45 protein-coding genes and 6 pseudogenes (2 of these 51 running past the window's edge) are annotated in these 57,671 nt (G+C 63.7%); 25 read left to right on the plus strand and 26 right to left on the minus strand.

The window, feature by feature from the left end; genetic code table 11:
- The 7 genes and pseudogenes from AC5V87_RS28755 to AC5V87_RS28785 form a co-directional block, all read left to right on the plus strand.
- Nucleotides 1-316, plus strand: partial view of a cupin domain-containing protein gene (locus AC5V87_RS28755; RefSeq protein ID WP_495371964.1) — the 3' portion only. The gene continues 98 nt to the left of window position 1, outside the view; the window shows 316 of its 414 coding nt (coding positions 99-414); its start codon lies off the left edge, out of view; its stop codon occupies nt 314-316.
- A 187-nt stretch (nt 317-503) separates the two neighbouring features.
- Nucleotides 504-1,478: a GlxA family transcriptional regulator gene (locus AC5V87_RS28760; protein ID WP_456837056.1), complete on the plus strand. Its 975-nt coding sequence runs from the start codon at nt 504-506 to the stop codon at nt 1,476-1,478.
- 183 nt (nt 1,479-1,661) lie between these two features.
- Nucleotides 1,662-2,303 (plus strand): HD domain-containing protein, encoded by a 642-nt coding sequence (locus tag AC5V87_RS28765; protein WP_495368492.1) that lies wholly within the window; start codon nt 1,662-1,664, stop codon nt 2,301-2,303.
- A gap of 692 nt (nt 2,304-2,995) precedes the next feature.
- Nucleotides 2,996-3,292, plus strand: coding sequence for a hypothetical protein (locus AC5V87_RS28770; RefSeq protein WP_495368493.1), 297 nt, complete (start codon nt 2,996-2,998; stop codon nt 3,290-3,292).
- Nucleotides 3,293-3,392: 100 nt separating this feature from the next.
- Nucleotides 3,393-4,120, plus strand: a pseudogene (locus tag AC5V87_RS28775) (IS5 family transposase).
- Between the two features lie 419 nt (nt 4,121-4,539).
- A pseudogene (locus AC5V87_RS28780) lies at nt 4,540-4,683 on the plus strand (epoxide hydrolase N-terminal domain-containing protein); the annotation flags it as partial.
- A pseudogene (locus AC5V87_RS28785) lies at nt 4,666-5,051 on the plus strand (SDR family oxidoreductase); the annotation flags it as partial. The pseudogenes AC5V87_RS28780 and AC5V87_RS28785, both read left to right, overlap by 18 nt.
- Before the next feature lie 201 nt (nt 5,052-5,252).
- Here AC5V87_RS28785 and AC5V87_RS28790 read toward each other — a convergent pair.
- Both AC5V87_RS28790 and ku read right to left on the minus strand, forming a co-directional pair.
- Complete coding sequence (locus tag AC5V87_RS28790; protein WP_456837053.1) at nt 5,253-5,420, minus strand: hypothetical protein; 168 nt, start codon at nt 5,418-5,420, stop codon at nt 5,253-5,255.
- Nucleotides 5,421-5,500: 80 nt separating this feature from the next.
- A pseudogene (ku, locus tag AC5V87_RS28795) lies at nt 5,501-6,396 on the minus strand (non-homologous end joining protein Ku).
- Nucleotides 6,397-6,613: 217 nt separating this feature from the next.
- Between ku and AC5V87_RS28800 the strand changes: the two are divergent.
- The 5 genes from AC5V87_RS28800 (at nt 6,614) to AC5V87_RS28820 (ending at nt 13,143) form a co-directional block, all read left to right on the plus strand.
- Nucleotides 6,614-7,525: a 3'-5' exonuclease gene (locus AC5V87_RS28800; protein WP_495368494.1), complete on the plus strand. Its 912-nt coding sequence runs from the start codon at nt 6,614-6,616 to the stop codon at nt 7,523-7,525.
- 115 nt (nt 7,526-7,640) lie between these two features.
- The gene (locus AC5V87_RS28805; RefSeq protein WP_456837051.1) at nt 7,641-8,003 is read left to right on the plus strand and encodes a hypothetical protein; all 363 of its coding nucleotides are present in this window, start codon (nt 7,641-7,643) and stop codon (nt 8,001-8,003) included.
- Nucleotides 8,004-8,102: 99 nt separating this feature from the next.
- Complete coding sequence (locus AC5V87_RS28810; RefSeq protein WP_495368496.1) at nt 8,103-8,510, plus strand: FixH family protein; 408 nt, start codon at nt 8,103-8,105, stop codon at nt 8,508-8,510.
- Nucleotides 8,507-9,955: an efflux RND transporter periplasmic adaptor subunit gene (locus AC5V87_RS28815; protein WP_456837049.1), complete on the plus strand. Its 1,449-nt coding sequence runs from the start codon at nt 8,507-8,509 to the stop codon at nt 9,953-9,955. Before AC5V87_RS28810 ends, AC5V87_RS28815 begins: the two co-directional genes overlap by 4 nt.
- A complete protein-coding gene (locus tag AC5V87_RS28820) occupies nt 9,952-13,143 on the plus strand; it encodes an efflux RND transporter permease subunit (RefSeq protein ID WP_495368497.1) in 3,192 nt (1,063 codons plus the stop codon). The genes AC5V87_RS28815 and AC5V87_RS28820 overlap by 4 nt, the downstream gene beginning before the upstream one ends.
- 229 nt (nt 13,144-13,372) lie before the next feature.
- On the opposite strand, the gene AC5V87_RS28825 is transcribed toward AC5V87_RS28820, so the two are convergent.
- Nucleotides 13,373-13,744, minus strand: coding sequence for an ATP dependent DNA ligase (locus tag AC5V87_RS28825; protein WP_495368498.1), 372 nt, complete (start codon nt 13,742-13,744; stop codon nt 13,373-13,375).
- A gap of 993 nt (nt 13,745-14,737) precedes the next feature.
- Between AC5V87_RS28825 and AC5V87_RS28830 the strand changes: the two genes are divergently transcribed.
- Together AC5V87_RS28830 and AC5V87_RS28835 are read left to right on the plus strand one after the other, a co-directional pair.
- Nucleotides 14,738-16,417, plus strand: coding sequence for a PHP domain-containing protein (locus tag AC5V87_RS28830; protein ID WP_495368499.1), 1,680 nt, complete (start codon nt 14,738-14,740; stop codon nt 16,415-16,417).
- On the plus strand, nt 16,417-16,980 hold the full coding sequence (locus AC5V87_RS28835) for an MOSC domain-containing protein (RefSeq protein WP_495368500.1): 564 nt from the start codon (nt 16,417-16,419) through the stop codon (nt 16,978-16,980). Before AC5V87_RS28830 ends, AC5V87_RS28835 begins: the two co-directional genes overlap by 1 nt.
- Nucleotides 16,981-17,609: 629 nt before the next feature.
- Here the strand turns inward: AC5V87_RS28835 and AC5V87_RS28840 are convergent.
- From AC5V87_RS28840 to AC5V87_RS28860, 5 genes and pseudogenes are all read right to left on the minus strand, one after another.
- Entirely contained in the window at nt 17,610-18,713 is a 1,104-nt protein-coding gene (locus AC5V87_RS28840; protein WP_495368501.1) for an ABC-type transport auxiliary lipoprotein family protein, read from the minus strand.
- Nucleotides 18,714-18,716: 3 nt separating this feature from the next.
- Nucleotides 18,717-19,483 (minus strand): annotated as a pseudogene (locus tag AC5V87_RS28845) (ABC transporter ATP-binding protein).
- A gap of 2 nt (nt 19,484-19,485) precedes the next feature.
- On the minus strand, nt 19,486-20,622 hold the full coding sequence (locus AC5V87_RS28850) for an ABC transporter permease (RefSeq protein ID WP_495368502.1): 1,137 nt from the start codon (nt 20,620-20,622) through the stop codon (nt 19,486-19,488).
- Nucleotides 20,623-20,929: 307 nt separating this feature from the next.
- Complete coding sequence (locus AC5V87_RS28855; RefSeq protein ID WP_495368503.1) at nt 20,930-23,626, minus strand: bifunctional acetate--CoA ligase family protein/GNAT family N-acetyltransferase; 2,697 nt, start codon at nt 23,624-23,626, stop codon at nt 20,930-20,932.
- A 157-nt stretch (nt 23,627-23,783) separates the two neighbouring features.
- Nucleotides 23,784-24,623: a universal stress protein gene (locus tag AC5V87_RS28860; protein WP_495368504.1), complete on the minus strand. Its 840-nt coding sequence runs from the start codon at nt 24,621-24,623 to the stop codon at nt 23,784-23,786.
- Nucleotides 24,624-24,804: 181 nt separating this feature from the next.
- Here AC5V87_RS28860 and AC5V87_RS28865 point away from each other — a divergent pair.
- A pseudogene (locus AC5V87_RS28865) lies at nt 24,805-26,329 on the plus strand (bifunctional aminoglycoside phosphotransferase/ATP-binding protein).
- A 25-nt stretch (nt 26,330-26,354) separates the two neighbouring features.
- Nucleotides 26,355-27,332 (plus strand): CHAD domain-containing protein, encoded by a 978-nt coding sequence (locus AC5V87_RS28870; RefSeq protein ID WP_495368505.1) that lies wholly within the window; start codon nt 26,355-26,357, stop codon nt 27,330-27,332.
- Here the strand turns inward: AC5V87_RS28870 and AC5V87_RS28875 are convergent.
- Nucleotides 27,329-28,990, minus strand: a complete 1,662-nt coding sequence (locus AC5V87_RS28875) for a PHA/PHB synthase family protein (protein WP_495368506.1) — start codon at nt 28,988-28,990, stop codon at nt 27,329-27,331. The genes AC5V87_RS28870 and AC5V87_RS28875 overlap by 4 nt on opposite strands.
- A gap of 370 nt (nt 28,991-29,360) precedes the next feature.
- On the opposite strand from AC5V87_RS28875, the gene AC5V87_RS28880 reads away from it, so the two are divergent.
- The gene (locus tag AC5V87_RS28880) at nt 29,361-30,089 is read left to right on the plus strand and encodes a CBS domain-containing protein (protein ID WP_495368507.1); all 729 of its coding nucleotides are present in this window, start codon (nt 29,361-29,363) and stop codon (nt 30,087-30,089) included.
- A 6-nt stretch (nt 30,090-30,095) separates the two neighbouring features.
- Here AC5V87_RS28880 and AC5V87_RS28885 read toward each other — a convergent pair whose 3' ends face one another.
- The 3 genes from AC5V87_RS28885 to AC5V87_RS28895 all read right to left on the minus strand — a co-directional run bounded on the left by AC5V87_RS28885 (nt 30,096) and on the right by AC5V87_RS28895 (nt 32,932).
- The gene (locus AC5V87_RS28885; protein WP_495368508.1) at nt 30,096-30,554 is read right to left on the minus strand and encodes a RidA family protein; all 459 of its coding nucleotides are present in this window, start codon (nt 30,552-30,554) and stop codon (nt 30,096-30,098) included.
- 21 nt (nt 30,555-30,575) lie between these two features.
- Complete coding sequence (locus tag AC5V87_RS28890) at nt 30,576-32,267, minus strand: benzoate-CoA ligase family protein (RefSeq protein ID WP_495368509.1); 1,692 nt, start codon at nt 32,265-32,267, stop codon at nt 30,576-30,578.
- Between the two features lie 146 nt (nt 32,268-32,413).
- Entirely contained in the window at nt 32,414-32,932 is a 519-nt protein-coding gene (locus tag AC5V87_RS28895; protein WP_456837015.1) for a MarR family winged helix-turn-helix transcriptional regulator, read from the minus strand.
- 249 nt (nt 32,933-33,181) lie between these two features.
- On the opposite strand from AC5V87_RS28895, the gene AC5V87_RS28900 reads away from it, so the two are divergent.
- Complete coding sequence (locus AC5V87_RS28900; protein ID WP_495368510.1) at nt 33,182-34,357, plus strand: ABC transporter substrate-binding protein; 1,176 nt, start codon at nt 33,182-33,184, stop codon at nt 34,355-34,357.
- Between the two features lie 30 nt (nt 34,358-34,387).
- Nucleotides 34,388-34,846: a cupin domain-containing protein gene (locus tag AC5V87_RS28905; RefSeq protein ID WP_456837013.1), complete on the plus strand. Its 459-nt coding sequence runs from the start codon at nt 34,388-34,390 to the stop codon at nt 34,844-34,846.
- Here AC5V87_RS28905 and AC5V87_RS28910 read toward each other — a convergent pair.
- The 4 genes from AC5V87_RS28910 to AC5V87_RS28925 all read right to left on the minus strand — a co-directional run bounded on the left by AC5V87_RS28910 (nt 34,843) and on the right by AC5V87_RS28925 (nt 40,234).
- Nucleotides 34,843-36,093 carry a flavin-dependent oxidoreductase gene (locus tag AC5V87_RS28910; protein ID WP_495368511.1) on the minus strand — a complete coding sequence of 417 codons (1,251 nt, stop codon included), beginning with the start codon at nt 36,091-36,093 and terminating at the stop codon, nt 34,843-34,845. The two genes, AC5V87_RS28905 and AC5V87_RS28910, sit on opposite strands and share 4 nt — an antisense overlap.
- A 55-nt stretch (nt 36,094-36,148) precedes the next feature.
- Nucleotides 36,149-38,500, minus strand: a complete 2,352-nt coding sequence (locus AC5V87_RS28915) for a bifunctional salicylyl-CoA 5-hydroxylase/oxidoreductase (protein WP_495368512.1) — start codon at nt 38,498-38,500, stop codon at nt 36,149-36,151.
- A 96-nt stretch (nt 38,501-38,596) separates the two neighbouring features.
- On the minus strand, nt 38,597-39,433 hold the full coding sequence (locus tag AC5V87_RS28920; protein WP_456837010.1) for an enoyl-CoA hydratase family protein: 837 nt from the start codon (nt 39,431-39,433) through the stop codon (nt 38,597-38,599).
- Between the two features lie 39 nt (nt 39,434-39,472).
- Entirely contained in the window at nt 39,473-40,234 is a 762-nt protein-coding gene (locus AC5V87_RS28925; protein WP_495368513.1) for an SDR family NAD(P)-dependent oxidoreductase, read from the minus strand.
- Nucleotides 40,235-40,452: 218 nt separating this feature from the next.
- Here AC5V87_RS28925 and AC5V87_RS28930 point away from each other — a divergent pair, with 218 nt between their 5' ends.
- The 5 genes from AC5V87_RS28930 to AC5V87_RS28950 are packed head-to-tail and all read left to right on the plus strand — an operon-like array spanning nt 40,453 to nt 46,161.
- Nucleotides 40,453-41,250 carry an alpha/beta fold hydrolase gene (locus AC5V87_RS28930; protein ID WP_495368514.1) on the plus strand — a complete coding sequence of 266 codons (798 nt, stop codon included), beginning with the start codon at nt 40,453-40,455 and terminating at the stop codon, nt 41,248-41,250.
- Nucleotides 41,251-41,261: 11 nt separating this feature from the next.
- On the plus strand, nt 41,262-42,551 hold the full coding sequence (locus AC5V87_RS28935) for an acyl-CoA dehydrogenase family protein (RefSeq protein WP_495368515.1): 1,290 nt from the start codon (nt 41,262-41,264) through the stop codon (nt 42,549-42,551).
- 2 nt (nt 42,552-42,553) lie between these two features.
- The gene (locus AC5V87_RS28940; RefSeq protein ID WP_495368516.1) at nt 42,554-44,080 is read left to right on the plus strand and encodes a class I adenylate-forming enzyme family protein; all 1,527 of its coding nucleotides are present in this window, start codon (nt 42,554-42,556) and stop codon (nt 44,078-44,080) included.
- A complete protein-coding gene (locus AC5V87_RS28945; RefSeq protein WP_495368517.1) occupies nt 44,077-45,165 on the plus strand; it encodes an NAD/NADP octopine/nopaline dehydrogenase family protein in 1,089 nt (362 codons plus the stop codon). The genes AC5V87_RS28940 and AC5V87_RS28945 overlap by 4 nt, the downstream gene beginning before the upstream one ends.
- 3 nt (nt 45,166-45,168) lie before the next feature.
- The gene (locus tag AC5V87_RS28950; RefSeq protein ID WP_495368518.1) at nt 45,169-46,161 is read left to right on the plus strand and encodes a 3-hydroxybutyryl-CoA dehydrogenase; all 993 of its coding nucleotides are present in this window, start codon (nt 45,169-45,171) and stop codon (nt 46,159-46,161) included.
- Here the strand turns inward: AC5V87_RS28950 and AC5V87_RS28955 are convergent.
- From AC5V87_RS28955 to AC5V87_RS28980, 6 genes are all read right to left on the minus strand, one after another.
- Nucleotides 46,158-47,204, minus strand: coding sequence for a 2,5-dihydroxypyridine 5,6-dioxygenase NicX family protein (locus AC5V87_RS28955; RefSeq protein WP_495368519.1), 1,047 nt, complete (start codon nt 47,202-47,204; stop codon nt 46,158-46,160). The genes AC5V87_RS28950 and AC5V87_RS28955 overlap by 4 nt on opposite strands.
- 34 nt (nt 47,205-47,238) lie before the next feature.
- Nucleotides 47,239-48,006, minus strand: a complete 768-nt coding sequence (locus AC5V87_RS28960) for an ABC transporter permease (protein WP_495368520.1) — start codon at nt 48,004-48,006, stop codon at nt 47,239-47,241.
- Nucleotides 48,003-48,788 carry an ABC transporter permease gene (locus tag AC5V87_RS28965; protein WP_495368521.1) on the minus strand — a complete coding sequence of 262 codons (786 nt, stop codon included), beginning with the start codon at nt 48,786-48,788 and terminating at the stop codon, nt 48,003-48,005. Before AC5V87_RS28965 ends, AC5V87_RS28960 begins: the two co-directional genes overlap by 4 nt.
- Nucleotides 48,785-49,630: an ABC transporter ATP-binding protein gene (locus AC5V87_RS28970; RefSeq protein WP_495368522.1), complete on the minus strand. Its 846-nt coding sequence runs from the start codon at nt 49,628-49,630 to the stop codon at nt 48,785-48,787. Before AC5V87_RS28970 ends, AC5V87_RS28965 begins: the two co-directional genes overlap by 4 nt.
- Before the next feature lie 125 nt (nt 49,631-49,755).
- Entirely contained in the window at nt 49,756-51,450 is a 1,695-nt protein-coding gene (gene ilvD / locus AC5V87_RS28975; RefSeq protein WP_495368523.1) for a dihydroxy-acid dehydratase, read from the minus strand.
- 78 nt (nt 51,451-51,528) lie between these two features.
- Nucleotides 51,529-52,527 (minus strand): ABC transporter substrate-binding protein, encoded by a 999-nt coding sequence (locus AC5V87_RS28980; RefSeq protein WP_495371965.1) that lies wholly within the window; start codon nt 52,525-52,527, stop codon nt 51,529-51,531.
- A 166-nt stretch (nt 52,528-52,693) separates the two neighbouring features.
- Between AC5V87_RS28980 and AC5V87_RS28985 the strand changes: the two genes are divergently transcribed.
- Nucleotides 52,694-53,602, plus strand: a complete 909-nt coding sequence (locus AC5V87_RS28985) for an NAD(P)-dependent oxidoreductase (protein WP_495368524.1) — start codon at nt 52,694-52,696, stop codon at nt 53,600-53,602.
- 21 nt (nt 53,603-53,623) lie between these two features.
- Here the strand turns inward: AC5V87_RS28985 and AC5V87_RS28990 are convergent, their stop codons facing one another.
- From AC5V87_RS28990 to AC5V87_RS29005, 4 genes are all read right to left on the minus strand, one after another.
- A complete protein-coding gene (locus tag AC5V87_RS28990; RefSeq protein WP_456836998.1) occupies nt 53,624-54,187 on the minus strand; it encodes a flavin reductase family protein in 564 nt (187 codons plus the stop codon).
- Between the two features lie 9 nt (nt 54,188-54,196).
- Nucleotides 54,197-55,396, minus strand: coding sequence for an acyl-CoA dehydrogenase family protein (locus tag AC5V87_RS28995; RefSeq protein ID WP_456836997.1), 1,200 nt, complete (start codon nt 55,394-55,396; stop codon nt 54,197-54,199).
- A gap of 125 nt (nt 55,397-55,521) precedes the next feature.
- Entirely contained in the window at nt 55,522-56,790 is a 1,269-nt protein-coding gene (locus AC5V87_RS29000) for a CaiB/BaiF CoA transferase family protein (RefSeq protein WP_456836996.1), read from the minus strand.
- 624 nt (nt 56,791-57,414) lie between these two features.
- Nucleotides 57,415-57,671, minus strand: the 3' portion of a protein-coding gene (locus AC5V87_RS29005) for a hypothetical protein (protein ID WP_495371966.1). It continues 43 nt past the right edge of the window; 257 of the gene's 300 nt are visible here — the last part of the coding sequence; its start codon lies beyond the right edge, outside the window — the gene reads right to left on this strand; its stop codon occupies nt 57,415-57,417.

Genomic DNA, 57,671 nt, shown 5'->3' on the forward strand with positions numbered 1-57,671 from the left:
GCACGCGCTCCCGAATGTCGAAGGAAGGAAAATAGTTGCTGTGACGGTGACCTATCCTCCCGGAGGCAAATCGCTGGCTCATCACCACGCAGCCTCGGCATTTATCTACGCCTATGTGTTATCCGGGGCCATCCGCAGCCAAGTCGGCAATGAGCCAGCCAAGGTCTATCACGCCGGCGAAGGATTTTACGAAATGCCCGGCTCACATCACACCATCAGCGAGAACGCCAGCGACAAGGAGCCCGCCAGCTTACTGGCAGTCTTCGTCATCGATTCCAAGGACGGGCCCTTGACGACGCCAGACAAGGGGCCGTGATCACGAAAATTGCGCGACGAGCTCGCCTGTGGCCGTGATGCTCAATTGAGGAGCTGCAGGGGCTACTGGTTGGCGGCCGCGCCAGCGAGCCAACCGGTAGACGTTGTTGCTTCACGGGTCGCGCCGAGCTTTTTGCAGTCTCCGGAACTAGTTGCATAATGGGGCGCTAGACTGGAGAGGCAGAGAGGTGCCGGTACAAGCTGTCGCAATCGTCGTCTGTGAGGGGGTCCAGGCGCTAGACGTGGCTGGGCCGATGGATGTGTTCAGTGAGGCGAACGCGTTTCTCGGCAGCGCGGATCGCTACGAAACCGTTTTGGTTGCTGCTCACCGCAATCCGCTGCGCGCGTCGAACGGCATACGCATGGTCGCCGACCTGACCTTCGAAGAGGCCGCGGGCGGCTTCGACATCGTTCTGGTGGCCGGCACTCCGACGCCACCGGAAGCGGAGCCCGAACCGTGCCTGCTTCAGTGGGTCAAGGAGCTGCCGTGGCGCTCCAGCGTCTATGGATCAATCTGCACAGGGGCTTTTGTGCTCGGCTATGCCGGCCTCCTCGACGATCGGCGAGTCACGACCCATTGGCAGGATGCACAGGCGCTGGCGGCGAGATTCCCGAAGGCAAAAGTCGAACCGGACTTGATCTATGTCCGCGATGGACGGTTGATCACCGCGGCTGGTGTGACTGCGGGAATAGATTTGGGCTTGGCGCTCGTCGGGCAGCGGCACGGCGCGGAAACGGCGCTCAAGGTCGCCAAGCGGCTGGTTGTCGTTGCCCAGCGCCAAGGCGGGCAGTCGCAGTTCAGTCCCTATCTCACCGCACCTGCCGATCCGGAATCGCCCATCGCACGCATCCAGGACCATGTTATGGCGAACATTGGCGATCGCCACACGCTGGAGTCGCTGGCCGCGGTCGTCGGCATGAGCCCCCGGAATCTGGCGCGGCATTTCGGGCAGGTGACCGGAACCACACCGCACGAATTCATCGAGCGCGCCCGTATTGATGCCGCGCGCATGCTGCTGGAAGCAAGCGACCGACCGCTGAAGGCCATTGCCTTCGACTGCGGCTTCGGATCTGCGGATCGGATGAGAATTGTCTTTAGCACCCGTCTCGGCGTGACCCCCGTCCAATATCGAGCCAGCTTCCGGCGAGCAGAACCGGAATAGTTCGCGAGCTATACGAGGACGAAACTGCGGGCTCCTACTGCCCTGAAGCTCCGAGCGGCCCTTTGTCAGGAAACGACGTGCGGTTGTCCTGATCCGTAGCATCCCGCTTGTTGCCCGGAGCAGAGCTCTGCTGCCTAATCCCGACACGCAACCAGCCCGTTATCCAACCGAGGGGATTGCTCCATGTCCGAAATCATCGCTGGCATTCGCGTGCCTGACGGCGCCATCGCGCGCGCAGCCACGCAGCTCGTGCGCGATACCGAAGACGACCTGCTCTACAACCATAGTCGCCGTGTCTTCCTGTGGGGCGCGCTCACGGGCGAGCGCCGCGGTCTGAAATACGACCCGGAGCTGCTCTACCTCGGCGCCATGTTCCACGACATGGGCCTCACCGAGAAATATTCGAGCCCCGATCTGCGCTTCGAGGTCGACGGCGCCAATGCGGCCCGCAAATTTATGAAAAGCTACGGCGTGCCCGAGCGTGACATCGAGGACGTCTGGACTGCCATCGCGCTCCACACCACGCCGGGGATCCCCGAGCATATGCGCCCGACCATCGCGCTGGTGACCGCCGGTGTGGAGATGGACGTGCTCGGCATCGCCTATCACGACTTCACGCATGAACAGCGCGACCATGTCTGCGTCCATCATCCGCGCGAGAAGAACTTCAAGGAGAACATCATCGAGCACTTCGCTAACGGCATTATCAAGAAGCCGCTGACGACGTTCGGAAATGTGAAGGCCGACGTTCTTTCGCTGAAGGACATGAACTATGTCCGTCAGAACTTCTGCTCGATCATCCTTGGCTCAGCTTGGCCGAACTGATCCCTCGTTGCCGCGCACCAGAGAGGCCGTCGAGGATGCGGGGTCCTGGCGAGGCCTTGGGGTCTGCTTTGCTTGGAGTGCTGGAGAACATGCAGGTTCCCAACACCACCATTGTCACGAAGCAGCCGGTTTCGTCTTTAGCCTATGTATTCCCGCAAATGAAAGCGGCAGGACGAAGCGGAGTTTTTACGTCGCTGGCCAACCAGGCAAGCGGCTCGAGCTTGTGGAGCCCTCACATCGGCTCCGAGCCTTGCATCCGGCTACTTAGGTGCTTGCGGTCTCGCCTCTAGTTCTGAGACGATGTCGTGGAGGAGACCGAGCGCGAGGCGATCGGTGACGTCGCGCTCCATCAAGCGGTAGCGCACGATCGATCTTCGAGCTGTTGGCTTTTTCGCCCTTGCCCATGGAACATTATCATGGGCAGCTGGTGGGGGCCGCGGGAATTTGGGTCCGCCCTGACGTTGTTAGCGCCCCTAAAGCGTCGCCGGGAGGCTGGAGAGGAGGCAGGACGCCGGGGCTGCAGCGCGCCGCTTGCCCAGCGCACTGAAGCTGGCATGACACTGGAGCCTCCTTGTTCCGGATCACGGAGCCGCACTGCATATGCATTACGGATTTGCGAAAACCGCATTTGTGGATGCTCTTCCCGGGCTGTATAAATTGCTAGCTTCTTCCCCCTATTTGAAGAGGCTATCATGAACACATTGCATACGTGGCTTTCGCAACAGCACCACGGGTTGCACACCTTCCGCGAATTTCAGCAAAGGCTCTACGAAGCCTGCAAGGACGAGCCTGACCAACAGGGTCTGTGTCGGCTGCTTAGTACCGTCGTCGACAACTATGTTGATACGTTCGAGCCATTACCGGTCGCGGTCGCCGACCATGCCTATCAGCGTCTACTCGATCTGGTGGCTGACATAGATTTCAGTGCAAGCGCCGAGCAGCGCCTCGCCACTATCAACCGTGTGGCAACCAGCGATTTGCTGCACTAGGCGGCGTGGATTCTTGGGATTCTCAAATCGGATAGAACGTGATTCAAGGCTTTCTTTTGAGGAAGTCTTGGGCGTTATGGATCGGCTCGTTCTGAGCGACATGCAATGGGACCGCATCTCCGGCTTGATCATCGGTCGGCCGGATCAGCGTGGTTCGACGGGCCGCGACAACCGGATGTTTGTCGAGGGCGTGTTGTGGATTGTGCGAACTGGTTCGCCATGGCGTGATCTGCCCGAAGAGTTCGGCGAATGGAACAGTGTCTTCCGACGCTTCAGCCGGTGGAGCGCCAAGGGGGTCTGGCTGCGTATGTTCGAGGCACTCACAGACGATCCGGACTTTGAATACCTGATCGTTGACTCCACCATCGTCCGCGCCCACCAGCACGCCAGCGGCGCAAAAGGGGGGCTCAAAATCAGGCCATCGGGCGTTCGCGCGGCGGCCTGACGACCAAAATCCATATGGCTGTCCGTGGCTTGGGTTGCCCGGTCCGCTTCTTCCTAACGGCAGGTCAAGCCGGCGATGCGCCTCAGGCCCAGCCGCTCATCGACGGGCTGCCAGCCGAGGTCGTGATGGGCGATGCGGCCTACGATTCCGATGCGTTGCGATCCGCGATCGCCGCAAAAGGCGCCCAAGCGGTCATACCGAACAACCCCTCGCGGGCAATCAAATATCCGCTCAATAAACCCCTCTATGCCGAGCGTCATCTGATCGAATGCTGCTTCTCGAAATTGAAGCGGTTCAGGCGCGTTGCAACGCGCTACGAAAAGACGGCGCGAAATTACTTCGCCGTCGTCGCTATCGCGGCAACCCTGCTCTGGCTAAGGTAACTGTCCACGCAGCCTAGGGGGCGATGCGCGCCGGGATGCCCCATCTGGGGCGTCTGCTGCTGGCTGAATATCTGACGGCAGGTCACATTTTCGGATGTTCATGCAATCGCCGAAATGAAGAGCTCACATGGCGGACTGTCGAGTTGGGGAAGGATGACCCGATTGCGCTGTCCGCCCGCGGGAATGCATTCGCGTTTTTAGTTGGGAATCTCGGCTAGTGCCGGCTTGGTTGACCGCGCGCTTGCGCTTAATTCGAACCTGGCCGAGGGATAGAATTTCGGCGATTGGGTAAGACCCTGGCTTGGCGCGCCGTATGCGGCGATCGGGCGCTTCGCACGCGGCATTCGTCCGAGCCACTAGCCCGATGGGCATGCAGGCCGGAACCGCGCATGCATGGCCGTTCGAAGACTGAACTTCCAGGCATTCGTCCCTTCAAGGTTCAGGTCCCGCAGGATCAACTCGACGATCTTCGCCGGCGCCTGGCAGCGACCCGCTGGCCCGACAAGGAGACGGTCCTCGATCAGACGCAAGGCGCGCAACTCGCAATGCTCCAGACCAAAGCGACGCGCCCAACGGTCGAGCCAGTCCTCGCTTTCCAGGAAGAACTTTCAGTCGCCAATGACCCGGGCCTCATCAGCAGAAACGGTACGGGTGGTGTGAACGGCCTGAAGCTAGAGCTGTGTATCGGTGTAGCCTATGTCACGCCCTTGGCGGCCACCAGCGAGGCGCAATATGACAGCCTCATGGATACGAATATCAGGTCCGCGTTCTTCTCAATTCAGGCGGTCGAACCGTTCATGCGCGAGGGCGGTTCGATCATCCTGAACACAGCCTGGTTGAATCAGGTCGGTGTTCCCGGGCGCGCCATCCTTTCGGCTTCGTTCGCTCGTTGGCACGCACATTGTCGGCCGAACTCCTTGGCCGGCGCATTCGCGTTAACGCAGTCAGCCCGGGCCTGATAGAGACGCCCATCCTTCGGAGCGTCGGCCGACCCGCACGCTCGCGAGCGGGCCTTCGACTTGGCACGTCAGGATTCGCCGAGCGGCTTCTCTCCGGAAGAGGCTGTCGCCGAGGTCCGCGATGTTTTGGATTCGATCGGGGACTCCTGTCCGGAGTGCCTCTCCGAGACTGGCTAGGCCGTCTCCTCTCTTGACTTGCAGCGGAACGGCGGCCGCAGACGAGTGAGTTCGATCCACGCCAACGCGGCGTTGATCCATTTCTGCCGTTCGGCTCCATCGGCTTCCGCGGCGAGCTTCATCGCCCCAAACGCCTCGCGCTCGGGGTCGTACTCGACGTTCATGGGTTGAAATATAATCGGGGATGTAAACGATCAGGCCGCGGTGTGACCGTAGGAATTCGGGGCCGGCCACTACGGCCAATTCACGCAGACTTCCGCTGCGGCTTGGACGGCCTTTTCGCCGTGCCTTCCCTCGCCGCCTTCTTCGCCTTGATCGACTTCAGCATTTCCTTCTCGCCGGCCGCCGCCTTTCGCGGCTTCTTGGCGGGCTTTGCGGCCTTCGCCGGCGCGGCCTCCTTGCCGACGGATCGGCGCAGCGCCTCCATCAGATCGACGACGTTGGTCGATGCTGGGCGCTTCTTCGGCGTGATCGGCTTGCCAGCCCGCTTTTGATTGATCAAGTCGATCAGCGCCGTCTCATACTGGTCCTCGAACTTATCGGGTTCGAAAGAGCCGGACTTCTGGTCGACGATGTGACGGGCGAGATCGAGCATGTCCTTGGTGACTTTGACGTCTTGAATCTCGTCGAAATACTCCTTCGGGTCCCGTACTTCGTAGGGGTACCGCAGCAACGTCCCCATCAAGCCCTTGCCCAGTGGCTCCATCGCGATGATGTGCTCGCGGTTGGTCAGCACCACGCGACCGATCTCGACCTTGTCCATCTCGCGGATGGGTGTCGCGGATCACCGCGAACGCGTCGTGCCCGACTTTCCCGTCCGGGCGCAGATAATAGGGACGGATCAGGTAGCGCGGATCGATGTCGCTGCGGTCGACGAATTCGTCGATCTCGATACTGCGCGTCGACCTCGAGCGCGATCTCTTCGAGCTCCTCCTTGGTGATCTCAATGAACTGATCCTTCTCGAGCTGGTAGCCCTTGACGATATCCTCGTTCGGCACCTCGTCGCCCGTGTCCGCGTCGACCTTCACGTACTTGATGCGGTAGCCGGTCGCGCGGTTCAGCTGGTTGAACGAGATCTTCTCGGACCCGGACGTCGCCGGATAGAGGGCGACTGGGCAGGTCACCAGTGACAGACGCAGGAAGCCTTTCCAGTTGGCGCGGGGGGCATGAACGCGGTACTCCGGAGGGACGGTGCTGGATTCAAGACGAACAGAGCCTGCCGGTTCCGACATGCTCCGGGCCCGCCAACAGGAAAATTGGCCATCTGCCCGCAGCGCCCCCGGGCACGTCCGAAAACGTCGTGAATCGCTTGTTTTCCAGGTACCTCGTGGAGCTTTTGGCCGGTATTGTGGACCCATGGACGCGCTGACCCAGCCCCTCAAAGTCGGGCAAACTCTGGACCCGGCGGACCTGGCCGCAATGGCCGGCGCGTTGGCTCAGTCGACCGATTACAGGGTCCTTCGACGCCTGATCCCCCGGTCTCCCTACACGCCGGCCGCCGGGCAGGCGGTCCGGACGGGCATTCTGCTCGACACCGAGACGACCGGCCTCGACGCCACGAAAGACGAGATTATCGAGATCGGGATGGTCAAGTTCGACTACACGCCGGACGGGCGGATCGTCGGCGTCAGAGACACGTTCTCGGCCTTCAACGAACCGAGTGCGCCGATCTCCGCGGAAGTGACGGCGCTCACCGGCATCACCAACAAATTCGACGATGCCGCCGTCACGGCCTTCGTCGAAAGCGCAGTCATCACGATCGCGCACAACAGCGGCTTCGACAGAAAAGTCGCCGAACGCTACTGGCCCGTGTTCGAACACAAGGCCTGGGGCTGCAGCATGAGCGAGATCGACTGGCGCAAACTCGGCTTCGCGGGCTCGCAGCTCGGCTATCTATTGAATGGGGCTGGCTTCTTCCACCAGGCGCATCGGGCGGTCGACGACTGCCACGCTCTGCTGGAGGTTCTCGCTCTCGAATTGCCGACGATGGGCTCCTCCGCACTGGCGCTTCTGCTGGAGACCGCCCGCAAGCCGACAATGCGAGTGTGGGCGGAGCAGACCGCGTTCGAGCTCAAGGACTCGCTGAAACGCAGGGGCTATCGCTGGAATGACGGTAGCGACGGCAGGCCGAAGTCCTGGTTCAAGGACGTCGACGAGACCGCGCTCGACGACGAGATCGCGTTCCTGCGGACCGAGATCTACATGCGGGACGTCGAGCCAACCGTGCAGCGGCTGACCGCCTTTACACGGTTCTCCAGCCGCGTTTAGGTCGTGCGAGTCTACGGTGCCGGGGTCGGCAAGGTCGCGGGTCCAACCAGCGTCTGGCGCAATCGTGATGGCTCGGCACTTTGCACTCCTTGCCGCGGCGTGAGAAAAGGACGGCATGGGTCCGAGGAAGGTCTTCAACTGGCTGATTGCGCTGACCGTGGCGGCGGGGCTGCTCGCTGCGCCCCTGTCGGTGCCTGCTATGGCTGCGCTGCAAACCGCGGCAGCGGCTGACGGGATGCAGGCGACGGCGGACGACATGCCGTGCTGTCCCGACCAGCAGGACCAGAAGGCCAAGGACTGCGGAACCTGTCCGTTCATCGCACTCTGCATGCTGACGATCACCATGCCGGTCCCCGACAGCGCCGGCGCGCTTGTGGACCGCAGCTTTTCGCGCAGCGCATTCGCCCTGCCTGACGATCTACTGATCGACGGGCTCGGCGAGCATCCTCCGGATCATCCACCTCGAACCATCGTCTGACCGGCGCCGCGGCGCCGGAACCTCGACGCGCGACCTTGAAGCCGCGCGTCGAGACATGCCGCTTCGGCGGTCCATCAGACGTTTCGAGGAAATGACATCATGAAGACTACCACTGCTGCGCGCGCGGTCGCCGCCGCACTTTTCGGCCTAACCATCGTGGGGGCGCCGAAGCTCGCGCTTGCCGACATCAAGGACTACGAATTCCAGCTCGTCGAGCCGACCGTCCAGGCCGGCCCGGACAAAATCGTGACCGTCCGACTGCTGAACAAGAAGACGGGCAAGGCGGTGCCGGACGCCGTCATCTTCGCGAGCCGGCTCGACATGGCGCCGGACGGCATGCAGGAGATGGTCACCAAGGTAACGCCGATGCCGGGCACCGAGCCCGGGAGCTACCGTTTCAAGGCCACCTTCAGCATGGCCGGACGTTGGCAGTTGTCGCTCGGCGCCAAGGTTCAGGGCGAGACGGGCACGGTCGAAAACAAGCTCGTCGTCACGGCGCAGAAATGAGCCGGACCATCGCCTTAGGCGCGGCCACTGCGATTTGCGCAGCGGCCGGCGCCGCCTTGCTCGCGGGCGCTATCCCGCGGGCAAAACCGTTCGCCGCATCCGTCGTGACGGTCGCCGCCGCCGCCGCCGAAAGCGGCGCGCCGATCTACTATCAGGATCCGGACGGGAAGCCATTCTACTCGCTCGCGCCGAAGAAGACGTCGGACGGACGCGCCTGGCGCGCGGTCCCGTCGAGCGCGGACATCAGCTTCGACGCCCCCGAGGACGAGCCGGCCGACACTAAAGCCGCCGACGCGAAGGCCGAGCGCAAGATCAAATACTATCGCAATCCGATGGGGCTGCCGGACACCTCGCCGATGCCGAAGAAGGACTCGATGGGGATGGACTACATCCCCGTCTACGAAGGCGAGGAATCCGACGCCGGCTCCGTCAAGCTCTCGCCGGGGAAGATCCAGCGCACGGGCGCCAAATCCGAGCCCGTTACGCGGCGGCCCGTCACGTCTGTGATCCGGGCGCCGGGGACCGTCAAAGAGGACGAGCGCCGCGTTTCCGTGGTCGCGCTGCGCTTCGAGGGATTCGTCGAGAGTGTCGCCAACGTCACGACCGGCGATCATGTCCACAAGGGGCAGCCGCTCCTCAACGTGTACAGTTCGGCACTTTCGAGCGCGGCCGCGGAATATCTCTCCGCCGTCAACGCCGGCGCGACCGGCCAGGCGCTCAAGGGCGCGCGACGCAGGCTGGAGAATCTGGCGACTCCGGAGCCGTCCATCAAGGAGCTTGAGCGCACCAAGGAAATTTCGCTCTCGATTCCCTGGCTCGCCCCCCAGGAGGGCGAGATCCTCGAACGCAACGTCGTGCCCGGCATGCGCGCGGGGCCAGGCGACGTGCTCTTCAGGATCGCCGATCACCGCCTGGTATGGGTTCTCATCGATGTCGCCGAGCGCGATTTGGTGCAAGTCGCCGTTGGCACCAAGGTGACCATCAGGCCGCGCGCGCTCACGGGGCAGAGTTTCGGCGGCGAGGTCGCGTTGGTCTATCCGCATCTCAACGCCGCCACGCGCACCGCGCGCATCCGCGTCGAGGTGCCGAATCCCGACGAACTGCTGCGGCCCGAGATGTACGTCGACGCGGAGATCGAGACCGGCACGCCGGGACCGGTGCTGGCAGTGCCGGAGAGCGCCGTGCTCGACAGCGGGACCCGGCAGGCGGTTCTGGTCGACAAGGGCGAAGGCCGCTTCGAGCCGCGGGAAGTAAAGCTCGGCCGTCACGGCGGCGGCTTCGTCGAAATTACCCAAGGCGTCTCTGAGGGCGATTCCGTCGTCACCTCGGCCAATTTCCTGATCGACGCTGAGAGCAACCTGAAGGCCGCGCTTAACGGGTTCGCCGAGGCAGGCGGCGAGAACCCGGCCAAGCCGGCGGCGGGCAGCGCGGGGACACGCCCGTGATCGCCCGCCTCATCGCCTGGTCGGCCCGCAACCTGCTGCTGGTGTTGTTCGGCACCGGCTTCGCCGTGGCTGCGGGAATCTACGCGCTGGTCCATCTGCCGCTCGACGCTATTCCGGACCTCTCGGACACGCAGGTCATCGTCTACACGGAGTATCCCGGACAGGCGCCGCAGGTGATCGAGGATCAGGTCACCTATCCGCTCGCGACTGCGATGCTCACCGTGCCGAAATCCAAGGTGGTGCGCGGCTTCTCGTTTTTCGGGGTCTCGTTCGTCTACGTGATTTTCGAGGACGGCACGGATATCTACTGGGCGCGGTCGAGGGTGCTTGAATTCCTCAACGGAGCCACGTCGCGATTGCCGGTGGGAGTGACACCGACCATCGGTCCGGACGCGACCGGGGTGGGCTGGGTCTACCAGTACGCGGTGGTCTCGAAGGAGCTGAACCTCGCCGACACGCGGACGATCCAGGACTGGAACCTCAAATTCGCGCTGGCGAAGGCGGAGGGCGTCGCGGAAGTCGCGAGCGTGGGCGGCTTCGTCAAGCAGTACAATGTGATCCTCGATCCGCAGCGGATGCGTGATCTCGGCCTCACCATGGCGAGGATCCGAGACGCGATCCGCGCCAGCAATGCCGACGTCGGAGGGCGGACGGTCGAACTATCCGAGTTCGAGTACGTCGTCCGCGGGAAGGGCTACCTGAAAAGCATCAACGATCTCGGCAACATCGTGCTCAAGAACGACGGCGGAACGCCGGTTCTGCTGCGCGACGTCGCTCGGGTCGAGCTCGGTCCGGACGAACGCCGCGGCATCACCGAACTGAACGGCGAAGGCGAAGTCGCCAGCGGCATCGCCCTGCAGCGGTTCGGCATGAATGCACTGGACGTCATCGAGAACGTCAAAAAGCGGTTCAAGGAGATCGCGACCAGCCTCCCGAAGTCGGTGGAGATCGTACCGGTCTACGATCGCTCGAATCTGATCTATGCCGCCATCGACACGCTCAAGCACACGCTGGTCGAGGAAAGCCTGGTCGTGGCGCTGGTTTGCGTCGTCTTCCTGCTGCACGTCCGAAGCGCGCTCGTCGCCATCCTGATGCTGCCGGTCGGCGTCCTGATGGCATTCGGCGCCATGAAGCTGCTGGGGATCGGCTCCAACATCATGAGCCTCGGCGGCATCGCCATCGCGATCGGTGCTATGGTGGATGCCGCCATCGTCATGATCGAGAACGCTCACAAGCATCTCGAACGGGCCGATTCTGGCAAATCGCGGATCGCCATTCTGATCGAGGCGGCTTCGGAAGTCGGCCCGGCGCTGTTCTTCAGCCTGCTGATCATCACGGTTTCGTTCATGCCGATCTTCACGCTGGAATCGCAGGAGGGGCGCCTTTTCAGCCCGCTCGCCTTCACCAAGACGTTCTCGATGGCGGCCGCTGCGCTGCTTTCGGTCACGCTGGTGCCGGCGCTCATGGTGATCTTCGTCCGTGGACGGATCGTCCCGGAGCACCGGAATCCGATCAACCGCTTCCTGATCTGGATCTACCGGACCGTCATCAAGAGCGTGTTGCGTGCGAAGACACTTGTTTTCCTGCTCGCGCTCGCCGTGCTCGCGGTGACGATCTGGCCGGCGCGCCAGCTCGGCACCGAATTCATGCCGAACCTGAACGAGGGCACGCTGCTCTACATGCCGACGACGCTGCCCGGCATCTCGATCACCAAGGCCGGCGAATTGATGCAGATGCAGGACCGGATCATCAAGTCGTTCCCGGAGGTCGCCTCCGTCTACGGCAAGGCCGGACGCGCCTCCACGTCGACCGACCCGGCGCCGACCGAGATGTTCGAGACGGTCGTCAATCTCAAGCCTAAGGAGCAGTGGCGGTCAGGCCTCACCATCGACGGGCTGATCGCCGAGATGGACAAGGCACTGCAATTCCCGGGCGTCTCCAATGCCTGGACGATGCCGATCAAGGCGCGCATCGACATGCTCTCGACCGGCATCCGGACGCCCGTCGGCGTCAAGGTGATCGGCACCGACCTCGTCGAGATCGACAGGCTGGCCAAGCAGGTCGAGCAGGTGCTGAAGGCGGTCCCGGGTACATCGTCGGCCTACGCGGAGCGCGGCCTGGGCGGCTACTACCTCGAAATCACACCGGACCGATCGGCGCTCGCGCGCTACGGCATCATGGTGCAGGACGTTCAGGACACGATCGCGACGGCGCTCGGAGGCCAGACCGTCACGACGACGGTCGAGGGCCGGCAACGGTTCACGGTCAACGTGCGCTACCCACGCGATCTCAGAGACAATCCAAAGAAGATCGCAAACGACATCCTCGTTCCGATGCCGGCGGGCGGAGCCGTACCGCTCGCGGAGGTGGCGTCAGTCCAAGCGGCGCGCGGGCCGAACACGATCCGCACCGAAAACGGACAACTTGCCACCTACGTCTACGTCGACATCCGCGACCGCGACCTCGGCGGATACGTGGCCGACGCGCAGCGAGCCGTGCAGGCGAGCATCCAGTTTCCGCCCGGCTACTACGTAGTCTGGAGCGGTCAGTACGAATATTTGGAGCGGGCCATGGCGCGATTGAAGATCGTCGTGCCGGCGACGCTGCTGATCATCTTCCTCTTGCTGTACCTCAATTTCAGGTCGATCACCGAGACGCTTATCGTCATGCTGTCGCTGCCGTTCGCGCTGGTCGGCGGACTCTGGCTGATGTGGTGGCTCAGCTTCAATCTGTCCGTCGCCGTGGCCGTCGGCTTCATCGCACTGGCCGGCGTCGCCGCCGAGACCGGCGTCGTAATGCTGATCTACCTCAACCAGGCACTTGCCGAGATCGGGACGCGCCGCGCCGCCGAAGGACGGGCGCTGACCCGGGCCGACCTCCGCGAGGCGATCATGGAGGGCGCGGTGGAGCGCGTCCGTCCGAAGATGATGACGGTGGTCGCCATTATGGCGGGACTGCTGCCTATCATGTGGAGCACGGGGACAGGGTCAGAGATCATGCAGCGCATCGCGGTGCCCATGATCGGCGGCATGATCTCGTCGACCTTGCTGACACTGATCGTCATCCCGGCGATCTTCGGACTGGTCAAGGGCCTCGGACTCCGGGCCGGCGACCAGGCCGAGCCTCGTCCACCCGCAAGGGCGAACGTGGGAGTGATGAAGGCGAAGACACCGTCACCAGTAGAGTGACAATTCGTATCTTTTCCTACTTTGGTTTTTCCATCTTTGAATCCTTTAGCGACTGTACGACGGCCTCGTTGTCGAGCACATCCAGCAGCTGGTTTATGGTTTGTCGCAATCTCTGGGCCAGGCTCGACGTACCGGGCCAGGATGTCCTGAGCGTCTTCCAAGGCCTTCGCAACTCGCTGTTCCGGGATCCATGGCCGGTACTCCACGTACTCGCAGGAAGACGCGGCAATCAACGGCGCGTTCCTTTACTCAGTCCCTTGAACGAGCTCGCCCGGAGAAGACCTTCGGAGGTGACGTCACGGTACTCGATGTCGGCATAAAACTTGGGTTCGACCCACGTGGCCTTCGGCTTTCCGATGGTCTTGGTCAGCTTCTGCTTCGGGCTGATGACGGTATCGAGTGCCTTGCGGATCTGAGCGGAGGTGGTTCGGCTCCATCCTGTGCCGACCTTCCCCATGTAGACGAGATCCTTGCCTTCCTTCTTGCCCAGATAGAGCGCGGCATGGATCCTTGATGAAGCCGACCACGGGAAACTTGCCCTTTTGAACGACTTGATCTTCTGCCAAGCTTCGACCCGCTCCGATCGGTACGGCGCATCCATGCGCTTGGAGATAATTCCCTCATAGTTCAACTTGCCGGCGGCGACGAATAGCGCCTGCCCGTCACCCTTGTGATGTTCACTGAAGAAGACGGGCTCCTCGAGCCTGTGATCCTAAATCAGCTCCTTGAGCAGCCTCTTCCGCTCGAGCTGCGGTTCCTTGCGCAAATCCTTGCCGTCGAGCCACAGCAGAAGTAGATCAGGCGGTCCTGGTCGCCTCTGCCGAGGCCTGCCTGCAGTTCGGAGAAATTGGTGCGGCCCTTATGCATGACGACGACTTCGCCGTCGAAGATGGCCTGGCCCTCGATATCGAAGGCGGCAGCGATCCTCGAAAACTTGCTGACCCAATTGTAGCCGTTGCGCGTGTAGTGAATCCACCGAGAGCCCGAAGGCGCCTTCAACTTCAGGGTCGCCAATTGGGGTCCGATGAACCCCGGCATTGTAGGGACCTCTGGCTCTGAGGTCCGGGGCGCCTTTGTACGCTTTGCCCGCTACGCAACTCACAAAAAACCCGCCGCCGGGTTGGGTCCGGGCGGCGGGCGGTCTACCTACCTTGGTCAACGAGTCTCGCAACTTCGTAGGCGGCGAGGAGTTCCAACGGCCCGCTGGTTCACAATCTTTCGCGCTTGCGCCCAGGCTGCAACGGGGGCCGAAGGGCAATACCGTCTTTCTTGGAGCCCATCGAACTCCCGACGAGAGCCGGCGTTTACTGACATCATGTCAGACGCATTCGATTACTTCCGAGCCTACGCGGTGCGAGCTCTCTGCAAAGCGAGATCCATGCCGCGGGGCAGCATGAAGCATCTGCAGCTGGTGGTGGGCCGGATTTACAATCTCCTCAAGAGGGAGGCTGCCTACGCTCCCAATATCCATCACCTTGAGGACTTTCGCGCAGCCCAGAAGCTCGAGAGCTCCCTCGATCGTCGGCCAGGTGACCGCCCCGGCGGTCGCCTTGCTCCAATGGCGACGCAAAGCGCGGACCGGGAGGTTCGCTGAATGCCAGCGCTCGACGCTCGCGGTGTGGCAAGTCTCCTGCGAGAGTACGCGCAGCGCACAGCGTTGCGAGGCGGTAATCCTTACCGGACAAAAGCCTACTCGCGGGCTGCCGACGGCCTGGCGGCTCTTGCCCTCCCTCTGGACGTGCTTATCGCCGAAGACCGTCTTACGGAGATCTCGGGCGTCGGCGACGCGATAGCCGACATCATCACCAAGCTGCACAAGACGGGCACTCATCCGAGCCTGGAAAAGCTTCGGAAGGAAATACCCCCTGGCGTGCTTGAGCTGCTGGCAGTACCGGGTTTGCGGCCCGAGAAAGTGCTGCGCCTCTACAAGGATCTCGGCATCGCCTCGCTCGCGGAATTGGAAGCCGCGGCGAAGGACGACCGCATCAAGAAGGCGAAAGGACTCGGTGCTGCGCTCCAGACCAACATCCTGCAGAACCTGGCGATCGCCAAAAGCGGAGAAAGCCGCCTTCACCTTCACCGGGCCGCCGCCCTGCTCGCGCACGCGAAGGACTCGATCCGCAAGGCTCGCCCCGAACTCAAGCGCGTCACGATCGCCGGCGATTTCCGTCGAGGCTGCGAACTGGTCGGCAACCTCGCAATCGTTGCGGAGGCTGCCAAATCAGACAAGACGGCAATGCCATCGTCCGAAGGACTGCAAGTCCGGGTGTCCGACCGCAAACATTTCGGCGCCGCCCTTCTCTTCGCCACCGGCTCCGCCGCTCACATCGAGCAGCTCCGGACGCTGGCCGCCGAGAAGGACATGCGGTTGGACGCTCACGGCCTGCACAAGGGCCGCACACTGATCGCCGGCGAGGAGGCTGACATCTACCAGGCTCTCGGGCTGCCCTTCATCGATCCCGAGCTCAGGGAGGGCCGCGGCGAGGTCGAGCTGGCCTTGAAGGGCAAGTTGCCGAAGCTTGTGACCGACAAGGACCTGCGCGGAATCCTGCACTGCCACACCGATGCTTCCGATGGGACAGAGACCCTGGAGACCATGGCGAAGGCGACCCGTCAGCGCGGCTTCGAGTATTTCGGAGTGGCGGACCATTCCAAGTCCGCCCACTACGCCGGCGGCCTCTCCCTCGAGGAGATCGTGCAGCAGCATCGGGAAGCCGAGCGCCTGAACAAGCGTTTCGGCAAGGACTTCCGGATCCTGAAAGGCATCGAGTCCGACATTCTGGCGGACGGGTCGCTCGACTATGACGACGAGGTGCTTGAACGCTTCGACTTCGTGGTCGCCAGCGTCCACAGCCGTTTCAAGCTGGATCGCAAGGCGCAGACGCAGCGCCTGCTGCGGGCCATTTCCGATCCTCACACGACCATCATCGGCCACATGACTGGGCGGCAGCTCCAGCGGCGGCCGGGCTATGAGATCGACGTCGAGAAGGTGCTTCGGGCCTGTGTGAAGCACAACGTCGTCGTTGAGATCAACGCACATCCATGGCGGCTCGACCTGGACTGGCGTTGGCACCAGGCGGCCCTCGAATTCGGCTGCATGATGAGCATCAATCCGGACGCGCACTCGATTCCAGAGCTCGACCACATGCACTGGGGCGTCGAGATGGCCCGCAAGGGCGGCGTCCCCGCCGACCGTATCCTGAATGCGATGACGCTTCCTGAGATCACGCGCTACCTCCGCCAGAAGCGGCGCTCGCTCGCCCGCGCTGCCTGATGTCGCACGCGCTCGACCTTTCGCTTGAGGGAAGGGTGATTTCGGTGGCTGCCGATCGCGGGCATCACTTCAGCAAGCCGCCACGGGATCAGATCGTTCTGGTGGAAGGCCATGGTGTCGAAGGTGACGCCCACGCCGGTCGGTTTGTCAGGCACCGATACCTCGCCCGTCGCCGGCCCCGGCTTCCCAATCTGCGGCAGGTTCACCTGATCGCATCGGAGCGATTTGCGGACCTCCGAGAAGCCGGCTTCGCGGTCGCAGCGGGAGACCTCGGCGAGAACATCACCACGGCTGGACTGGAGCTCGAACTGATGCCGCTCGGGACGCTGATCGAGCTCGGGCCCACGGCGATCATCGAGTTGACCGGCCTTCGGACGCCCTGTGTTCTGATCGACCGCTTCCGAGCTGGCCTGAAACGGCACGTGCTCTCGTCGGCAGAAACGGGCCCTCCGTTCAAAAGCGGGGTGCTGGGCGTGGTTCGGGCCGGTGGAGCGGTAGCGGCCGGCCATACCGCGCGGGTGCGCCTCCCGTCCACCTCGTTTCAGGCCTTGCCGGCGCTGTAAGAGCACGTGCACAACTCGGCCGATCGATGGCCGAATCGAACAGCGCTCGCTAGACCGGGCTGGCATGGCCGCAAACAAGGTAACGGCGGTACGCTTGGGGCTGGGGAGGCAATCGAAGGTCCGGGACTATCAAGCCGCCAACTCCGCTGGCGGCTTTTTCTTTGGCTCGACCGTCCCTCAGGAGGCATTCGCCCTCGCCCGTTCACGGGCCTCGCGGCGGCGTTCTCGGCGTTCGCGCCGGCGCTTGGCGCAATCGGGGAGCTGCCGCAGCGGATGAACCTGCACTTGTTCGATAATCGGTGTGTCGCGGCTCCGAATATTGACCCCTTTCGGCTTCCAACATTGACCCTGGCTCACTGCTCCAATTCGAAATGGATCCAGGCGTTTACTGCATATCAGGTGGGGTCAATGTTGGGCGCCGGTCGGGGGGTCAAAAGCCGCGCCGATCGACACGTTCGGCTCGATCGTCACCACCGAAGCTCTCATCCACCGCTCCATGCGCCGGCTGGCCCCGCGTCAGGCCGGCTCACCGCGCGGGCTGCATTTTACTGCATCGCGCCAGAGCCGATTGACGCAGATCAATTTGGGCAGGCATGGCGGCCTTGCTCTGACGTGGAGCTCACAGGCCGCTAGACTGCCTGCACCGTCCAGCCGATCAGCTCCTTGACGATGCGGGCAAAGGCTGCGTCAAACGCTGCGACGGCTGCGGCCGGCTCGACCTTGTCGAGCTTCTCGCTGGCCTCAATGAGCCGCGATGCGACCACCTTGCCGTTCTTGTCGACGATCCGCGCCGACAGTCCGATCTCGACCCGCGTCTCGCCTTCGGTGGCGATCCGGAAGCGCCTGATGTCGATCAGGAGCTGGTACTCCGCCTGCCCGAGATCGGTCGTGCGCAGCGGCGCATGCGCGATGTCGTAGTTCTCAAAACTGTCGATGAGCCGCGCCTGCACCAGCTTTGGAATGCTGTCGGCCCAGAGGAATTCCGCAAAGCCCGGATTGTCCCCGCTGGGTGCGAACAGCATGCGCTGGGTCTGGAGCATCGCGACTGCGGTCGGCTCGGGAATGGCCAGTGACGCCGAGAGCGTCTTGCCAGACGACCCGAGATTCTGCGGCGCGCGCAAATCATAGGTGATCTTTTGCGCAGGCGTTCCGCCCCCCGTCATTTTCTCGAGCCCCGCCAGGATGCCATCGATCTTGCCGGTGTTGCGCGCGAGCCCGTCCGAGAACGTCCTGAGGTTGGCGATGGTGTCCTTCAGCGGACCGGAATTGTCCTCGAGCACGGTGTCGACCCGTCTCAGCGCATCGCGCGCGGCCTGCGTCATGCTCTGACCCGCGCCGGACCCCGCAATCAACGTCACGGGTTCGCCGGATTTGGCGACGAGCACGCCACCCTCCAGCGTCACCACCGGCACGCCGGTCAGCCCCTGGAAATCGAGCCCGACCTTGGTGTCGGTGCGCACCGGCGTCGTCGCGGCCACCGAGATCGTCGCATTGACGAAGCGCGGATTGTCCGGCGCGAGCCCAAGCTCGGTCACCTCACCCACGCGGATGCCGTTGAACAGCACGCCGGCGCCCACCAGCAGGCCTGGTACAGGTCCCTGGAATTGCACGCGGTAATTCGTGCGCGGGCCGATGCCGCCGGTGTTGTTGAGCCAGTAGACGAAGCCGAACACCGCAAGGATGGCGGCCAGCACGAAGCTGCCGATCAGCACGAAGGGAGCGCGGGTTTCCATGTCTCATCTCATCTCGTGTTGCAGCATCTGCGAGCGCTTGCCGTGGAAATAGGCGCGCACCCAGGGATGCTCGGATTGCAGCAGCTCGCGCATCGGGCCGATCGCGACGATCCTGCCGTCGGCGAGCGCGGCGACGCGGTCGCAGACGGTGGTGAGGCTCGCAAGATCATGGGTGACCATGACACGGTGAGCCCCAGGGTCTTTTGCAAGGTCCCGATCAGCGCGTCGAAATCGCCCGCGGCGATGGGATCGAGACCGGAGGTCGGCTCGTCCAGGAACAGGATCGGCGGATCGAGCGCGAGTGCGCGCGCCAGTGCCACGCGCTTGGTCATGCCGCCGGAAAGCTCCGACGGATATTTGTCGGCGTCCTGCGGCCGCAGGCCGACCATCTCGAGCTTGGCGATCGTGATCTCGTCCATCAGCTCCTGCGACAGCACCAGGTTTTCGCGCAGCGGAAACTGGACGTTCTGCCGGACCGTCAGCGAGGAGAACAGCGCCCCTTGCTGAAACAGGATGCCCCATGTCGTGGCCGCGCCTTCCGTGCGGCCGCCGATCGGCTGCTCCATGACTTCGATGGTGCCGGCCTGGCGCGGAATGAGGCCGATGATGGTCCGCATCAGCACCGACTTGCCGCCGCCGGACGCGCCGACCAGCCCGAGGATCTCGCCGCGGCGGACATCTAAAGAGAGATGATCGAGCACGGTCTGGCAGCCGAATCCGACCACGAGGTCGCGGACGCGGATCGCGAACTGCTCTTGCGCCGCCTCCATGGTCACATCCCGATCGAGGCGAAGAAGATCGCGAACAGGCCGTCGAGCACGATCACGAGGAAGATCGACTTCACCACCGACGTCGTGGTCTGCCGTCCGAGCGATTCGGCGCTGCCCTTCACGCGCAGGCCCTCGCTGCACGCCACGATCCCGATCACCAGCGCCATGAACGGCGCCTTGAGGATCCCCACCTCGAAATGGGTGACGGAGATCGCCTCATGCAGCCGCGCGATGTAGATCGCCGGCCCCATGTCGCCATAGAACTGCGCGACCAGCCCGCCGCCATAGAGTGCCGCGATCGATCCGATGAAAGCGAGGATCGGCAGCGCAATCACGAGGGCGGCAACGCGAGGCAGGATCAGCACGTGGACGGGGTCGAGGCCCATGGTCGACAACGCATCGATCTCCTCGCGCATCTTCATCGAGCCAAGCTCGGCGGTGTAGGCGCTTCCGGAGCGGCCGGCGACCATGATGGCAACGATCAGGACGCCGAGCTCGCGCAGCACCAGGATGCCGACCATGTCGACGGTGTAGGACTCCGCACCGAACCTGCGAAAATGAAAGAAGCCCTGCTGGGCGATGATGGCCCCGATCAGGAAAGTGATCAGCACGATGATGGGGATGGCCTGCCAGCCGATCCGGTAAAGCTGATAGACCAGCGAGGTCAGCCGCAGCGATTGCGGCCGGCGCAGCACGCCGACGACGGCCGTGAACAAGGCGCCGAGCATTTGCAGGAAGACCGCAATGTCTTCGCGCGCACCGACCGTGGATTTACCGAGATCGCCCAGCCTGAGCAGAACCGGGTTTGGCGCGGGCGCAGGCGGCGGCGTATGACGGTTGACCTGGCGTACCTCGTCCATCAGGCCGCTGAAATGATCGGCGACGCCGACGAATACCGCCGACCCGCCGGATGACAGCGCCCGGCGTGACAGCTTCTCCAGGACCCAGGCGCCGAGCGTGTCGAGCGCGCTGACGCCCGACATGTCGAGCGTCACGGCTGGCGATCGATCGACATCCACGCCAACCGACCCGGACAGCGTTTCGAGCGTTGCCACATTGGCCGCGGTCCACGGCCCTTCCGGGCGCAGGTTCAGCACATCGCCGGAGGGCGTTGCCAGCAACAGCGGTTCGGTGCTCACGCTTCACCTCATCGGGACAACCGGTCCCCATTCCAGCGGCATGTCTAGGCCAGGATGTGACGGCCGGTTTGACCTGTCTCAAGACCATCCCCTCGCCCTGCGGCTTGACGCAAATCAAGCACGGCCTGCTGGCGGCCGATCATCGTCAAGAGCCTGCGGAAAACTGCCAACGAGTCCACCACCGCAACGTCGGCCGAGGCACGCTCCTAAAGCGCGATGAGATTTGGATGAATCGCCGTCGCGCTTTAGGCTGTTGTTTGCGCATGATCTTTCCGGAAAACCGCTTCGCACTTTTCCGGATCATGCTTTAGCGAAGCTTCAGCCGAACGTCGCAAATCTCCGGCTCGGCTGGATCCGGCTTCACTTCGAAGCCGAGCTGCCGGCACATATCGAGCATCACGGTGTTCTCCTGGAGCACGTCGCCCGAGATGGTCTTCAGCCCTTCCGACTTCGCGTAGTCGATGATCAGCTGCATCAGGGTCCATCCGAGCCCCCTGCCCTTGAGGTCGGAGCGCAGCAGGATCGCATATTCGCCGCTCTCATAGACCGAGTCCGAATGGAGCCTGACCACGCCGACCATCTCGTTGGTGGCCTCGTCGAACGCGATGAAGGCCATGGCGCGCGCATAGTCGAGCTGGGTCAGGCGCGCGATGAATTCGTGGGTGAACTCCTTCATCGGCGCGAAGAAGCGCAGGCGGAGGTCGTGCTGCGTGACGTGGCGCAGGAATTCGTGGATGGTCGGCTCGTCCTCGGGACGCAGCGGCCGCACGAAGATGCGCCAGTCGTCCTTGAGCGCGAGGCGGCGCTCCCATTGCGACGGATAGGCGCGAACGGCGAAATTGGCCGGGCCGGAGCCGGCGAACTTCCGCAGCGGCGGCGCCACCGCGACACGGGCATCGACGGCGGTCACGCCGGTCTCATCCGCAATCAACGGGTTGATGTCGAACTCTCGAATCTCGGGAATATCGGCCGCCATCTGGGCCAGCTTGACCAGCACCATGGCGACGGCATCCTGCTTCACCGCCGGCACGTCCCGGTAGGCCTTCAGCAGGCGCGACACGCGCGTACGCTCAATCAGGTGACGGGCCAGTTGCAGGTCGAGCGGCGGCAGCGCCAGCGCCTTGTCGTTGATGATCTCCACCGCCGTCCCGCCTCGGCCGAAAACGACGACGGAGCCGAAGGTGGGATCGTCGGCAAGGCCGAGGATCAGCTCACGCGCCTTCGCTTTGACCACCATGGCCTGCACGATGACGCCCTCGATGCGGGCTTCGGGGCGCAGCTTCCGCGCACGAGCGAGAATGTCGGTAGCAGCCGCGCGCACCGCCTCCGGCGTGGTGAGATTGAGCACGACGCCGCCGACATCCGACTTGTGGGTGATGTCGCGCGACATGATCTTCAGCACGACGGTCGCGCCTTTCGCGAACATGACCTTCGCATGTGCCACCGCCTGCTCGACGTCATCGGCGGCATAGGTCGGCACCATCGCGATATCATAGGCTTCGAGCAGGTGCTTGATCTCCACGGGCTCGAGCCATTTGCGGCCGTCGGCGATCGCGGCGGTGACGATCTGCCTGGCGGCGCGGGCGTCAGGCACGAAGGTGTCGGGCATCGCCGGCGGAACCTCGCTCAGCTCCTCCACCACTTCACGATGCCTCACCAGATGCATGAAGCCGCGCACGGCATCATCCTCGGTCGGGTAGTTCGGAACACCGGCGCCGGAGAGCGCTTGGATGATGCTCTGGTCGGCGCCGACCCAGGCGGCCAGCACGGGCTTGGCCCATCGGCCCTGCTGCTTACGGTATTTGCCGACCAGCTCCGTCACCGTCGCAGCGATGTCGGCGGCCGAGGCGATCGCCGTCTGCACATTGAGGACGAGGACGGCATCATTGTCGGAATCGGCAAGCAGCACCTCCAGCGCCGCCGCATAGCGCGCTGCATCCGCATCGCCGACGATGTCGACGGGATTTGCGCCGGACCAGGTCGGCGGCAGCACCGCATCGAGCTTCGCGCGGGCCTCAGCCGAGATGGTTGCGGGAATGCCACCGAGCTCGACTAGGCGGTCGACGGCGAGGACGCCGATGCCGCCGCCATTGGTCAGGATGGCAAGGCGTTTTCCGGCCGGCGATTCGACGCGGCCGAGCGTCTCGGCGCAATCGAACAGCTCGCGCAGATCGGAGACCCGCAGCACGCCCGCGCGGCGGAACGCCGCGTCATAGACGGCGTCGGCGCCGGCGAGCGCGCCCGTATGCGTCGCGGCCGCTTTCGCGCCCTGCGCCATGCGGCCGGACTTTACCACGACCACCGGCTTCACGCGTGCGGCGGCGCGCGCCGCCGACATGAATTTGCGCGCGTCCTTGATGGCCTCGATATAGAGCAGGATCGCGCGGGTCTTGTGATCCATCGCGAAATGATCGAGCAGGTCGGCAATATCGACGTCGATCTGATCGCCGATCGTGACGATGCCGGAGAAGCCGACGCCGCGCTGCGCGGCCCAATCGACCATGCCCGCCGCGATGGCGCCCGATTGCGAGATCAGCGCGAGATTTCCAGCGCCGGGCATGTGCGCGGCGAAGCTGGCATTGAGGCTCACGGCGGGCATCATGATGCCGAGGCAGTTCGGCCCGACCAGCCGCATGCCGTATTTATGAGCCGCGGCGATGGCCTCCTCTTGCAGCGATCCCGGCCCATGACCGAGCCCGGCCGAAACGATCAGCGCGCCGGCCGAGCCGCGACGTCCTGCCTGGTCGATAATGCCGGGAACCTCGCGCGCCGGCGCGGTGATGACGACGAGCTCGGGGACGAAAGGGAGCTTGTCCAGATTCTTCACCGCTGCAATGCCGGCGATTTCGGCATGGCGCGGATTGACGAGGCCGAACTGCCCCTTGAATTCGGCCTTCCGGATGTTCTCGAGAACGGCGCGCCCCACCGACACCGGGCGCGCGCTCGCCCCGACGAGCGCGACCGAACGTGGCGACAGCAGATTCTTCAGGCGATAAGTGGACATGACAGCAAATGCGCCCGGCCGCTAGTGGTTCCGATGGTAAGGTGAGGACGAAAGACTGGTCGCGCGGCTAAAGCGCGATGACTCATCATCGTGCTTTAGGTTATTGTTTGAGCATGATCTTTTCGGAAATCCGCTGCGCAGTTTTCCGCATCATGCTCTAGTGCGAGATCATAACCCAGCAAGGTGGCTGGCCAATGACGGTCTTTGTCGCACCGCCCCAGACGATCTCGTTCAGGCGCGAATGATGATAGGCGCCCATCACGATCGCATCGATGGCATGGGAATTCGCCCAGCTTCCGAGCACCTTGCCGGTCGAGCTGCCGCCGCCCTCTGTTGTTTCGAAGGAGGCGTAGATCCCGTGTTCCCTGAGATGATGGACGAGGTCCATGCCTGATTGGCTGATCGCCTCGGTCTTGTCGTCCGTCACCGTGAGCACCCGTACGGACGCGGCGGCCTGAAGAATGGGCAACGCGTCGCCGACGGCCCGTGCGGCACGGGCGGAGTGATCCCAGGCTATCATGACACTCTCGAATTCCGGTCGCAGCTCGTCCACATGCTGTTCCGGGCAGAGCAGCAGCGGCCGGCCCGATTCGAACAGCAGCGCCTCAATGATGTGCTCCGTTCCGCTGTCATGCGGCCTTACGGGGACCAGCGTGAGATCGGCAAAGCGCGCATGCTCGGCCAGGATCAAGGCGATCTGGTCTGCCGGCACCTTGGCCGATCGGCTCTGGGCGCGAATGTTGGCGCGGGAGGCTGCTTGCGTGAAAACGTTCAGGAGTTGCTGCGTTTCGCCTAGCTCGTTCGAACCGCCGGCCTGCGCGGGCTCCGGATCGCCGGGGCGTATGACCTTCGGCCGCACGAAAACTTCCTCCTCAAGCGCAAGCGCGGTGATCCTGGCGCCAAGGTCGGCGGTCACGGCCACGCATTTCTCGATCGCTGCGAGCGTCGGCCCGCGCGGCTGGCCGACAAGCGGCAGAAAGACATCTTTGATGGGCATCGGAATTCTCCTTGCCGGTCAGGATACGCTGGCCTTTCGTCGGGCCCCTTGATCCTTCTCAAGGCAGGAACCAGCCGCTGGCGGCGCGCCTTGATGGATGTCAAGGACTGGCCGCGGTCCGGCTCTAAAGGCTAGCTTGGGGCCTCAGCGCTCGGCGACCTATCGGGACATGCCCGCAGAGATGACGGATGATTCTGCTAACCAGGAACGGGTCTTCCAGGCGCTCGGCGCGCGTCCCGGCGTGGAACGGATCGACACGCACGCAGCCTCGGTGTTCCTCGACGGCACGCGCGCGCTAAAGATCAAGCGGGCTGTCAAATTTCCGTTCCTCGACTATTCGACGCTCGAAAAGCGCAAAACGGCCTGCGAGGAGGAGATCAACATCAACCGGCCGCTCGCCCCGCAGATCTATCATCGCGTCGTAGCGATCGCGGAAGAGCCGGACGGATCGGTGCAGGTCGACGGAAGCGGCCGGCCGATCGAGTATGCCGTCGACATGTCCCGTTTCGACGAAAGCCGCACGCTGGATCATTTGGCGAAGGCCGGCCCGCTGGATGCGGAGCTGGGTTCATCCATCGCAGATGCGATCGGAGCGTCGCATGCGCAAGCAACGGTCGCGGACGGTGCTGCGTGGGTCAATTCCGTTCCCGCCCTGATCGACGGCAACAGCAAAGGCTTGCGCGCCGGCGACCATCTCGAGGGGGGGGGCCATCGAGCAGCTTGGCAAGGCCTCACATGCGATGTTCCTACGCCTCCGCGCCACGCTCGAGCAGCGCGCCCGCCGTGGCTTCGTGCGCCGCTGTCACGGCGACTTGCACCTTGCCAATATCGTGCTGATCGACGATCGGCCCGTCCTGTTCGACGCCATCGAGTTCGATACGCAGATGGCAACAGTGGATGTGCTCTACGATCTCGCGTTCACGCTGATGGACCTGCTGCGCTACAGCCAGGCGAACGCCGCCAACGCGGTGCTGAACCAATATCTGACGCAGGCGCCCGTCGAAACTCTCGACGCCCTGGCCGCGCTGCCGCTGTTCATGTCCATCCGCGCGGCGATCCGTGCGCAGGTAGCGCTGGCGCGGCTGGAGCGGCCGGATGCCGACCGGACCGGAATTCTCGAGGACGCGCGTCGCTATTTCGAGCTTGCCCGGAGGTTGATCCATCCGGCCGCCCCTCGCCTGATCGCGGTTGGCGGACTGTCGGGCACCGGCAAGTCCGTCCTCGCCCGTGCACTGGCTCCCGCCGTGGCGCCCGAGCCGGGCGCCGTCGTGCTGCGCAGCGACGTCATTCGCAAGCAGTTGTTTCAGGTCGGACATACCGACCGGCTGCCGCCCTCCGCGTATGAGCCCGAGGTGACGGCGCGCGTCTACGAGGTGCTGATGCAGCGTGCCCGGCAGGTGCTGGCGCAAGGCCATTCTGCCATCGTCGATGCCGTCTTTGCGCGCGAATCCGAACGGGACGACCTCGCTGCCGTGGCCGGTGCCTGCGGCCTGCCGCTCAATGGACTATTCCTGGTCGCAGACCTCGCCACCCGCCAGGCACGAATCGGCGGCCGTCAAGCGGATGCTTCCGACGCCACGCAAGAGGTTGCCGCGCTGCAGGAGCACTATAGTATCGGCCATATCGGTTGGGCGACCATCGATGCATCCGGGACACAGGCGCAGACGCTGGAGCGCTGCCGGGACGCGATCGCTGAGGGCAAATAGGGCAATCTGATTGGCGCGGGCTAGGATGGCGCGACCCACCAAGAGTTCGGCGGCGTCGGCCGCGCTCGCCAAGTCCGTGGCGCGCCGTGGCGACCTGCCCGGCCGCCTCAGCCCCGGCATGGCCTGCGACACCGCATTCCGGATCATTGCCCGCCGTCATCTCGATGCCGTCCTCGCCCAGCATGAGGGCACATGCCGCGGTGACCCGGAGGCGCTGCACCAGATCCGGATCGCACTGACGCATCTGCGCACCGCAATCCGCTTTTTCGCACCCATGGTCGATGACGCGCTGCGGCCAAGCGTCTGGGCCGAGCTGAAATGGCTGAACAGCCAGCTCGGCATGGTGCGGGACCTCGACGTGGCGATCGAGCGCGTCGTCGCCCAAAGCGGCGAGGAGCTCGCCGTGATCGCCGAGCTTCGGCATTGGGACGAGAAGCGCGCCGAGAGCCACCGCCTGCTGGCACGCGCGCTGCAATCGGCGCGATATCGCCGCCTGGTCGAGCAGACCTCGGCCTGGATCAAGAGCGGCCCCTGGTCGACCCGGCGCAGCAAGGAGGCCGTCAGGCTGCGCCGCTGCACGCTCGCCGAGCACGCCACGGCGAAACTGACGGAATGGGAAAAGACGCTGCTCAAGAAAGCACGAAAGCTCCGCAAGCTCGACATCAAGAAGCGCCACAAGCTGCGGCTGCTCAACAAGCGGCTGACCTATTCGATTGAATCGCTGCAGGATCTTTTTGCCGAGGAAGCGCTGACGAAGCAGAAGTCGATCCTCAAGCAATTGCGCAAGGCGCAACGCTCCCTCGGACAGCTGAACGACGATGCGCGAGGCCAGACGCTTGCAGCATCCTTGAACGAGGCCCTCCCCGAGGCCCACATTCGCTTCCTCGACCGCAAGCGGGAAAGGAAGCTGCTGCGAACGGCGGCGGAAGCCTACCGCAAACTTGAGAAGGCCAAGCCGTTCCGCTCCTCCGACCTCGCGCCGAATGCCGAGCCTGAGGATTAGGTGTGGACGTAGTGGCCCGGCGCGTCGGCTAGATCGCCCCCGATCTGGGGTGGGGCGCAGAGCTCGCCCGAGCGCGCCGCCAGCCATTGTGCCCATTCCGGCCACCACGAGCCGTCGGCATGCGGCGCCAGCTTCAGCCACTCTTCCGGACCGACATAAGGCGCGTCCGCAGCCTTGGTCATGACCTGATAGCTGTGCCCGGGCTCGTCCGGGGGCGCGACGACGCCGGCATTGTGTCCACCGCTGGTCAACAGGAACGTCACGTCGGCATCGACCTGATAGTGGACCTTGTACACGGATCGCCACGGCGCGACGTGATCGGCGAGCGTGCCGACAACGAACAACGGCGCGTGGATGTCAGAGAGTGAAATGCTCCTGCCGCCGACGCGATAGCGGCCTTCGGCGAGATCATTGTCGAGGAACAGCTTGCGCAGATATTCCGAATGCATGCGATAAGGCAGCCGTGTGGCGTCGGCGTTCCAGGCCATCAGGTCGCTCGGCGGCGCCGCCTCGCCCATCAGATAATCGCGCGACAGCCGCGACCAGATCAGATCGTTGGAACGCAGTAGCGCGAATGCACCGGCCATCTGCGCCATGTCGAGAAAGCCGCGCTGCCACATCGTATCTTCGAGGAACGCGACCTGGCTCTCATTGATGAACAGAGTCAGCTCGCCGGCCTCGGTGAAATCCGTCTGCGCGGCAAGCAGGGTGATGGTGCCCAGCCGCTTGTCGCCGTCGCGCGCCATCGCGGCGGCTGCGATCGACAGCAGCGTGCCGCCCAGACAATAGCCGAGCGCATGGATCGTCCGGCCCGGCACGATCCGCCCGATCGTGTCCAGCGCCGCCATCACGCCGAGCTTGCGATAATCGTCGAAGGCGACGTCCCGATCCTTTGCATCCGGATTGCGCCAGGAGATCGCGAATACGGTGAAGCCCTGCCCGGTCAGATATTTGACCAGCGAATTCTCCGGCGAGAGGTCGAGGATGTAGTATTTCATGATCCAGGCCGATACGATCAGGATCGGCTCAGGCCGCACCTGCGCGGTGGTGGGATGGTACTGGATCAGCTCGATCAGCTCGTTGCGGTAGATGACCTTTCCGGGAGACGCGGCAACGGTCTTCCCGACGACGAACTGCTCGTCGCCGGCCGGCTCTGCGAGCGAGAGCATGCGCGTCAGATCGCCGCACCAGTTCTGCCAGCCGAAGACGAAATTTTCTCCGCCGCTCCGCAACGTTTTCTCGAGAACCTCCGGATTGGTCGCGGCGAAATTCGACGGCGCCAGCATATCGAGCATCTGGCGGACCGAGAATTCGACGATGGCTTCATTTGCGCGCGATACACCGCGCACGCCGGTCGTGGCGTCGTGCCACCAGCGCTCTCCGAGCAAGAACGCTTGCGCCAACAGATTGAACGGCGCGGCCTCCCATTGCGGCTCATTGAAGCGTCGATCCCGCCACTGCGGCTGGATCACCGACCACGGCTTTTGGCCCGGCGAGATCGCGTGCACTGACGCTTCAAGGAACCGGGCGCTGTCGCGAAGAACGTTATGGGCGATCTCCATCTGACGCTGCGGCGCAACAGCAAGATGCGAACTCCAATCGAGCCAGGCCAGAGACAGCGCGGCCGGTGAAATTCCGCCGGTGAATCGAGCCAGCATCGCATGAAACGCGCGGTCGAGCGGGTACGGCTCTGACTGAGGCCGGAAGTCCGGGACCAGCTTTGGGGCTGGTCCCTCGGGGGAAGAGCCACGCGCAACAGGTTCGACGGAGGATTCTGGCGCCGCCGGCTGCCCGGACCGCGGAAGTATCTGCACGACGCCCATGGCTGAATCTTCCTGCGCGCTGGTTCTACGTCCGCGGCAGGATATGCCCCGGCGCTTCGGAGCAGCTTGAGCTGCATCAATTCAGGGTGGGGATCACAATTGCTGGACCAGGCAGGAGTGGCTTCGTCCGTTGACCTGGGTCAAACCTCATCGCGGCGCGGGAGCTAGGTTCTCGTTCGACATTCAATGCCCCCGGAGCTTTGCCATGCGCGCCCACCAGATCATGACCCGGCCGGTCATCTCGGTCACTCCCGACACCAGCATCGTCGAGGCCGCGAACATCATGCTGACGCGGCATGTCAGCGGGCTCACGGTGGTCGACGATGCCGGCAAGCTGGTTGGCATCGTCTCGGAAGGGGATTTCATCCGCCGCAGCGAAATCGGCACCGGCCGCAAGCGCGGGCGCTGGCTGCGGTTCATCCTTGGTCCCGGCCAATCGGCCAGCGATTTTGTCCACGAGCACGGCCGCAGGGTCGCCGAGGTGATGACCGCCTCGCCCGTCACCATCACCGAGGATACCGCGCTCGCGGAGATCGTCGATCTCATGGAACGAAACCACGTAAAGCGCCTGCCGGTGGTGCGCGGCGACAAGGTCGTCGGCATCGTCTCGCGCGCCAATCTGTTGCAGGCCGTCGCCGGGCTCGCCCGCGAAGTGCCGGATCCGACCGCGGACGATGATCACATTCGCGTCCGCATCATCGACACCATGGAGAAGAACGACTGGTGCCCGTTCGGGCTGAACGTCATCGTTCGCGACGGCATCGTGCATCTCAGCGGCGTCATCACCGAGGAACGGGCGCGGCAGGCCGCGGTGGTCGCGGCGGAGAACGTCGAGGGCGTAAAGAAGGTGCACGACCATCTGTGCTGGGTCGACACCATGTCCGGCGTCTACCTGAACTCGCCGGAGGACGACGAGCTCGCCAAGGCGAGCTGAGCAAATTCAGCGGGGAATGACGGCGGTGGCCTCGATCTCGACGCGCGCCGCCTTCTCGACGAGCCGGACGACCTGGACCAGCGCCATCGCCGGATAGTGCGCGCCGAAGACGGCACGGTAGATCCTGCCGAGCTCCTTCAGGTTCGCCAGGTACTCGTCCATGTCGACGACGTACCAGGTCAGGCGCACCAGATGCTCGGGCCGCGCGCCGCCCTCCGCCAGGATCGCGGCAATGTTGCTCAGGGTCTGGGCGACCTGCGCGACAAAACCGTCGGCGAGGCGCTCCTCGGCATCCCAGCCGATCACTCCGCCGGTCACCACGATGCGCCCCTCAGCGGCCATGCCGTTGGCATAGCCCTTCGGCATCGGCCAGCCCGAGGGCTGAAGCACCTGCGCCCCCCGGCGGCTGTCGTCCCCGGCTGCGGTTGGCAGCGCCGCGAGCTGTGGGCCTTTCGGCGTCGTCACGGACAATTCCTGATCCTCATCTCATTCTGCAGCGACGCCCGAGGACGTCGCTGCCGCCTGCGCCAATTGCCTGAGGGCAAAGCGCTTCAATTTGCCGGTCTCGGTCTTCGGCAGCTGCGTCACGAACTCGATCGCGCGTGGATACTTGTACGGCGCGATCTCGCGCTTCACGTGCTCCTGCAACTCGGTTGCGAGCTGGGCGTCCGGCGTCACGCCGGGCGCGGCAACGACATAGGCCTTCACGATCATGCCGCGGGCTTCGTCCGGCGCACCGACGACGCCGCACTCGGCGACCGCAGGATGCGTCAGCAGCGCCGCCTCCACATCCGTACCCGCGATGTTGTACCCTGCCGACACGATCATGTCGTCGGAGCGCGACTGGTACCAGAAATAGCCATCGCTATCCATCAGATAGGTGTCCCCGGTGATGTTCCAGCCGTTCCGGACATATTTGCGCTGCCGCTCGTCGGCGAGATAGCGGCAGCCGGTCGGCCCGCGCACAGCAAGATTCCCCATCGTGCCCGGCGGCACGTCCTGACCGTCATCATCGACGATCTTGGCCTCATAGCCGGGAACGGGCTTTCCGGTTGCGCCCGGGCGGATTTCGTCCTCGGTCGCGCTGATGAAGATGTGCAGCATCTCGGTCGAGCCGATGCCGTCCATCAGCTTGATGCCGGTGGCCTTCAGCCAGGCATCGAATGTCGGCTTGGGCAGGGTCTCGCCGGCGGAGACGCACTTCCGAAGCGAGGAGATGTCGCGGCCGGCGAGCTTGCCGATCATGGCACGATACGCGGTCGGTGCCGTGAAGCAGACCGTGGTCTTGTACTGCTCGATTGCCGTCAGCATGTCGTCGGGCGTCGTCTTCTCCAGCACGACGAAGGAGGCGCCGATATGCATCGGAAACAGCACGCCGCCGAAACCGAAGGTGAAGGCGAGCGGCGCCGAGCCGACGAAGCGATCCTTCTGCTCGGCGCGCAGGATGTTGCGTGCATAAGCGTCACAGACCGCCAGCATGTCCCGGTGGAAATGCATCGTGCCTTTGGGATCGCCGGTCGTGCCGGACGTGAAGGCGATCAGGCAGACGTCGTCGGCGGCCGTATCGACGGCTTTGAACTCCGGACTTGCATCCGCGATCAGCGCTTCGAGCGAATTCGCCGCGCCATTGCCCCAATAGACCACCTGCTTGAGACCGGGCGCAGCCAGCTTCGCCTTCTCCATCTCGTCGGAGAGCTTTCCGTCGCAAAGGGCCAGCGTGATCGCCGCCTTCTGGATCGGATAGGACAGCTCCTTGGCACGGAGCAACGGCATCGTCGCGACGCAAATTCCGCCGGCCTTGATCACCGCGAGATAGGTTGCGACCATCATGGGATTGTTGGCCGAGCGGAGCAGCACGCGCTCGCCGGTGACGAGACCCAGCTTGCCGACCAGCACATTGGCGATGCGGTTCACCAGCGCCTGCAGTTCGCGATAGCTGTAGCTGACGGTGGGACTGATGACGCAGGGCGCCTCGCCATGACCCTGCTCGACCCAGCGATCGAGAAAATAGCTGACGCAGTTCAGTCGCGGCGGATAGTGCAGCTCAGGCCGCGTGAAGATGAATTCGGGCCACAATTCTGGCGGCGGCAGATGCTGCCGCGCGAACGTATCGACATGGGCCGTCGCGGCGTTGCCGTCATGCGAGCCCGAGACTTGAATCTTGGCGGCGTTGGCCATCGCACGCTCCTTTGCGCATGGAAAGCACCCGGCAGCACTATCTGAAAACATTTTAGGCTTAAAACAATTTGGCGCAATAGCGGATTTTGAGCATCCCGTGCTTTTTCCTGCGGCAAAACGGATTGGAGGGCCGGTTCGGATGGGGCTCAGGGCCGGCGGCGCGCGGCCGATTTTTGCGCCGAGGCCTTGGTCTTGGCGAGGAGGCGCATCAGTTCCCGCACGTCCTTCGGCGTCAGGTCGGCGAAGAGATCGGCGATCCAGGTCTCATGCTCCGCGGCCATTCGGCGGAACTCGGCACGGCCGAGCTTCGTGAGGCGGATCACCTGGACCCGGCGGTCGGTGTCCGAGGTGCGCCGGTCGAGATGACCAGATTCCACGAGCCGTTCAACGAGGCCGGTGACGTTGCCGTTGGACACCATCATACGTTTGGAGACGTCGGACAACGTCATGCCGTCGGACGCCTTGTCGAGCTGCGCCATCAAATCGAACCGGGGCAGCGTGACGTCGAAACGCTGCCGCAACCGGCCGCGGACTTCGCCCTCGATCAGCGTCGTGCAGGTGAGCAGGCGCAGCCACAGCCGAAGCTCTTCGGCGTGGTCTTCAGGCGTTTCGACGGCCTTGGTCTCGGAATCGAGCATCTCGATGCAGTCACTCACGGCCGGCATTGGCGCCGGCTCGGAATCCCCAACGTTTTGAGCTTCAAATAAATCGGCGCCGGCCGCAAGTCCAAAGCTGCAACAATCGACCGCAGGCGAATTTGTTTAGGCTTCAAATAATTGGCGCGCCGCTTGCATGCACCCTGCGCGCAGCATGGCAACGCCGCGCTTTGCTTGCCGCGGCAGCCATCATCGGCATAAGCTTGGATCGGAGTAGGCGGCTTGCAGCGCAAGCCCTGATGTCACGGGGGACAGACGATGAAGACGCAAACGACGTTGGCTGCGGCGGCCTTGCTGCTCGGCACCGCGATGAGCCCTGCCCTCGCCCAGGAGAAGCTCAAGCTTGGCGTGATCGTGACCCTGTCGGGACCTGCCGCCGCGCTCGGCCAGCAGGTGCGCGACGGCTTTGCGCTCGCGGTGAAGGACCTCGGCAGCAAGATGGGCGGCCGCGACGTCGAGGTCGTGGTGGTCGACGACGAGCTCAAGCCGGATGCGGCGGTCACGAAGGTCAAGGGCCTGCTCGAACGCGAGAAGGTCGACTTCGTGGTCGGCCCGATCTTCTCCAACATCCTCCAGGCGATCCACCGCCCCGTGACAGAATCGAAAGTGTTCCTGATCAGCCCAAATGCCGGTCCGTCGACGTTCGCCGGCAAGGACTGCAACCCGTTCTTCTATGTGACCTCGTATCAGAACGACCAGGTCCACGAAATCCTCGGCAAGGTGGCGCAGGATCGCGGCTACAAGCGCATGTACGTGATGGTGCCGAACTATCAGGCCGGCAAGGATTCGGTCGCCGGCTTCAAGCTCGACTACAAGGGCGAGATCGTCGAGGAATCCTACATGCCGCTGAACACGCTGGACTTCCAGCCTGAACTGTCGAAGATCTCATCGCAGAAGCCTGATGCGCTGTTCACGTTCATGCCGGGCGGCCTTGGGGTCAACCTTGTGAAGCAGTACCGGCAGGCGGGTCTCGCCGACAGCATTCCGGTGCTCTCGGCCTTCACCGTGGATGAATCGACGCTGCCGGCGCAGCAGGATGCGGCGGTCGGCATGTTCGGCGGCGCGAACTGGGCGCCCAATCTCGACAATCCCCAGAACAAGAAGTTCGTTGCTTCATATGAAGCTGCCTACAACGTCGTGCCTGGTACCTACGCGTTCCAGGCCTATGACGCCGCCTTGTTGATCGACAGTGCGGTCAAGGCCGTGAAGGGCGACCTCACCAACAAGGAGGCCGTTGCGGCGGCCCTGAAGAAGGCGGACTTCACGTCGCTGCGCGGCGCGTTCAAGTTCAACACCAACGGCTATCCGATCCAGGACTTTTACCTGACCAAGGTGGCCAAGCGTCCGGACGGCAAATTCCAGACCGAGATCGTCCAGAAGGTTTTCGAGAATTACGGCGACCGCTATGCCAAGGATTGCAAGGCGACGAACTGAAGCCGCGCGTCGCGCTATGGGAGGACTGCAATGAAGAGCGAAATCACCGGCATCACGCGGGCCAATGAGGGCATCCAGGGCATTTCCTGGAACATCCTCGGCCAGACCTATGTGCCGAAAAGCTACGCCGAACACAGCTTCTCCTGGCACGCGACCTTGCCGCCGGGCACGTTCGTGCCGCCGCACATTCATCCGGACCAGGACGAATATCTCTACATGCTGGAGGGCAAGCTCGACTTCATGCTCGGCAATTCGGAGTCGCAGGCGACCGCGGGCGATTTGATCCGGCTCGGCATGGGCGTGCCGCACGGCATCTTCAACAAGTCGGAGCAGACCGCAAAGGTGCTGTTCTGGGTCTCACCGAGCCGCAAGCTGTTCGACCTGTTCTGGGGCCTGCACAACATGAAGGAGCAGAAGCCGGAGGACGTCGTGGCGATGGCCGCCGAGTTCAACATCCACTTCCTGCCGCCGCCTCCCGGCGGCGGCTAGGCGCGCACCGCCGCGAGCCCTGGCACCGCGGCGAAGCCGGCCTTGGTGGCGTAGCCGCGCACGATCGCCTCGCGCTGCGCGTAGCTCAGCACGTTATCGACATTGTCAAAACCGTCGGGCGCAAGCTGCTCGACGGCGTCGATAACGCGCTCGGGTCCGCCACGCCGGTTGGAGCGGACGATGTCGGCGGTCATCGGCAGGCGCTTCTTCTCGTATTCGAGCAGCGCCTGGCGCGGATGCTCGGCGCGCACCAGCGCATCGGCAAGGCAGCGGGCATCAAGGATCGCCTGCGAAGCACCATTCGAGCCGACCGGATACATGGGATGCGCGGCGTCACCGAGCAGCGTGATGCGGCCGGACGACCAGTAAGGCAACGGATCGCGGTCGCAGGTCGGATATTCGTAGAATTCCGGCGTTGCCGAGATCAGGCTCTTCACGTCGATATAGGGCACCGAGAAGCGCGCCACATGCGGCATCAGCTCCTCGCGGCGGCCCGGGCGCGACCAGTCTTCTTTCCGCGGCGGCGGGGCATTGCCCTCGCCGACCTTCACCAGCACCGCCCAATTGGTCAGCCGGCTCGCCGGGCTCGACCCTTCCGCGATCGGATAAATCACCACCTTGGCGTTGAGCCCACCGGCCACGATCATCGATTTGCCAGTGAGGAACAGCGGCCAGTCGCGTGCGCCGCGCCACAGCATCAGGCCATTCCAGCACGGCGGCCCCTCGTTCGGAAACAACGTTTCGCGGACGCGCGAATGGATGCCGTCGGCGCCGATCAGGATATCGCCGCGCGCGGTGTGGATGTGCGCGCCGGCACGGTCGAAGAAATAGGCGGTGACACCGCCCTCGTCCTGGGTGAAGGCGCCGAGGCGGCAGCCGGTGTGGATTGCTTCCGCGCCGAGCCGTTCTTCGACGGCGCGATGGATGACGCCCTGAAGGCGGCCGCGATGGATCGAGAATTGCGGCACGTCATGACCGGCATCGATGCCGCGTGCTTCGCGCCAGACTTCCTGGCCGTGGCGATTGAGATAATAGAGCTGGTCGGTGCGGATCGCGACGTCGTCGAGCTTCTGCAACAGCCCGAGGCCAGCGAGCTCACGCATCGCGTGCGGCAGCGTATTGATGCCCACGCCGAGCTCGCGGATGGTGTCGGCCTGCTCGAAGATCTCGCAGTCGAGGCCACGCGAGCGCAGCATCAATGCCGTGGTGAGACCACCGATACCGCCTCCGACGATAATCGCCTTCATCGCCCTTACTCCACCCGAAACACGCCAGGCAATGCGGTTAACGTCGCACGGGCGGTCACTCCGCTGCAAGCGGCTTTGTCGCCTCCGCCTTGAGCTCGGCCCGGGTCTTGGGCTTAGCCTTAATTCGCAGCTCCTCGAGATCCTGCCTATCGCGCACGCTGTTGCGGAAAATCTGGTCTTTCCCGGGCAGATATTGCGGCGGGCAGAACACATCGTTAGCGCCGTACCAGGCCGCCGCCTTCATGGTGAAGAAGGGGTCGACCAGATGCGGCCGCCCGAGCGCAACGAGATCCGCCCGGCCGGCGGCCAGAATGGTGTTGGCCTGGTCCGCCGTCGTGATGTTGCCGACGCACATGGTGGCGACACGCGCCTCGTTGCGGACCTGGTCGGAAAATGGCGTCTGGAACATGCGCCCGTAGACCGGCTGCGCATCGCGCACCGTCTGCCCGGTCGAGACGTCGACGAGATCGACACCGGCCTCGGCGAAGGCGCGCGCAATTGCAACCGCATCGTCGCCGGTGACGCCGCCATCCGCCCAGTCGGTTGCGGAGATACGGACCGACATCGGCTTGTGCGACGGCCAGACCGCGCGCAGCGCCTCGAACACCTCGAGCGGGAAGCGCAGGCGGTTTTCGAGCGAGCCGCCATATTCATCGGTCCGGGTGTTCGTCAGCGGGGAGATGAAGCTAGCCAGCAGATAGCCGTGGGCGCAGTGCAGCTCCAGCATGTCGAAGCCGCAGCGCTCGCCGCGCTCGGCTGCTGCGACAAAAGCGTCCCTCACCGCGCTCATGCCGGCGCGATTGAGCTCACGCGGCACCTGACTATCGGGGAAATAGGGCAGCGGCGATGCCGAGACCACATCCCAGCCACCCTGCTCCAGCGGACGGTCCATGCCGTCCCACATCAATTTGGTCGCGCCCTTGCGGCCGGCATGCCCGAGTTGCAGACAGATCTTTGCGGCCGAATTGCCGTGAACGAAGTCCACGATGCGCCGCCACGCGGCTTCCTGCTCATCGTTCCACAGGCCGGCGCATCCTGGCGTGATCCGCGCGTCGCGGCTGACGCAGGTCATTTCTGTGAAGATCAGGCCGGCGCCACCGATGGCGCGCGAGCCGTAATGCACCAGGTGGAAATCACCCGGCACCCCCTCCTTGGCCGAATACATGCACATCGGCGACATCACTGTGCGGTTGGCGATCTCCATCTCGCGCAGACGGAACGGCTGGAACAGCGGCACGAGCGGCTTGCTGATGTCGACGTCAAAGCCGCTGCTGCGTACCTGCTTTGCGAAGGATTTTTCGACCTCGGCCACGAAATCGGGCGCGCGGAGTTTGAGATTGTCATAGGTGATCGCCTTGGAGCGCGTCATCACGCCGAAGGCGAACTGCACGGGATCGAAATCCCAGAAGCGATCGACGTGTTCGAACCAGACCAGCGAGACGTCGGCGGCGTGCTGGGTCTTCTCGACTTCCTCGCGGCGGCCGTGCTCGTAGACATCAAGCGCGGCCTTGATGCTGGGCGCCTTCTCCATGGCCTCGGCGAGCGCGATCGCGTCTTCCATCGCGAGCTTGGTGCCGGAGCCGATCGAGAAATGCGCGCTCGCCTTGGCATCGCCAAGCAGGACCATGTTGTCCTTGACCCAGCGCTTGCTGCGGATCATCGGAAAATTGCGCCACATCGAGCGGTTCGTCAGCAGCTTGTGCCCGTCCAGGAACCAGCCGAAGATCTGGGCCATGCGCGCGGCGGACTCTTGCTCGTTCAGCCCGGTCAGCCCTGCCCGCTCGAACGTCGCCGGATCGGTCTCGAAGATCCATGTCGAGTGCCCGGCCTCGTACTGGTAGGCGTGGGCGATGAACGGCCCCCACTCCGTCTCCTGGAAGATGAAGGTGAAGGCGTCAAGCGGCCTCGTCGACCCCATCCAGGCGAACTTGTTGGTGCGGACATCGAGTTCCGGCTGGAAGTGCTCGACGTGTTTCTCGCGGAAGCGGCTGTTGATGCCGTCGGCAAGCAGGATGAGATCTGCGTCGGCGAAGCGGGACTCGTCGTCGACGTCCACTTCGAAATGCAGGCTGACGCCAAGCTCACGCGCCCGCTCCTGCAAGATCAGGAGCAGTTTTTGCCGCGAGCAGCCGCAAAAACCGTTGCCGCCGACCCGATGGACGGTGCCGCGGAAGTGCACGGCAATGTCGTCCCAATAGGCGAATTCCTGGGTGATGCGGCGGTAGCTCGGAAGGTCGTGCTTCTCGAAATTGTCCAGCGTGGCGTCGGAGAACACCACGCCGAAGCCAAACGTGTCGTCGGCGCGGTTGCGCTCATACACGGTGACATCGGCGCTTGGCCGCTGCTTCTTCAGCAGGATCGCCGCGTAAAGACCCGCAGGTCCGCCACCGATGATCGCGACTTTCATGGGAGCCTCGCCAATTCAACCGGCTATGAAACTATTTTAAGCCTAAAATAATTTCACGCAAGCCCCTATGACCACCTTGTTGCGGATAAGGCCGGCTCAGTCTCCCCTGAAGACCGGTTTGACCTTGTTGGCGAAGGCCTCGAACGCGCGCTCGAAATCGGCCGTTGTCATGCACAGGGCCTGGGCAACGGCTTCCGCTTCGATCGCCTCCTCCACCGACATGGCCCATTCCATTGCCAGCATCCGCTTGGTCATGGTGTTAGCGAAGGTTGGCCCCTCCGCGATCTGCTTGGCCAGGATTTGCGCCTGGGGCAGAACTTGCTCCGGTGTGATGATGCGGCTGAAGAAGCCCCAGCGTTCGCCCTCCTCCGCGGTCATGAACCGGCCAGTGTAGAGCAACTCGGAGGCGCGGGATTGGCCGATGATCCGCGGCAGGATCGCGCAGGCGCCCATGTCGCAGCCGGCAAGGCCGACCTTGTTGAACAGGAACGCGACCTTGGCGCCGCTGGCTGCGAGCCGCATGTCCGAGGCCATCGCGATGATCGCGCCGGCGCCGGCGCAGATGCCCTCGACCGCGGCCACGATGGGCTGGGGGCAGGCCCGCATCGCCTTGACGAGATCGCCAGTCATCCGCGTGAAGGCGGTGAGCCCCTTGGTATCCATCTTGACGAGCGGACCGATGATCTCGAACACGTCACCGCCGGAGGAGAAATTGCCGCCGGCTCCGGTGACAACGATGGATTTGACCGCGTCATCGAACGCGCAGGCACGGAAGAAATCGGTGAGTTCGCGGTAGCTTTCGAACGTCAGCGGGTTCTTCCGCTCGGGCCGATTGAGCGTCACGATGGCAACGCCGTCGACCACGGCCAGCAGAAAGTGATGTGGCGAGTAGTCCGCGAGCGGCACGGTCACAGGATTGGCTGGTCTGCTCATGCGGTCTCCTTGCTTTCCTCGTTCCGCGCTTTCCGTGCGCTATATCTCGCCACCGGCCACGGCAATCGCCTGACCCGTAATTGCACCGGCGCCCTCGCCGCACAGCCAAAGCACGGCATCCGCCACCTCTTGCGGCGCGATCAGCCGTCCCTGCGGATTGTGCTTTGCGAGTTCGGCGATCGCCTGCTCGCGGCTTCGCCCCGTCTTTCTCATGATGTTCTCGATGCTGCCGGCAACGAGATCGGTATCGGTGAAGCCGGGACAGACCGCGTTCACGGTCACGCTGCTGCCGGCCATCTCAAGGGCCAGCGAACGCACAAGACCGACCACGGCGTGCTTCGCCGCCGCATACGCGCTCACATAGGCATACCCCTTGAGCCCAGCCGTCGATGCAATCGCGACGATGCGGCCATACGGGCGATCCTTCATCCCCGGCAGCACTGCCTGGACGGCATGGACAACGCCCATGAAATTGACGTCCATCATGCGCGCGAACAGCGCGCTGTCCGATTTCGCGAACGGCGCGGATTCGGCGCTGCCGGCGTTGGCGATCAGGATGTCGATCGGCTTTCGCGCATGCGCTTCGGTGATAGCCGCTTTCAAAGAGACTTCGTCCGAGACGTCGGCGAGGGCCGCAAAATGTGCAGCACCCGCGCTGACTGCTTCTTCGAGCGTAGCGGCGTTTCGGCCCAGCACCGTCACGGTGGCGCCGGCCCCAACGAGCGATGCAGCGATCGCACGACCGATGCCGCGGCCGCCGCCGGTCACCAGCGCGTGCGGCGTGTGTGGCAATCCGGACATGCGCTGGCTCCCTGAAAATCTGCTGATCGTTTCCTTGGATATATTTTAACCTTCAAGTTTTTGCAACGAAAACGCCGATCAGCATCCCTGAACGCCTGCATGCGAAGGAGCGGCCCCAAAAATTGCTTTAAGTATAAAATTATCGCTTTCCATCCTCTACAGGCCTGTTAGCATCGTAGCGCCAAGCAAAAGGATGTCGCGTGTCGCAGCCTGCGCCAATGATAACAAAGAACGGACGCTTCGCCTACGAAGCCGCCGGCGATCCGGACGCGATACCCCTGATATTCCTGCATGGCATCGGCGGCGCGGCACGAGCCTGGCGGCAGCAACTCGCCACATTCAGTGGTCGTTTCCGCGCGATCGCATGGGACATGCCGGGCTATGGCGGGTCGGCGCCGCTCGCCAGCGTCAGCATCGCTGCCCTGGCCGATGCGCTCCAGCAGTTCATCGAACAGATCGGCGCCAACCGGCCGATTCTCGTCGGCCACTCGATCGGCGGCATGATCGTCCAGAAATGGCTGGTGCAATCACCGAAGCTGGCGCGCGCGGTCGTCCTGGCGCAGACTAGCCCGGCCTTCGGCAAGGCCGACGGAGACTGGCAGAAATCGTTCATCGCAGCGCGGCTCGGCCCGCTCGATCGCGGCGAGACGATGAAGTCCCTGGCGCCATCGCTGGTGAAAGAGCTTGTCGGCGATGGTCCTGATCCCCGGGGCATGGAACTCGCACGCGAGTGCATGGCGAGCGTGCCGGAGGCGAGCTATCGCACCATGATACTGGCCCTGATTGGGTTCGATCAGCGCAGCACCCTCAAGGACATTTCCGTGCCGACGCTGCTGCTGTCCGGCTCCAGGGACAATAATGCGCCCGCGTCGATGATGGCGAAGACGGCGACCTACATTCCTTCGGCTGAATATGTTGAGCTCGCCGGCGTCGGCCATCTTGCCAACCTTGAACGGCCTGCCGCCTTCGACGAGGCCCTCGGGCGTTTCCTGAACTCCGTCGCGACCAAAGCGTAAGGTGGTGCGCAATGACCATGCAAGTCAGCAAGACGATCGGCACGACTGACAAGGTCGCGCTGGATACGCCTATCTTCGATCCCGTCGCATTTCGCCTGAGCGACGAGCAGGCCGGCATCATCACGCGTGCGCGGGAGATCGGCCAGACCGTGTTCGCCGGCCGCGCCGCCACTTACGATCGCGAGGCGATCTTTCCGACCGAAAACTACCGCGACCTGCACCGCGCGGGCCTCCTCGGTATCGCCGTCCCCAAGAAACATGGCGGTCTCGGCGCGAACTACCAGACCTACGCCCTGGCGGCAGCCGAGATCGGCCGCTATTGCGGCGCGACGGCGCTCACCTGGAACATGCATGTCTGCTCGACCTTGTGGTCGGGACCGCTCGCCGACGATCTCGACATGGACGCGGCAACACGCGCCGAGCACGAGCGCCGTCGCGCAATTCACTACAAGCGCATCGTCGAGGAGGGCGCGGTCTATTCGCAGCCTTTCTCCGAAGGCGGCGCGGCGGCCGCGGGCGGCGTCGCCTTCGGCACCGAAGCAAGGCCAGTCGAAGGCGGCTGGATCGTCAACGGCAAGAAGATCTTTGCATCGCTCTCCGGCCATGCCGACTATTACGGCGTGCTTTGCACCGAGATCGAGGAAGGCGAGAAGGCTTCGCGCCGCAATACCCTCTACCTCGCCATCTCCGCGAAATCGGAAGGCGTTTCCGTCGTCGGCGACTGGGATCCGCTCGGTATGCGCGGCACGGTCTCACGGACGTTGCTGTTCAAGGACGTGTTCGTGCCGGAGGATTCCGCGCTGATGCCGCGCGGCGTCTATTTCCAGGCCGCGATGCGCTGGCCGCACATGTTCCTGACGCTGTCGCCGACCTATATGGGCCTCGCGCAAGCCGCCTACGATTTCACCGTACGTTACCTGCGCGGCGAGGTGCCGGGCATGCCGCCGGTCAAGCGGCGGATGTACCCGACCAAGCAGATCGCAGTGGCGCAGATGCAGATCAAGCTCGAGCAGATCAAGGCGATCTGGTTCCAGGCGGTCACGGAGGCGCGCGCCAATCCGAGCAAGGAACAGGTCTTGCGCGCCTATGCCGCGCAATATTCGGTGATGGAAGGCGCCAACGAGCTCGCCGCGCTCGCGATCCGCACCTGCGGTGGACAGGCGATGCTCCGCTCGCTGCCGCTGGAGCGCGTCTATCGTGACAGCCGTTGCGGGTCGCTGATGCTGCCCTGGACCGCCGAGCTCTGCCTCGACCGCATCGGGCGCGAGGCGCTCTACGAGACCGGCGAAACGGACGACTGACGGTGGACCTCTGTAGTCTGATCGATCGCAACGCGGCTTTTGCGCCAGACAAGACAGCCATCGCTTTCGAAGGGAAGCGGCTCAGCTACGCCGCGTTCGCCTCGCGCATCGAACAGACCGCAACAGCCCTGAAGCGGGAGCTTGGCGTCGGCCGCGGCGACCGCGTCGCGATCCTCAGCCTGAACCGGCCGGACTACCTGGTTCTGCTCTACGCCTGTGCGCGGCTCGGCGCGATGCTGGTGCCGCTGAACTGGCGGCTGGCCGTCGCCGAGCAGCTCTTCATCCTCACCGATGCGGGCGCCAAGGTACTGGTGCTGGAGCAGGCATTTGCGGGAGTTCTTTCTGAACTTGCGGCGGGGACTGCCGTCGTCGGCCTAGATTTCGCGCCGCCGCGCGGAACGACGTTTGAAAGCCTGCTGACTCGCTGCGCAGGAAATGGCCGCAATCCGCACACTGATCTCTCCTGCCCCCTCCTGATCGTCTACACGTCAGGCACGACTGGGCGTCCAAAGGGCGCCGTGCTGCGGCAGGAGGCGCTGTTCTGGAACGGTGTCATGAGCCAGCACATGCACAACATGACCTCCGACGATCATGTGCTGACGGTGCTGCCGTTCTTCCATGTCGGCGGCCTCAACATCCAGACCACCGCAGCGCTCCAGCTGGGTGCGACCGTCACGATCCATGCCCGCTTCACGCCGGACACCGCGCTCGCTGCGATCGAACGCGAGCGGCCGACGCTGACGGTGATGGTGCCGGCGATCATCCAGGCCGTAAGCGAGCATCCTGCTTGGGCGGCGACCGATCTCTCATCGCTCAAGGCGGTTGCGACCGGTTCGACCATCGTGCCACCGCACCTGATCGAGCGCTTCGTCGCGCGCGGCGTTCCCGTGCTCCAGGTGTATGGCTCGACGGAGACCAGCCCCATCGCGGTCTACACGCGCCTTGGCGGCGATCTCTCGCGGGCGGGATCGACCGGACTTGCGGGCCTTTGCTGCGAAGCGAAGGTGATCGACCAGGCAGGCCACGAGGTACCCGCAGGCACCCCGGGCGAGATCGCGGTGCGCGGACCTAACGTGTTCTTCGAATATTGGGGCAATGCGGATGCCACGCGCGACGCCCTGAACGAGGGCTGGTATCGCACCGGCGATATCGGGCTGTGCGACGCCGACGGCTATTTTTGGGTCCGCGACCGCAAGAAGAATATGATCATTTCCGGCGGCGAGAACGTCTATCCTGCCGAGGTCGAGCGCGTCCTGCTTGAACACCCCGATGTCAGCGAATGCGCCGTGATCGGGCGGCCCGATCCGCGCTGGGATGAAGTGCCGGTCGCCTATGTGATCCCGCGATCCGGCTGCAAGCTCGACGCGGACGAGCTGCGCGTGCACCTTCAGGCCCAGCTCGCGCGCTACAAGGTTCCGCGAGATATCGTCTTTGTCACCGACCTGCCGCGCACGGCGCTGGGCAAGGTCCAGCATTTCCTGCTGAAGCAGCTTGATGCGCAGTCGCGCGCACAAGGAGAAGCATCTTGAAGATTGCAGTTCTAGGTGGGGGGAACGGCTCTTTCGCGGCCGCAGGCGATTTCGCGCTATCCGGCCATGAGGTCCGGCTCTGGCGTCGCGATGCCGGTCAGGTCGCGGCACATCGTGCCGCCGGCTCGCGCATTCTGGTGAAGGATCATAACGGCCGTCACGAGGCGACGCTTGCGCTGGTGACGACCGACATCGCCGAAGCCGTCAGCGGGGTCGAGCTGATTCTGTGCCCTGCTCCCGCCTTCGCGCAGTCGGACATCGCCCGCCTGCTCGCGCCGCACCTGCGCGACAGCCAGGTCGTATTCCTGCCGCCGGCGACATTCGGATCGATGATCTTCGCTCGGGCCGCAAGGGATGCCGGCAACCACGCCAAGGCGAGCTTTGCCGAGACCGGCACACTACCCTGGCTAACTCGCAAGCACGGGCCGTTCGAGGTCGCGATCACTATCCGCGCCAAACGGCTCCCGGTCGGCGTGTTTCCGCTCGACCAGGCGCCGCACGCACTTGAAGTGATCGGACGCGCTTTCCCCGATGCAATCGAGCCTTGTGGAGACGCGCTCTCTGGCGCGCTGATGAATGCCGGGCCGATCATCCACCCGCCGCTGATCGTGATGAACGCAGGCCCGATCGAGCATTTCGAACGCTGGGACATCCACAAGGAGGGCACGCAGGCGGCGATCCGCCGGGTCACCGACGCACTCGACGCCGAGCGGGTCGCGGTGCGCGAGGCGCTCGGATACGGCGCGCCGCATTTTCCGCTGGCTCACCACTACGCCAGGGAAGGCGAAATCTGGATGTATGGCCGCGGCTCGCATGACCGGCTGACCGATTCCGGCGACTGGCGTGAGCGCCTCGTGCTAACCGAGCATCGCTACATGCGTGAAGATTTGCGGCTGGGGCTGTCGCTGCTGGTGTCCGTGGCCGGCTTGGCCGCTGTGGCCACGCCGCTGGCCAAGGCCTTTCTGGCCATCGGTGGCTCCATCTGCGGCGAGGATTTTGCGCAAGGCGGCCGAACGCTCGCCACGTTAGGGCTCGGCAACCTCAGCAAGGCCGAACTGCAGACGCTGCTTCGCAATGGATTCTGATCAATGACCCGTCGCGCCAACATCGCCTGTCTCGGCGCCGGCCGCATGGGGCGCGGCATCGCCGTCGCGTTCGCCTACGCGGGTCACGCGGTTGTGATGATCGACATCAAGGCCCGTTCCGCGGAGGATTTCGCCAAGCTGGAGACCGACGCACTCGGCGAGGTCAGAACGACTTTTGCCAGCCTCTCGAAGCTGGGGTTGCTGACCGAGGCAGATGTCGATCCACTCATTGCGCGGATCTCGGTGGTACCGACTAACCGGAGCGATGCGGCGCTGGCCGAAGCCGGAATGGTCTTCGAGGGCGTTCCAGAGGTCGTCGAGCTCAAGCGCGAGGTGCTGGGCGCCGCTTCAAAACAGGTTGGCGCCGACACGATCATCGCATCGACCACGTCGACCATCCTCGTCGACGATCTCTCCGGCGCGATCGTGAACCCTCGCCGCTTTCTCAACGTGCATTGGCTCAATCCCGCCTATCTGATCCCGCTGGTGGAAGTGTCGCCCGGCAAGGCTACCGATCCCGCCATCATCGATGAAGTCAAGGCACTGCTTGAAGGCATTGGGAAGGTGCCGGTGGTTTGCGCGGCGACGCCGGGTTTCATCGTTCCGCGCATCCAGGCGCTGGCGATGAACGAAGCCGCGCGCATGGTCGAGGAAGGCGTCGCCAGCGCCGAGGAGATCGACAAGGCAATCCGCTTCGGATTCGGCTTTCGCTACGCCGTGCTGGGGCTGCTCGAATTCATCGACTGGGGCGGTGGCGATATCCTGTACTACGCCAGCCGCTATCTTGAAGGCGCCCTCGGCAGCGACCGCTATCGCGCGCCCGACGTCATCTCGCGCAACATGCATGAAGGCCGGATCGGCCTGCGCACCGGCGCCGGCTTTCTCGACTATTCCGGCATGGACGTCGATGCTTATCGCGCAAAACGGCTTCAAGCCATGGTGGACCTGCTCCGGCACTTCGACCTGGCTCGCCCGCCCGTGCTCGATCGCGACTAGCCGAAGACGTCCTGAAGCACGCCTTCCCGCACCACCGCTACGCCATCAAGCTCGATGGTCGTTCCCATCATCGGCAGATCGAAATGACCGGCGGTGTAGCGGCCGGCGAATTCGTTGGCGCCGGTCGAGAACAGGAAGTTGCCGGAGACGGCGCGAATTTCCGTGCCGTTGGTGTCGCGCTGATCGTACATCGACAACGCCTCATAGCGCGCGCCCGGGTTCATCCCGAAACCGACATGCGAGACTGCATAGGCTTCGCGATCGCCCCAGGCAGCGAGATAAGTGCGCATCATCGCAGCATCCGTGCCCTCGCCTTCCAGCTCGACGACATAATCGTCCTTCAAGGTCATCTTCACCGGCGAGGTCAGATAGCGCTTGAACGTCAAATTGATGTCGCCCGGTGCCATCACCAGCGTGCCGTTGATCGTCCCGCTCCTGGGGAAGCTGACGACGATGCCGCCAGGCCAATGCGCCAGCGTGCCCGGCTTGTCGGTCCATCCCCAGACGCCCACCGTGGACGCACCCTCCATGTCGACGTCGAGCGCCGTACCAGCCTTCGAGGTGACGCGCATCCGCTTGGTCCCGCGCAGCATCTTTGCTGCCGCGCGCACACGCCGCTCGAGCGCGGGATCCGGCACCATTCGCTCCAGCGCCTCGGGATGCTCGTTGGAAATCACCAGGATACGCGCACCGGCCTTGAGGATATCCGGGGTCTCCACCGCATGCATCAGGCCCTCGATGGTGCAATCCACCACGAAGCCGGCCTGCTGAAGCGCGGTGATGACCGGGCCGAGCTTCTGGATCGCTTCGCTGGCACCCGTCGAACGAACCGGAACGATATTGCGGTTGCGCGGCGTCGGCATCACCACATGGAACGGCCGCGCGCCCATGCGTAGTAGTGCGAGCTCCGCCAGATGCACATTCAGCGCGCGCGACTGGGTTTCCGAAAGGATCGCCGCGGTATCGCCAACCTTGACGGCGCAACGCTCGAAGATCTCGCAAAACGCGTCGATCCATTTTGCTTCGATGCGATCAGCCAGCATGGTTCTCTCCCGGTCTTGCTTCTTTTCGTCTAGTTCACGCCTCGGGGAAGCCGCGGAGCAGGTACGAGCGCACCGCCCCGAGCAGCCCATTCAGGATCAGGCCCAACAGCGAGATCGTAATCAGCGGCACGAACATGTCGACGGCCTGAAAGGTTCGGGCCGCCGTGACGAGGGCATGGCCCAGTCCGTCCGTCGACGTGATCATCTCGGCCAGAAACACCACGATGCAGGAAATGACGAGGCCGATCCGGCAGCCGGTCAAGATCGACGGCATTGCCGCAGGCAACACCACCTTGAACAGGATTTCGTAGCGCGGCGTTCCCGCCGCCATCGCCGACCAGATCAGCTTCTGCTCGACGGTCGATGCCCCGTAATAGGTCGAGAGCAAAATTGGGAAGAGTGCGTCCGCCGCCACCAGCGTGATCTTCGAGCCGTGGCTGAAGCCGAGCAGCAGCAGAAGTGCCGGATAGAGCGCAACCTTGGGCAATGGTGCCAAGACGCGCACAATCGGCCGAACCACGGCATTGATCGCGGGACTGGCTGCGGCGGCGATGCCAATGCTGACGCCGAGCACGACGGCGATCGCGAAGCCCGCGAACAGCCGAAGCAGGGTCGCCGCGATCTCCTGCTGAAATGTCCACGTCACGAGTTGCTGGAGCAACCGGCTGAAGACCAAGCCCGGCGGCGGCAGCAAGACAGCAGGCGCAAAACCGAACGATACAAGGCCTTGCCACAGCGCGATCACCACGACGATGGGCGCGAGCCCGAAGATCACGTTTGTGCGAAGAAGGCGCGAGGTCATGAGAAGCTCAGCGGCATGTCGAACTGAGGCTCGGACCAGCGCACCAGCCGCGCGCGGATCCGCTCGAAGATCGCATCGAGGCAGATGCCCATTGCTCCGACGATGATGATCATCGCAAAGACGGTGTCGTACTGTCCCATATCGAGCGCGTTGAAGAGGATGTTGCCGGCGCCAGACTGGCGGGCGATCATCTCACTCGTGATCATCGTGATCAGCGCCAGCACGAGCCCGGTGCGGCAGCCGGTCAGGATTTCCGGCAACGCCGCCGGCAGCACGATCCGCACCAGTCGTTGCAGGGCCGAGAGCCCCATCGCGGCACCTGACCACAGCATCTTCTCTTCGACCGCCTTGGCGCCCTCGAAGCTGTGGTAGATCACCGGCAGGCTGACGCCGAGGAAGATCACCAGCGTCTTCGTGACATCGCCGACGCCGAGCCACAGCATGATAATCGGCATCAGCGCCGCTTTCGGCACCGGGTAAATTACCATCAGCAGCGGATTGAAGAAAGCCGCGACGGCCCGGCTGCGGCCCATCAACAGGCCGAGCGGAATCGAAACGAGGACAGCTATGCCGAACCCGATCGCCATACGCCGAAGCGAGGCGAGGATATTGATCAGAGACTCCTTGTCGCCAAGGATGTCCGGGATCGCGCGGATCGCCTCGAGCGCCGTTGGAAAGCTGTCGTTCTTCAGCGCAAGCGAGGCAACCTGCCACAGCCCCAGCAAACCGATGCATGCGAGCACCGGGGCAGCGCGTCTGACCAAGGCAGCCGGCGACATCATGAGGCGTGTCCGGCCTCGTCGCTTTCATCGAACATGCGCTCGATCTCGACGACGTATTTCTGGTAGCGCGGGTCGAGCAACAGCTCGTTGCGCCGGCGCGGCCGCGGCAGATCGATATCGATCACCTGCCGGATGCGACCAGGCGATTTCGACATCATCACGACCTTGTCGGAGAGGAACACCGCTTCGTCGACCGAGTGGGTCACGAACAGCACCGTCTTGCGATCACGCTCCCAGATGCTCAGAAGATCGTTCTGCAAACGTGTCCGGGTGTGAGCATCGAGCGCCCCGAACGGCTCGTCCATCAGCAAGACTTCAGGATGATAGGCAAGTGTCCTGGCCAGCGCGACGCGCTGCTTCATGCCGCCGGACAGCTCCTTGGGGTAGAAATTCTCATAGCCCTTGAGGCCGACCATCTCGATCAGGGCCCGGCTCTGCGCTTCCGCCTCGGTGGCGCGTACACCCTGTTGGCGCGGGCCGTACATGACGTTGCCCAGGACAGTCTTCCACGGGAATAGCGCGAACTCCTGGAACACGGGGCCGCGATCGGGTCCCGGACCCGTGATCGCCTGCCCCTTTATCTTCGCCGCGCCGCTGGTCGGGCTGACGAAACCGCCGACGATGTAGAGCAGTGTCGACTTACCGCAACCAGAAGGACCGAGGATGGAGACGAAAGCTCCTTCTTCGATTGTCAACGAGATGTCCGATAGCGCCAGATGATCTCTGCGCGCCGAGGTCTGAAACACCTGCGAGACGCGGTCGATCTCGATGATCGCAGAAGCCGGCTTTTGTGACGTCGCCGGTCCCACCCACTCGCTCGATCTCGAAGCCACCACCGTCATCCCGTTTCCCGCTTCACTCGCGCGCGAATCTCGCGCGGCGGATCTGCTGAATGTCCTCCATCAGCGACACGAGCTTAGCAAGAAACCTGCCAGACCGGCGGGCATTTTCGCAAGACTGCGGCGCGTCATTCGAACCAGGGCCATTCTGCCGGGCCTTCATGCGTGACGGCTCCGCCCGGCGCCTGCCCGACCAACCGCGCATATTTTGCCAGTGCACCTGCGCGGTGGCGCGGCGGGCGCTGCTTCCAATCGCGTCGGCGCGTCGCGAGTTCCTGTTCATCAATCAGCACATCCATGCGCCGGTTTACGGCATCGATCCGGATCCGGTCGCCGTCACGAACGAGCGCCAGCGGACCACCGACAAATGCTTCCGGAGACACGTAGCCGATGCACATGCCGCGGGTTGCGCCGGAGAATCGGCCATCGGTGATGAGGGCCACCTTCTCGCCCATGCCCTGCCCGTAGATCAGCGCGGTGACGCCGAGCATCTCGCGCATACCGGGGCCGCCGACCGGCCCTTCATTGCGGATCACGAGAACCTCGCCCGCCTTGTAGCTGCGGTCGCGAACCGCTTTGACACAGGCTTCCTCGTCTTCGAAGACGCGCGCGACGCCCTCGAAGAACTGGCTCTTCAAACCCGCGACCTTGATCACCGCACCGTCGGGACAGAGATTGCCCTTCAGCACCGCCACGCCGCCATCGGGCATAATCGGCGTCCGGGCTGCATAAATGATCTGGCCGTCGGGAGGGTTGGCCGCGCCATATTCTTCAGCGAGTGTGCGGCCCGTGATGGCGATGCAGCTGCCATCGACATGCCCGCTCTGGATCAGCTCGCGGATCACGACGGCAGCGCCACCGATATCGTAGACGTCCTTGGCGGTGTATTTGCCGCCCGGCCGGAGATTCCCGATCAGCGGCGTTCGGGCAAAAACCTCGCCGACGTCGTCGATCGTGAACGCAATCCCGGCTTCATTTGCAATCGCCGGCAGGTGCAGTGCGGCATTGGTCGAGCCGCCGGTCGCGGCGACGATTGCCGCGCCATTCTCAAGGGACTTCCGCGTGACGATGTCACGCGGCAAAGGACCGCCGCGTTCCAGCATCTCCATGATCAGCCGGCCGGCGCGTCGCGAGATCTGTGCGCGCTCGGCATAGACACCTGGCACCATCGAGACGTTGGGGATGGTGAGGCCCATTGCCTCGGACACCATTCCCATGGTGTTCGCAGTGAATTGGCCGGCGCACGCGCCGATGGTCGGCAGGCAGGCACGCTCGATCCGCTCGAGCGTCGTGCCGTCGATCTCACCTGTCATGAAGCTGCCGACGGCTTCATAGGAGTCGAGCACCGTCAAAGTCCGTCCGTCCACGCGGCCCGGCAGCGAGCTGCCGCCGTAGATGAAAATGGACGGCACGTTGCAACGAACCATGCCCATCATGACGCCGGGAAGCGTCTTGTCGCACCCGCCATATCCGATCAGCGCGTCATAGGCGAGGCCGTGGACGACGGCCTCGATCGAGTCGGCGATCAGCTCGCGCGAAAACAGCGAGAACTTCATCCCTTCATGATTCATGCTGATGCCATCGGACACCGAGACGGTCGAGAATTCGCGCGGCGTGCCGCCGGCCTCCTCGATCCCCGTCTTGGCCGCGGCCACTTGGAAGTCATGAGTCATGTTGCAGGGCGTCTGCTCGCCCTTCATGCTGACGACGCCCACCATCGGTTTGGCAATCGCGACGTCATCGAGCCCCATGGCACGCATAAACGCGCGGTGCGGCGCCCGGTCGCGGCCGTCTGTCGTGACTCGTGATCGCAACTTCTTCATACTTGCATCTTCTTCATGCAACGTCCCGCATCACCTGGGACGTTGCGATCTCCTTGCGTTCGAAGGTAGCGCCGCTCCCTATTCCAGTGGCGCGACGATTGTCGGGTGCTTGAACTGCGCCGCGTCCAGCTTCGGCAACATTCCCGTCTCGGCGTAGATGTCCAGCATCTTCTGGATCGCCGGAAAGTTTGGCGCGGCACCAGGATCGCGACCGAAATCATTGTCCTTGAGCAGATAGGTCTCCAGCACGGGAATGGGCGCTTTGAGAACCTCGTTGACGACCTTCAGCGTCTCGTCGCGGTTCGCCAGCGCCTTTTTCATTCCCGAGGTGATGTCGCGGACATAGGCCTTGACCACCTCCGGGTTCTTGTCGACGAAATCGGCGCGGCACGCTTCCAGAATGTGCACGATGTTTGGCATCGCCTGCGACAGCGAGAACAACTTCCTTGTTCCGCCCTTCGCTTCTGCACGCGCGGCAAACGGCTGGTTCATGTTGACCGCATCGACACGGCCCTGGCGTAGGGCATCTTCGGAGACGGCAAAGCCGACCTCAACAAGCTTGATATCTTTGGCCGGGTCGACGCCATTCTGGTTCAACAGCAGATTGAACGGCCCTTGCGTGCCACCGCCGATCACGGAGATGCCGACCGTCTTGCCCTTGAGGTCCGCGATCGTCTTGATCGGCGAGTCATCCATCACCGCCCAATAGACCGAGAAGCCGCCGGGCTTCTCGAAGACGTGCTGCGCCACGATATAGGCCTTGAGATTGCCGCCGACCACGCCGTTGGCGAGTGACAGCGGCGCCTGTGTCGCGCAGTCCAGCGCGCCGGCTGCCAATGCCTGTGTCATCGGCGCGGTGCCCTGAAACTGGGTCCATTCAATGTTGTAGGTCTTGCCGATATTGGGAAACTCAGCCGGGCGGCGCATCATCCAGTACTTGGATTCCTCGGCCGGGATCGTCCAGCCGACGCGGATCGTCTGCTGCGCCCATAACGGGCTCACGCCGGCGCTCACAGCTGCTGCCGCTCCCAAAGCCAGAATCCTCTTCGAAATGCTCCACCTCGAAACGGTTCGCATCGTGCCCACTCCGCTGCTCCGGCGCCGACCGGCGCCACCCAACCCGACTGCCGCAAATGTTTCATGGTTCAAACAATCAAGCAAGCCATGCGGGTTGACCGGTTTCGCTGCCCGGCCTGCCATGTATGGTAAGGGGCGTTTGCGTTGCGACAGAACGAGGCAACCTATGGCTGATGCGAGCAAGACAAACCCGCAAGGCGTCGAGAGGCTCGGCTATGTCGGCCTTGGGCTGATGGGGACACCGATGACCCGGCGCCTGCTCAAAGCCGGCTATCAGGTCAGCGTCTGGAATCGCTCGGAGGGCAAGGTAGCACCGCTCGTCGCGGCTGGTGCAACGCGTGCAGCCACGCCTCGTGACGTCTTGGCGAACTCTGATATCGCGTTCATGTGCGTCACGGATGCGGCCGCCGTCGAAGAGGTGATTTTCGGGCCGGAGGGATTCTCCGCAGCCCCCGGCGGAGGAAAGCTCGTGGTCGATTTCTCGTCGATCCATCCTGAGGCCGCGCGCGACCTTGCGGCGCGACTGAAGGCGGCGAATGGCGCTGCCTGGATCGACGCGCCGGTGTCCGGGGGCACCAAGGGCGCTGAGGAGGGCACGCTTGCGATCATGGCCGGCGGAGAAGCCGAGGAGATCGAGCGCGCGCGGCCCTATGTGCTGGCCATGGCCCGCAGATTCACCCACATGGGGCCCACCGGCGCCGGCCAGACCACAAAGCTCTGCAATCAGGTGATCGTCGGTTGCGCGATGGCCGTACTTGCGGAAGCGACACGCCTTGCCGTGAATGCCGGCATTGATGCCAACCGGTTGCCCGAAGCGCTCGCGGGCGGCTTTGCAGATTCCATTCCGCTTCAATTGTTCGTGCCGCGGATGGTCCAGGGGATTCATTCACCGCCCCTCGGTCATATCGCCACGATGCTCAAGGACCTCGATACGGTGGCCGACGTCGCGCAGACGACGTCGACGCCGGTGCCAATGGCCTCGCTGGCGGGGCAGCTGTTCAGGATGGCGAAAGCCGCGCGAGGCGCCGAGGCGGACGCGCTGGAGATCTACAAACTTTCAGCGGCAGAGGGCTAGGCTGTCGGACGGGAATGAGGCCTACGGTTTCTTCTTGCGATCATCATCCGCCAGGAACCGGCCATACGTCCCGCGCGCAAAAAGGAGAGGCTCCTTGGCATTGTAGGCATAGGCCTCGACCGCGCCGAGAAAGATCACGTGATCGCCACCATAATAGCGATTGACCGCGCGGCATTGAAAATTGGCGACGCTCTCGGCGAGCACCGGCGCATTGCCGAGGCCCGGCGTCCAGTCGACGTCCGCGAACTTGTCGCCGGAGGATTTTGCGAACTTGTTCGCAAGCGCCTGCTGCGAGGTGCCGAGCACGTGGACGGTGAAATGGCTGGCATTCTGAAACACGATCAGGCTCGACGAATAGATCCCGAGGCTCCACAGGACCAGAGGGGGATTCAAGGAGACCGACGCGAACGAATTGCAGGTGATGCCATAAGGCTTTCCGTCAGCCGCCGTGGCCGTAATGATCGTTACGCCCGTTCCATATGTGGCGAGCGCGTTGCGAAAATCGCGGGGATCGATCGACGAACTGTCGCTCGCAAGTTCATTGGCAGGATCGGGAACGGCCGGCTGCTTCGGCAGGTCAGTCATCGGCCGGCCTCAGAGCGTGAGGTTCTCGGACGGTAGCCCGAGAGCCACGCGTCCATAGTTGGTTCCGGCCGCATCGAAGTTGAACGCAAGATGCGAGTTGATGGCGTGGGCGTCACGGAATTGCCGCTGCAACACGCCCGTGGTGAACAGGCCGCGGGCCCCGCTCGCCGCAAACAGCATCGAGACCGCCTCGGTGCACAGATTCACCGAAAAGGCTCCATCGCGTCGATACCTGGTCTTCGTCGCCATATCGGGGATATGACCGCGTCTCGCATTCTCCACGGCTTCGATACAGGCCGAACGCATGATCAGGCGAGCAGCATCGATCTTGGCTGAAGCCTCCGCGATCTTGATCTGGGTACTCTGGAAGTCGCTCAGCTTGGCGCGGTTGTAAGTCGAGATGCGATGACGCGCGACCTCCGCATAATCATCCAGGCACGCTTGCGCATTCCCAAGCGCGACGCCGGACAGGACGTACGGAAACAGCGAGAACACAGGCAGCGTATACGACGGATTGGGATTGACTGCGCTTCCGGGCGTCGGCCCGCCGGCAAGATCGCCGACGGCGACCGTCATGTAGTCGGGCACAAAGATATCTCTGACCTCGACGTCAGAGGACCCGGTGCCGCGCAATCCCGCGACATTCCAGGTGTCCAGCACCTTGTAGTCGCCTTTCGGCAGCAGAAAGATTCGATATTCGATGCCATCAGCCTCGTCATCGGAGTAGACGACGCTCGCGAGCATGTTCCACTCGCAGGAGGCAACGCCCGACGAGAATGGCCAGCTCCCGTGCAGCCGGTATCCATCCTCGACCCTCGTGGCGCGACCGGCCGGAAAAATGAACGAGGACGCAATCAGCGCATCCGGATCGCGCCCCCAGACCAGATCTTGAGCCTTCTGCTCGAACATGCCGAGCATCCAGTGATGGCTCGCCAGGTTGGCAAGATTCCAAGCAACAGACGCGTCCGCCCGGCCGAGCAGCTCCGCGCAATCGACGAGGGCGACGTAGTCGAGCTCGGCACCGCCAACGCGCTTGGGCTGAAGCATCCGGAACAGACCGGCGTCGTGGAGGTCTTTCTCGGTTTCCGGCGGAAGATGCCGAAGCTCCTCGGTCCGCGCCGCCCTCTCACGCAGCTGCGGCAGGAGCGCCCGGGCCTTCGCGATCATGGCCGCATAGGCGCTGGCTTCTGGCCTTGTCGGCTGACCCATGCTCGGCTCCTGGTCAGGCGCCATTCGTCTCCCCTGCTGTCGCATAGTTATGCGGCGGGAGCAGCGCCAAATCAAGCGGATGCGGCACCAGCGTGTCACGCCCTGCTCAAGGCGAACGAGCGGGTTCAGACCGATGGCGACGGCTTGGCTGATCCAAAGGCGCCCTTTTGTGCCAACTCCGAGATCCGACGTTGGTCGTATCCCAGCGTATCACGCAGGACGTTTTCGGTATGCTCGCCCAGCAAGGGTGCCGCCACAGGATCAATCGCGCCGGTCAAGCTCATATTGATCGGAGGCTCGATATTGGGGACCCATCCCGCCGTAGGATGTGGAATCCGGCTCAAGCGGTGGCGCTCCCGGGCCTCTGGCGCGTTGAATCCCTCCTCAACTGTGCGGAGATAGCCGACCGGAATATTGGCCAGCTTCATCTTCGCCATCCAGTTCTCGAGTGTATCGCCCGCAAACACTTCCGCGATGGCGGCCCGCAGCAGCTCCTTGTTCTCGGACCGCGCCTTGCGCGAGGCGAAGCGCGGATCGGTGATCAGATCGGGCCGGTTCAGCACCTCGACCACCAGGCGGCGATAGAGCCGGTCGTTAGCGCAGGCCATGTAGAGAGGGCCGTCGGAAGCCTCGTAGACCCCGACGGTGGGAGACCCGCTCGGAGAATTGCCGAACCGTCCGGGGTTCTCACCGTTGATGAGATAGGCCATGCCGTAGAAGCCGGTCATCCCCATTGCGATGTCAAACAGGGCCACCTCGACATGCTGCCCGCGGCCAAGCCTGTCCCGCGCCAGGAGTGCCAGCAGAATAGCGTTGCACGCGGACATCCCCGTCGCCATGTCCACGATGGGCGGGCCGGTTCGCACCGCTGGGCCATCGGCAAACCCGTTGAGCGACATGAAGCCGCTTTCCGCTTGCGTAATGGGATCGAAACCGGGACGCGAGGCGAATGGTCCGGTTCGCCCGTAAGCGGAGATCGAGCAATAGACGAGCCGCGGATTGAGCGGCGCGACAGCCTCGTAGTCAAGGCCGAACTTCTTCATGACGCCGCTGGAAAAGTTCTCCACGACCACATCCGCCTTGCGGATCAGATCCAGCGCGATCTCGCGCGCTTCGGGCACGGCGAGATCGAGCGCGATGCCGCGCTTGTTGCGGTTCAGGCTGAGATAGGCCGCACTTTCGCCGCCGATTTCGGCATGCTCATAGGCGCGCGTATCGTCGCCGCCGTCCGGATTCTCGATCTTGATGACGCGCGCGCCGAAATCGGCAAGCGTCTGCGTGCAGGCTGGCCCCGCCACGACGCGCGTGAAGTCGACGACCAGAAGACCGTCGAGCGCAGCCGGTCCGCCTGTCGCCCGCGACGGACGTTCCGGCAATTGAGGCTTGGTGGGCATCGACAGCGCTCCCTTGCATCGGCTTATGGTCGCCGAATTTCCTGCAGCACCAACTTAAAACCCGGCGGCAACGGCTTCGCAAGTGGTTCAGCCGCATCGTTTCAATACGCAAAAAGGGCGCGGCAGCCGCCAAGCTGCCGGGCCCTCATCAGTGTCGATAAGGCTGCCTTCCGCTTCACGGGAAACCCGCTCCCATTGTTCAGCGAAGCCATTTCCGCCAATAAAGACTTTGCGGAGCGGCCCAGGGTGCTTCGCATGTTTGGCGGAGGACGCGCGACCCAGGAGTGCCGCAGCCGATAGCCCACCCGGATGAAGTTATTCACAGAGACCGGATTGTCCGTCCTGTCGGAGGCGATATTGTTCCATCCCACACGCCGCCCTCTCGCCTCAATTGCGCGCGCCAGCCTGCACCGAATGCCGCGTCCCCAGCCGCTGCAACACGCCGACCCTGGACGAGCAACCTCCATCACGACCATATGTCGCAGTGCCGGCGAACGCGACCACCTCGCGACCATGATAGGCCAGCCACCAATCTCAGCTCGAATTGCCGCATAGCCGCGCCATTGAAGACGACGCCATCTGATCCAGATCGGCCAGGTGTCGGCAATCTCCTTATCGGACGCATCACTTGCCCAGCACGACTTTGACGCAAAGCCAGATGGCGCCCATCAGACCGGTGGCAATCCCCGTGATCACGGCCTTGAACGTGTAGCTCTGAGCCTGCTCTACGCCCTTTCTCCATCTCCGCAGCTGCTGAAAATCAACCCTCAGCTCCTTACGGTCGTCCACTTCGATTCCAAAAGAGGCCAGCAGCGACGCGACAGCCTTCAACACGATCGCATCGATGCTCTCCCGCTGAATGCTGTGCTGCTCAGCGAGCG

Source organism: Bradyrhizobium sp. SOJA106, assembly GCF_059448745.1.

Bases quoted from the DNA above. Each gene is read 5' to 3' on its own strand.
- AC5V87_RS28765 (WP_495368492.1), top strand. From the start codon at position 1,662: ATGTCCGAAATCATCGCTGGCATTCGCGTGCCTGACGGCGCCATCGCG.
- AC5V87_RS28770 (WP_495368493.1), top strand. From the start codon at position 2,996: ATGAACACATTGCATACGTGGCTTTCGCAACAGCACCACGGGTTGCAC.
- AC5V87_RS28790 (WP_456837053.1), bottom strand. From the start codon at position 5,420: ATGAACGTCGAGTACGACCCCGAGCGCGAGGCGTTTGGGGCGATGAAG.
- AC5V87_RS28800 (WP_495368494.1), top strand. From the start codon at position 6,614: ATGGACGCGCTGACCCAGCCCCTCAAAGTCGGGCAAACTCTGGACCCG.
- AC5V87_RS28805 (WP_456837051.1), top strand. From the start codon at position 7,641: ATGGGTCCGAGGAAGGTCTTCAACTGGCTGATTGCGCTGACCGTGGCG.
- AC5V87_RS28810 (WP_495368496.1), top strand. From the start codon at position 8,103: ATGAAGACTACCACTGCTGCGCGCGCGGTCGCCGCCGCACTTTTCGGC.
- AC5V87_RS28815 (WP_456837049.1), top strand. From the start codon at position 8,507: ATGAGCCGGACCATCGCCTTAGGCGCGGCCACTGCGATTTGCGCAGCG.
- AC5V87_RS28825 (WP_495368498.1), bottom strand. From the start codon at position 13,744: ATGGATGCGCCGTACCGATCGGAGCGGGTCGAAGCTTGGCAGAAGATC.
- AC5V87_RS28830 (WP_495368499.1), top strand. From the start codon at position 14,738: ATGCCAGCGCTCGACGCTCGCGGTGTGGCAAGTCTCCTGCGAGAGTAC.
- AC5V87_RS28835 (WP_495368500.1), top strand. From the start codon at position 16,417: ATGTCGCACGCGCTCGACCTTTCGCTTGAGGGAAGGGTGATTTCGGTG.
- AC5V87_RS28840 (WP_495368501.1), bottom strand. From the start codon at position 18,713: ATGGAAACCCGCGCTCCCTTCGTGCTGATCGGCAGCTTCGTGCTGGCC.
- AC5V87_RS28855 (WP_495368503.1), bottom strand. From the start codon at position 23,626: ATGTCCACTTATCGCCTGAAGAATCTGCTGTCGCCACGTTCGGTCGCG.
- AC5V87_RS28860 (WP_495368504.1), bottom strand. From the start codon at position 24,623: ATGCCCATCAAAGATGTCTTTCTGCCGCTTGTCGGCCAGCCGCGCGGG.
- AC5V87_RS28870 (WP_495368505.1), top strand. From the start codon at position 26,355: ATGGCGCGACCCACCAAGAGTTCGGCGGCGTCGGCCGCGCTCGCCAAG.
- AC5V87_RS28875 (WP_495368506.1), bottom strand. From the start codon at position 28,990: ATGCTGGCTCGATTCACCGGCGGAATTTCACCGGCCGCGCTGTCTCTG.
- AC5V87_RS28880 (WP_495368507.1), top strand. From the start codon at position 29,361: ATGCGCGCCCACCAGATCATGACCCGGCCGGTCATCTCGGTCACTCCC.
- AC5V87_RS28890 (WP_495368509.1), bottom strand. From the start codon at position 32,267: ATGGCCAACGCCGCCAAGATTCAAGTCTCGGGCTCGCATGACGGCAAC.
- AC5V87_RS28895 (WP_456837015.1), bottom strand. From the start codon at position 32,932: ATGCCGGCCGTGAGTGACTGCATCGAGATGCTCGATTCCGAGACCAAG.
- AC5V87_RS28900 (WP_495368510.1), top strand. From the start codon at position 33,182: ATGAAGACGCAAACGACGTTGGCTGCGGCGGCCTTGCTGCTCGGCACC.
- AC5V87_RS28905 (WP_456837013.1), top strand. From the start codon at position 34,388: ATGAAGAGCGAAATCACCGGCATCACGCGGGCCAATGAGGGCATCCAG.
- AC5V87_RS28910 (WP_495368511.1), bottom strand. From the start codon at position 36,093: ATGAAGGCGATTATCGTCGGAGGCGGTATCGGTGGTCTCACCACGGCA.
- AC5V87_RS28915 (WP_495368512.1), bottom strand. From the start codon at position 38,500: ATGAAAGTCGCGATCATCGGTGGCGGACCTGCGGGTCTTTACGCGGCG.
- AC5V87_RS28920 (WP_456837010.1), bottom strand. From the start codon at position 39,433: ATGAGCAGACCAGCCAATCCTGTGACCGTGCCGCTCGCGGACTACTCG.
- AC5V87_RS28925 (WP_495368513.1), bottom strand. From the start codon at position 40,234: ATGTCCGGATTGCCACACACGCCGCACGCGCTGGTGACCGGCGGCGGC.
- AC5V87_RS28930 (WP_495368514.1), top strand. From the start codon at position 40,453: ATGATAACAAAGAACGGACGCTTCGCCTACGAAGCCGCCGGCGATCCG.
- AC5V87_RS28935 (WP_495368515.1), top strand. From the start codon at position 41,262: ATGACCATGCAAGTCAGCAAGACGATCGGCACGACTGACAAGGTCGCG.
- AC5V87_RS28950 (WP_495368518.1), top strand. From the start codon at position 45,169: ATGACCCGTCGCGCCAACATCGCCTGTCTCGGCGCCGGCCGCATGGGG.
- AC5V87_RS28955 (WP_495368519.1), bottom strand. From the start codon at position 47,204: ATGCTGGCTGATCGCATCGAAGCAAAATGGATCGACGCGTTTTGCGAG.
- AC5V87_RS28960 (WP_495368520.1), bottom strand. From the start codon at position 48,006: ATGACCTCGCGCCTTCTTCGCACAAACGTGATCTTCGGGCTCGCGCCC.
- AC5V87_RS28965 (WP_495368521.1), bottom strand. From the start codon at position 48,788: ATGATGTCGCCGGCTGCCTTGGTCAGACGCGCTGCCCCGGTGCTCGCA.
- AC5V87_RS28970 (WP_495368522.1), bottom strand. From the start codon at position 49,630: ATGACGGTGGTGGCTTCGAGATCGAGCGAGTGGGTGGGACCGGCGACG.
- ilvD (WP_495368523.1), bottom strand. From the start codon at position 51,450: ATGAAGAAGTTGCGATCACGAGTCACGACAGACGGCCGCGACCGGGCG.
- AC5V87_RS28980 (WP_495371965.1), bottom strand. From the start codon at position 52,527: ATGCGAACCGTTTCGAGGTGGAGCATTTCGAAGAGGATTCTGGCTTTG.
- AC5V87_RS28985 (WP_495368524.1), top strand. From the start codon at position 52,694: ATGGCTGATGCGAGCAAGACAAACCCGCAAGGCGTCGAGAGGCTCGGC.
- AC5V87_RS28990 (WP_456836998.1), bottom strand. From the start codon at position 54,187: ATGACTGACCTGCCGAAGCAGCCGGCCGTTCCCGATCCTGCCAATGAA.
- AC5V87_RS28995 (WP_456836997.1), bottom strand. From the start codon at position 55,396: ATGGGTCAGCCGACAAGGCCAGAAGCCAGCGCCTATGCGGCCATGATC.
- AC5V87_RS29000 (WP_456836996.1), bottom strand. From the start codon at position 56,790: ATGCCCACCAAGCCTCAATTGCCGGAACGTCCGTCGCGGGCGACAGGC.